Annotated in this window: 52 protein-coding genes and 1 pseudogene (2 of these 53 running past the window's edge); 29 read left to right on the top strand and 24 right to left on the bottom strand. The window is 73.0% G+C overall.

Annotated elements, in window-relative coordinates; translation table 11 throughout:
• The 4 genes in view from FH609_RS17300 to sdhC are tightly spaced (at most 28 nt apart) and all read right to left on the bottom strand, a layout consistent with a single transcriptional unit that may run on beyond the window.
• Positions 1-627, bottom strand: the 5' portion of a protein-coding gene (locus FH609_RS17300) for a succinate dehydrogenase iron-sulfur subunit (protein WP_139668493.1). The gene continues 150 nt to the left of window position 1, outside the view; the window shows 627 of its 777 coding nt (coding positions 1-627); its start codon is at positions 625-627; the stop codon falls past the left edge of the window.
• Positions 627-2,381, bottom strand: a complete 1,755-nt coding sequence (sdhA, locus tag FH609_RS17295) for a succinate dehydrogenase flavoprotein subunit (protein WP_139668491.1) — start codon at positions 2,379-2,381, stop codon at positions 627-629. Before sdhA ends, FH609_RS17300 begins: the two co-directional genes overlap by 1 nt.
• A gap of 28 nt (positions 2,382-2,409) precedes the next feature.
• Positions 2,410-2,871, bottom strand: a complete 462-nt coding sequence (locus FH609_RS17290; protein WP_122182231.1) for a succinate dehydrogenase hydrophobic membrane anchor subunit — start codon at positions 2,869-2,871, stop codon at positions 2,410-2,412.
• Between the two features lie 7 nt (positions 2,872-2,878).
• The gene (gene sdhC, locus FH609_RS17285; protein ID WP_122182230.1) at positions 2,879-3,259 is read right to left on the bottom strand and encodes a succinate dehydrogenase, cytochrome b556 subunit; all 381 of its coding nucleotides are present in this window, start codon (positions 3,257-3,259) and stop codon (positions 2,879-2,881) included.
• Positions 3,260-3,469: 210 nt separating this feature from the next.
• Here sdhC and FH609_RS17280 point away from each other — a divergent pair, with 210 nt between their 5' ends.
• Positions 3,470-5,068, top strand: a complete 1,599-nt coding sequence (locus tag FH609_RS17280) for a beta-N-acetylhexosaminidase (protein WP_139668489.1) — start codon at positions 3,470-3,472, stop codon at positions 5,066-5,068.
• 64 nt (positions 5,069-5,132) lie between these two features.
• Here the strand turns inward: FH609_RS17280 and FH609_RS17275 are convergent, their stop codons facing one another.
• Positions 5,133-6,263, bottom strand: a complete 1,131-nt coding sequence (locus FH609_RS17275) for an FAD-dependent oxidoreductase (protein WP_139668487.1) — start codon at positions 6,261-6,263, stop codon at positions 5,133-5,135.
• Between the two features lie 104 nt (positions 6,264-6,367).
• Here FH609_RS17275 and FH609_RS17270 point away from each other — a divergent pair, with 104 nt between their 5' ends.
• Complete coding sequence (locus FH609_RS17270) at positions 6,368-7,087, top strand: TetR/AcrR family transcriptional regulator (RefSeq protein ID WP_139668484.1); 720 nt, start codon at positions 6,368-6,370, stop codon at positions 7,085-7,087.
• A gap of 7 nt (positions 7,088-7,094) precedes the next feature.
• Here the strand turns inward: FH609_RS17270 and FH609_RS17265 are convergent, their stop codons facing one another.
• From FH609_RS17265 to FH609_RS17255, 3 genes are all read right to left on the bottom strand, one after another.
• Positions 7,095-7,754: a VanZ family protein gene (locus FH609_RS17265; RefSeq protein ID WP_139668482.1), complete on the bottom strand. Its 660-nt coding sequence runs from the start codon at positions 7,752-7,754 to the stop codon at positions 7,095-7,097.
• 72 nt (positions 7,755-7,826) lie between these two features.
• Positions 7,827-8,081, bottom strand: a complete 255-nt coding sequence (locus FH609_RS17260; protein WP_139668480.1) for a hypothetical protein — start codon at positions 8,079-8,081, stop codon at positions 7,827-7,829.
• Positions 8,027-8,986: an SPFH domain-containing protein gene (locus tag FH609_RS17255; protein WP_139668477.1), complete on the bottom strand. Its 960-nt coding sequence runs from the start codon at positions 8,984-8,986 to the stop codon at positions 8,027-8,029. The genes FH609_RS17260 and FH609_RS17255 overlap by 55 nt, the downstream gene beginning before the upstream one ends.
• Before the next feature lie 477 nt (positions 8,987-9,463).
• Between FH609_RS17255 and FH609_RS17250 the strand changes: the two are divergent.
• The 12 genes and pseudogenes from FH609_RS17250 to FH609_RS17195 all read left to right on the top strand — a co-directional run.
• Positions 9,464-10,006, top strand: a pseudogene (locus FH609_RS17250) (RNA polymerase sigma factor); the annotation flags it as partial.
• Between the two features lie 459 nt (positions 10,007-10,465).
• Positions 10,466-11,836 (top strand): DUF6716 putative glycosyltransferase, encoded by a 1,371-nt coding sequence (locus FH609_RS17245; RefSeq protein ID WP_139668475.1) that lies wholly within the window; start codon positions 10,466-10,468, stop codon positions 11,834-11,836.
• Between the two features lie 82 nt (positions 11,837-11,918).
• Positions 11,919-13,157, top strand: a complete 1,239-nt coding sequence (locus FH609_RS17240; protein WP_139668472.1) for an N-acylneuraminate cytidylyltransferase — start codon at positions 11,919-11,921, stop codon at positions 13,155-13,157.
• Positions 13,154-14,086 carry an N-acetylneuraminate synthase family protein gene (locus FH609_RS17235; RefSeq protein WP_139668470.1) on the top strand — a complete coding sequence of 311 codons (933 nt, stop codon included), beginning with the start codon at positions 13,154-13,156 and terminating at the stop codon, positions 14,084-14,086. The genes FH609_RS17240 and FH609_RS17235 overlap by 4 nt, the downstream gene beginning before the upstream one ends.
• A gap of 47 nt (positions 14,087-14,133) precedes the next feature.
• A complete protein-coding gene (locus tag FH609_RS17230) occupies positions 14,134-15,210 on the top strand; it encodes a hypothetical protein (protein ID WP_139668468.1) in 1,077 nt (358 codons plus the stop codon).
• A gap of 372 nt (positions 15,211-15,582) precedes the next feature.
• Positions 15,583-16,782, top strand: a complete 1,200-nt coding sequence (locus FH609_RS17225; protein WP_139668466.1) for an amidohydrolase — start codon at positions 15,583-15,585, stop codon at positions 16,780-16,782.
• Between the two features lie 191 nt (positions 16,783-16,973).
• On the top strand, positions 16,974-18,014 hold the full coding sequence (locus FH609_RS17220) for a BMP family lipoprotein (RefSeq protein ID WP_139668464.1): 1,041 nt from the start codon (positions 16,974-16,976) through the stop codon (positions 18,012-18,014).
• A 245-nt stretch (positions 18,015-18,259) separates the two neighbouring features.
• Positions 18,260-19,873 (top strand): ABC transporter ATP-binding protein, encoded by a 1,614-nt coding sequence (locus FH609_RS17215; protein WP_226961749.1) that lies wholly within the window; start codon positions 18,260-18,262, stop codon positions 19,871-19,873.
• Positions 19,870-21,015 carry an ABC transporter permease gene (locus FH609_RS17210; protein WP_139668460.1) on the top strand — a complete coding sequence of 382 codons (1,146 nt, stop codon included), beginning with the start codon at positions 19,870-19,872 and terminating at the stop codon, positions 21,013-21,015. Before FH609_RS17215 ends, FH609_RS17210 begins: the two co-directional genes overlap by 4 nt.
• Positions 21,012-22,295, top strand: coding sequence for an ABC transporter permease (locus tag FH609_RS31715; protein WP_226961748.1), 1,284 nt, complete (start codon positions 21,012-21,014; stop codon positions 22,293-22,295). The genes FH609_RS17210 and FH609_RS31715 overlap by 4 nt, the downstream gene beginning before the upstream one ends.
• Positions 22,292-22,693 (top strand): cytidine deaminase, encoded by a 402-nt coding sequence (locus FH609_RS17200; RefSeq protein WP_139668459.1) that lies wholly within the window; start codon positions 22,292-22,294, stop codon positions 22,691-22,693. Before FH609_RS31715 ends, FH609_RS17200 begins: the two co-directional genes overlap by 4 nt.
• 34 nt (positions 22,694-22,727) lie before the next feature.
• Positions 22,728-24,014, top strand: a complete 1,287-nt coding sequence (locus tag FH609_RS17195) for a thymidine phosphorylase (protein WP_139668456.1) — start codon at positions 22,728-22,730, stop codon at positions 24,012-24,014.
• A gap of 248 nt (positions 24,015-24,262) precedes the next feature.
• Here FH609_RS17195 and FH609_RS17190 read toward each other — a convergent pair whose 3' ends face one another.
• The gene (locus FH609_RS17190; protein ID WP_139668454.1) at positions 24,263-24,739 is read right to left on the bottom strand and encodes a carboxymuconolactone decarboxylase family protein; all 477 of its coding nucleotides are present in this window, start codon (positions 24,737-24,739) and stop codon (positions 24,263-24,265) included.
• A gap of 475 nt (positions 24,740-25,214) precedes the next feature.
• Here FH609_RS17190 and mgtE point away from each other — a divergent pair, with 475 nt between their 5' ends.
• Entirely contained in the window at positions 25,215-26,540 is a 1,326-nt protein-coding gene (mgtE, locus tag FH609_RS17185) for a magnesium transporter (RefSeq protein ID WP_139668452.1), read from the top strand.
• Positions 26,541-26,578: 38 nt separating this feature from the next.
• On the top strand, positions 26,579-27,745 hold the full coding sequence (locus FH609_RS17180) for an amidohydrolase family protein (protein WP_139668450.1): 1,167 nt from the start codon (positions 26,579-26,581) through the stop codon (positions 27,743-27,745).
• Positions 27,746-27,811: 66 nt separating this feature from the next.
• Here the strand turns inward: FH609_RS17180 and FH609_RS17175 are convergent, their stop codons facing one another.
• Entirely contained in the window at positions 27,812-28,495 is a 684-nt protein-coding gene (locus FH609_RS17175; protein ID WP_139668448.1) for a hypothetical protein, read from the bottom strand.
• A gap of 495 nt (positions 28,496-28,990) precedes the next feature.
• Here FH609_RS17175 and FH609_RS17170 point away from each other — a divergent pair, with 495 nt between their 5' ends.
• From FH609_RS17170 to FH609_RS17160, 3 genes are all read left to right on the top strand, one after another.
• Positions 28,991-29,980 carry a Twin-arginine translocation pathway signal gene (locus tag FH609_RS17170; RefSeq protein ID WP_226961747.1) on the top strand — a complete coding sequence of 330 codons (990 nt, stop codon included), beginning with the start codon at positions 28,991-28,993 and terminating at the stop codon, positions 29,978-29,980.
• Position 29,981: 1 nt separating this feature from the next.
• Positions 29,982-30,296, top strand: a complete 315-nt coding sequence (locus tag FH609_RS17165) for a 4a-hydroxytetrahydrobiopterin dehydratase (protein WP_139668444.1) — start codon at positions 29,982-29,984, stop codon at positions 30,294-30,296.
• 137 nt (positions 30,297-30,433) lie between these two features.
• On the top strand, positions 30,434-30,931 hold the full coding sequence (locus FH609_RS17160; protein WP_139668442.1) for an SAM-dependent methyltransferase: 498 nt from the start codon (positions 30,434-30,436) through the stop codon (positions 30,929-30,931).
• A 435-nt stretch (positions 30,932-31,366) separates the two neighbouring features.
• On the opposite strand, the gene FH609_RS17155 is transcribed toward FH609_RS17160, so the two are convergent.
• From FH609_RS17155 to FH609_RS17145, 3 genes are all read right to left on the bottom strand, one after another.
• Positions 31,367-31,780 (bottom strand): type II toxin-antitoxin system VapC family toxin, encoded by a 414-nt coding sequence (locus FH609_RS17155; protein WP_139668440.1) that lies wholly within the window; start codon positions 31,778-31,780, stop codon positions 31,367-31,369.
• Positions 31,777-32,040, bottom strand: a complete 264-nt coding sequence (locus FH609_RS17150) for a CopG family transcriptional regulator (protein ID WP_139668438.1) — start codon at positions 32,038-32,040, stop codon at positions 31,777-31,779. The genes FH609_RS17155 and FH609_RS17150 overlap by 4 nt, the downstream gene beginning before the upstream one ends.
• Positions 32,041-32,149: 109 nt before the next feature.
• A complete protein-coding gene (locus FH609_RS17145; RefSeq protein ID WP_139668436.1) occupies positions 32,150-33,409 on the bottom strand; it encodes an MFS transporter in 1,260 nt (419 codons plus the stop codon).
• Positions 33,410-33,444: 35 nt separating this feature from the next.
• Here FH609_RS17145 and FH609_RS17140 point away from each other — a divergent pair, with 35 nt between their 5' ends.
• Positions 33,445-34,560: a LysR family transcriptional regulator gene (locus tag FH609_RS17140; RefSeq protein ID WP_405378984.1), complete on the top strand. Its 1,116-nt coding sequence runs from the start codon at positions 33,445-33,447 to the stop codon at positions 34,558-34,560.
• A gap of 538 nt (positions 34,561-35,098) precedes the next feature.
• Here FH609_RS17140 and FH609_RS17135 read toward each other — a convergent pair.
• A complete protein-coding gene (locus tag FH609_RS17135) occupies positions 35,099-36,070 on the bottom strand; it encodes a phosphotransferase family protein (protein WP_405378981.1) in 972 nt (323 codons plus the stop codon).
• A 346-nt stretch (positions 36,071-36,416) separates the two neighbouring features.
• Between FH609_RS17135 and FH609_RS17130 the strand changes: the two genes are divergently transcribed.
• Both FH609_RS17130 and FH609_RS17125 read left to right on the top strand, forming a co-directional pair.
• On the top strand, positions 36,417-37,556 hold the full coding sequence (locus tag FH609_RS17130; RefSeq protein WP_139668579.1) for an adenosine deaminase: 1,140 nt from the start codon (positions 36,417-36,419) through the stop codon (positions 37,554-37,556).
• A 166-nt stretch (positions 37,557-37,722) separates the two neighbouring features.
• Complete coding sequence (locus FH609_RS17125) at positions 37,723-38,112, top strand: hypothetical protein (protein ID WP_139668433.1); 390 nt, start codon at positions 37,723-37,725, stop codon at positions 38,110-38,112.
• 181 nt (positions 38,113-38,293) lie between these two features.
• On the opposite strand, the gene FH609_RS31705 is transcribed toward FH609_RS17125, so the two are convergent.
• The 4 genes from FH609_RS31705 to FH609_RS17105 all read right to left on the bottom strand — a co-directional run bounded on the left by FH609_RS31705 (position 38,294) and on the right by FH609_RS17105 (position 42,364).
• Entirely contained in the window at positions 38,294-39,109 is an 816-nt protein-coding gene (locus tag FH609_RS31705) for a VanZ family protein (RefSeq protein ID WP_226961746.1), read from the bottom strand.
• A 138-nt stretch (positions 39,110-39,247) separates the two neighbouring features.
• Positions 39,248-39,841, bottom strand: a complete 594-nt coding sequence (locus FH609_RS17115; RefSeq protein ID WP_139668430.1) for a hypothetical protein — start codon at positions 39,839-39,841, stop codon at positions 39,248-39,250.
• Positions 39,838-41,652: a sensor histidine kinase gene (locus FH609_RS17110; RefSeq protein WP_139668428.1), complete on the bottom strand. Its 1,815-nt coding sequence runs from the start codon at positions 41,650-41,652 to the stop codon at positions 39,838-39,840. The genes FH609_RS17115 and FH609_RS17110 overlap by 4 nt, the downstream gene beginning before the upstream one ends.
• 37 nt (positions 41,653-41,689) lie before the next feature.
• Positions 41,690-42,364 (bottom strand): response regulator transcription factor, encoded by a 675-nt coding sequence (locus FH609_RS17105; protein ID WP_097230511.1) that lies wholly within the window; start codon positions 42,362-42,364, stop codon positions 41,690-41,692.
• 264 nt (positions 42,365-42,628) lie between these two features.
• Here FH609_RS17105 and FH609_RS17100 point away from each other — a divergent pair, with 264 nt between their 5' ends.
• From FH609_RS17100 to FH609_RS17090, 3 genes are all read left to right on the top strand, one after another.
• Positions 42,629-43,354 carry a SigE family RNA polymerase sigma factor gene (locus FH609_RS17100; protein ID WP_139668426.1) on the top strand — a complete coding sequence of 242 codons (726 nt, stop codon included), beginning with the start codon at positions 42,629-42,631 and terminating at the stop codon, positions 43,352-43,354.
• A gap of 262 nt (positions 43,355-43,616) precedes the next feature.
• A complete protein-coding gene (locus FH609_RS32435) occupies positions 43,617-43,709 on the top strand; it encodes a FitA-like ribbon-helix-helix domain-containing protein (RefSeq protein ID WP_405378978.1) in 93 nt (30 codons plus the stop codon).
• 134 nt (positions 43,710-43,843) lie between these two features.
• Positions 43,844-44,269, top strand: coding sequence for a type II toxin-antitoxin system VapC family toxin (locus FH609_RS17090; protein WP_139668423.1), 426 nt, complete (start codon positions 43,844-43,846; stop codon positions 44,267-44,269).
• A 13-nt stretch (positions 44,270-44,282) separates the two neighbouring features.
• Here the strand turns inward: FH609_RS17090 and FH609_RS17085 are convergent, their stop codons facing one another.
• Genes FH609_RS17085 through deoC form a run of 3 tightly spaced genes read right to left on the bottom strand, consistent with a single transcriptional unit; the run spans position 44,283 to position 47,523 of the window.
• Positions 44,283-45,146: an aldehyde dehydrogenase family protein gene (locus tag FH609_RS17085; RefSeq protein ID WP_139668421.1), complete on the bottom strand. Its 864-nt coding sequence runs from the start codon at positions 45,144-45,146 to the stop codon at positions 44,283-44,285.
• Positions 45,139-46,569: an aldehyde dehydrogenase family protein gene (locus tag FH609_RS17080; RefSeq protein ID WP_122182199.1), complete on the bottom strand. Its 1,431-nt coding sequence runs from the start codon at positions 46,567-46,569 to the stop codon at positions 45,139-45,141. The genes FH609_RS17085 and FH609_RS17080 overlap by 8 nt, the downstream gene beginning before the upstream one ends.
• A 6-nt stretch (positions 46,570-46,575) precedes the next feature.
• On the bottom strand, positions 46,576-47,523 hold the full coding sequence (gene deoC / locus FH609_RS17075) for a deoxyribose-phosphate aldolase (protein ID WP_226961760.1): 948 nt from the start codon (positions 47,521-47,523) through the stop codon (positions 46,576-46,578).
• 193 nt (positions 47,524-47,716) lie between these two features.
• Here deoC and FH609_RS17070 point away from each other — a divergent pair, with 193 nt between their 5' ends.
• Together FH609_RS17070 and FH609_RS17065 are read left to right on the top strand one after the other, a co-directional pair.
• The gene (locus FH609_RS17070; protein WP_139668417.1) at positions 47,717-48,439 is read left to right on the top strand and encodes a PH domain-containing protein; all 723 of its coding nucleotides are present in this window, start codon (positions 47,717-47,719) and stop codon (positions 48,437-48,439) included.
• Positions 48,440-48,630: 191 nt separating this feature from the next.
• Entirely contained in the window at positions 48,631-49,935 is a 1,305-nt protein-coding gene (locus FH609_RS17065) for a glycerophosphodiester phosphodiesterase family protein (RefSeq protein WP_139668415.1), read from the top strand.
• Between the two features lie 1,027 nt (positions 49,936-50,962).
• Here the strand turns inward: FH609_RS17065 and FH609_RS17060 are convergent.
• The 3 genes from FH609_RS17060 to FH609_RS17050 form a co-directional block, all read right to left on the bottom strand.
• A complete protein-coding gene (locus FH609_RS17060; RefSeq protein WP_139668413.1) occupies positions 50,963-52,693 on the bottom strand; it encodes a phospho-sugar mutase in 1,731 nt (576 codons plus the stop codon).
• Positions 52,694-52,742: 49 nt separating this feature from the next.
• Positions 52,743-53,528, bottom strand: a complete 786-nt coding sequence (locus tag FH609_RS17055; protein WP_139668577.1) for a purine-nucleoside phosphorylase — start codon at positions 53,526-53,528, stop codon at positions 52,743-52,745.
• A 140-nt stretch (positions 53,529-53,668) separates the two neighbouring features.
• Positions 53,669-54,115, bottom strand: a complete 447-nt coding sequence (locus FH609_RS17050; protein WP_122182193.1) for a gamma-glutamylcyclotransferase — start codon at positions 54,113-54,115, stop codon at positions 53,669-53,671.
• A gap of 129 nt (positions 54,116-54,244) precedes the next feature.
• Between FH609_RS17050 and FH609_RS17045 the strand changes: the two genes are divergently transcribed.
• Both FH609_RS17045 and FH609_RS17040 read left to right on the top strand, forming a co-directional pair.
• On the top strand, positions 54,245-55,678 hold the full coding sequence (locus FH609_RS17045; protein ID WP_139668411.1) for an NAD(P)H-quinone dehydrogenase: 1,434 nt from the start codon (positions 54,245-54,247) through the stop codon (positions 55,676-55,678).
• 163 nt (positions 55,679-55,841) lie between these two features.
• On the top strand, positions 55,842-56,479 hold the 5' portion of the coding sequence (locus tag FH609_RS17040; RefSeq protein WP_193317920.1) for a DeoR/GlpR family DNA-binding transcription regulator. The gene runs 277 nt beyond the window's last position; 638 of the gene's 915 nt are visible here — the first part of the coding sequence; its start codon is at positions 55,842-55,844; the stop codon falls past the right edge of the window.

The following is a 56,479-nucleotide window of genomic DNA, read 5'->3' as shown; positions in this document are numbered from 1 at the left end:
GCCCTCGTCCCGGGAGTCGAAGATGAACCGGTGCGCGTTGACGATCGCCGCCGGCCCGAAGTACTGCCCGTCGTTCCAGAACACCGGGCAGGAGGAGGTGCACGCGGCGCAGAGGATGCACTTGGTCGTGTCGTCGAACCGCTCGCGGTCCTCGGCCGACTGGAGCCGCTCGCGCGTCGGCTCGTTCCCCGAGGTGATCAGGAACGGCATCACGTCCCGGTACGCCTGGAAGAACGGGTCCATGTCGACGACCAGGTCCTTGAGGACCGTCATGCCCTTGATGGGCTCGACCAGGATCGGCTTGGTGGCGACCCCGTCCTTGATGGGCGTGATGTCCTTGATCAGCGTCTTGCAGGCCAGCCGGTTCTTGCCGTTGATCCGCATCGCGTCCGAGCCGCAGATCCCGTGTGCGCAGGAGCGGCGGAACGTCAGCGTGCCGTCCTCGTGCCACTTGATCTGGTGCAGCGCGTCGAGCACCCGCTCCTTGGGGTCGATCGCGATCTCGAAGTCTCGCCAGTGCGTCTCGGCGGAGACCTCCGGGTTGAACCGGCGAATCCGGAACGTGACGGTGACCAGGTGGTCGGCGCCCGCCTGCGCGGCGGGCTTCTCCAGAGTCGGGGTAGCCATCAGTACTTACGCTCCATCGGCTGGTAGCGGGTGACGACGACCGGCTTGTAGTCCAGCCGGATCGACTCGTTGCCCTCGGCGTCCACCTCGCGGTAGGCCATGGTGTGCCGCATGAAGTTGACGTCGTCGCGGTTGGGGTAGTCCTCGCGGTAGTGGCCGCCCCTGGACTCCTTGCGGGCCAGCGCCGAGACCACCAACACCTCGGCCAGTTCCAGCAGGTTGCCCAGTTCCAGGGCCTCCAGCAGGTCGGTGTTGAAGCGGCGGCCCTTGTCCTGCACCGAGACGTTGCGGTAGCGGCGGCGCAGCGCGGTGATGTCCTCAAGGGCCTCCTTGAGGGTCTGCTCGGTGCGGAACACCATGGCGTTCTTGTCCATGGTCTCCTGCAACTCCTGGCGGATCTCCGTGACCCGCTCGCTGCCGGTGGCGTCGCGCATCCGCTCCACCTCGTCGGCGACGAACCTCGCCGGCTCGTCGGGCAGTTCGACGAAGTCGGCGGTCGCGGCGTACTCGGCGGCGGCGATGCCGGCGCGGCGGCCGAACACGTTGATGTCCAGCAGGGAGTTGGTGCCGAGGCGGTTGGCGCCGTGCACGGAGACGCAGGCCACCTCGCCGGCCGCGTAGAGGCCGGGCACCACGTCGGTGTTGTTGGCCAGCACCTCGCCCAGCACGTTGGTCGGCATCCCGCCCATCGCGTAGTGCGCGGTCGGCTGGATCGGGATCGGGTCGGTGTACGGCTCGATGCCCAGGTAGGTGCGGGCGAACTCGGTGATGTCCGGCAGCTTCGCGTCCAGCTGCTCGGGCGGCAGGTGGGTGAGGTCCAGGTAGACGTGGTCGCCGTCGGGGCCGCAGCCCCGGCCCTCGCGGATCTCGGTGTAGATCGAGCGGGACACCACGTCGCGGGAGGCCAGGTCCTTCATGACGGGCGCGTACTTCTCCATGAAGCGCTCGCCGTCCTTGTTCCGCAGGATGCCGCCCTCGCCGCGCGCGCCCTCGGTGAGCAGGATGCCCATCTTCCAGATGCCGGTCGGGTGGAACTGGAAGAACTCCATGTCCTCCAGCGGCAGTCCACGCCGGAACGCGGCGGCCTGCCCGTCGCCGGTGAGGGTGTGCGCGTTGGAGGTGACCTTGTAGAACTTGCCGTTGCCGCCGGAGGCGAAGACCACGGCCTTGGCCTGGAAGACGTGCAGCTCGCCGGTGGCCAGCTCGTAGGCGACGACGCCGGCGGTGCGGCGCTGCCCGTCCACCTCGTTGAGCAGCAGGTCCAGCACGTAGAACTCGTTGTAGAACTCCACGCCCTCCTTGACGCAGTTCTGGTACAGCGTCTGGAGGATCATGTGGCCGGTGCGGTCGGCCGCGTAGCAGGAGCGGCGCACCGGGGCCTCGCCGTGGTTGCGGCTGTGGCCGCCGAACCGGCGCTGGTCGATCCGGCCCTCGGGGGTGCGGTTGAACGGGAGGCCCATCTTCTCCAGGTCGAGCACGGAGTCGATGGCCTCCTTGGCCAGGATCTCCGCCGCGTCCTGGTCAACGAGGTAGTCGCCGCCCTTGATGGTGTCGAAGGTGTGCCACTCCCAGTTGTCCTCCTCGACGTTGGCCAGGGCGGCGGCCATGCCGCCCTGCGCCGCGCCGGTGTGGGAGCGGGTCGGGTAGAGCTTGGTGAGGACCGCCGTCCGGCTGCGCTTGGTGGCCTCGATGGCCGCGCGCATCCCGGCGCCGCCGGCGCCGACGATCACGGTGTCGTACTTGTGGATCTGCATGGTCGAATGCCTCGTCAGCCCCGGTGCGTCAGCGGATGTTCGGGTCGAAGGTGAAGATCACCAGGGTGCCCAGCAGCACGGTGAAGACCGTGGCCGTGTACAGCAGCATCTTCAGCCAGAAGCGGGTGCCGTCCCGCTGGGCGTAGTCGTTGATGATCGTCCGCAGCCCGTTGGCGCCGTGCAGCATGGCGAGCCAGAGCATGATCAGGTCCCAGGCCATCCAGAACGGGGAGGCCCAACGGCCGGCCACGAACGCGAAGCTGACCTTGCTGACGCCGCCGTCCAGCACCAGCTGGATCAGCAGGTGGCCCAGGACCAGCACCACCAGCACGATGCCGGACAGCCGCATGAAGACCCAGCCGTACAGCTCGAAGTTGGTGCGGGTCGCCTTCGGCGTGCGGGCCGTCCTGGCGCGCGGCGGCTCGATCAGCGGCGCGGGGTTGTCGGGGCTGGTGCCCTCGGAGGCACTCACGGAACTCACTGCGCTCATGGTGATCTCAGCTCCCGAACACTTCGCGGACGGCGTGGCCCAGCACCGGGTAGGCGGCGCCGGCCATCAGCACCAGCCACAGGCCCACCACGGTCCAGAGCATCTGCTTCTGGTAGCGGGTGCCCTGGGACCAGAAGTCGACGGCCACCACCCGCAGGCCGTTCAGCGCGTGGAACAGCACAGCGGCGACCAGGCCGTACTCCATCACGGCCACGACGGGCGTCTTGTACACCGCGATGGTGTCGTCATAGGCCTCGGGGGAGACTCGGACCAGAGCGGTGTCCAGCACATGGACGAACAGGAAGAAGAAGATGAGGACACCGGTGACGCGGTGCGCCACCCATGACCACATGCCTTCCCGGCCGCGGTACAACGTTCCTGCCGGCACGGAAGAACCCTTCGCACACGATTCACGTCGGGCCTGCCCGTGGACGCCGGTCCTCGGGACCTTCGGTCGGCCCGGCCGGGTATGGTCCACCGGCCGCGCACATGGTATCGACGCGTTTCGGCCGGCTTGGCCCGGGGGGCTGTGGGGGCGATAAATCCGGCATCCCTGTCATCCGTTTGCCAGCTGATGACCAGCGGTTACCTTCGGAATATGCGACAAGCGCCCTGGCGAATAGCCGCACTGGCCGGAGCGGTGGCGTTGATCGCCGTGGCCCTGGTCCTCACGGCCACCAGCCCCTCCGGAGACCCCCACGACTCCGCCGGCACCCGGCAACCCCGAGGCGTCGGCGAGTCCCCCGCGACCCCCCTGCCCACCGGGCCCAACGAGGCGCCCCGCACGGTGCCCTCGGTCCGTTCCTTCGAGGAGGCGCCCGGGCCCGGCTGGGCCCCGGCCGACTCCACCCGGGTGGTCACCGACCCGGACGGGCCGCTGACCGACGAGGCCGACCGCCTCGCCGACGAGCTGGACGTCGAGCGCTCCGACGAGGACCCGGGCGCCGGTGACGTCGAGCTGGTCCTGGACCGCGACGCGGACTGCGGCGCCGAGGGATACCGGCTGGAAACCGACGACCAGCGGGTCACCATCACCGCCGAGACGCCGGCCGGCGCGTTCTACGGCACGGTCACGCTGACCCAGGCCGTGCGCGACCAGGGCGGCATCGCCCAGGGCACCGTCGAGGACCGGCCCGACCGGCCGCAGCGGGGCCTGAGCCTGGACATCGCCCGCAAGCACTACGACGCCGAGTGGATCGAGGCGCGGCTGCGCGAGATGGCGGAGCTGAAGCTCAACCAGCTCCAGCTCCACTTCAGCGACGACCAGGGCTTCCGGATCGAGAGCGAGTCCCACCCCGAGGTCGTCTCCGAGGACCACCTCACCAAGGACCAGGTGCGCGACCTCATCCGACTGGCCCAGTCGCTGCACATCGATGTGATCCCGGAGATCGACTCCCCCGGACACCTGGGCGCGGTCCTCGCGGCGCACCCGGACCTCCAGCTGCGCGAGCGGGACGGCAGCGCGACGCCCGGCGCCATCGACATCGCCAACCCGGACGCCGGGGAGATCGTGGACGACCTGCTGCGCGAGTACGCGGAGCTGTTCCCCAGCGACTACTTCCACCTGGGCGGCGACGAGTACGCGGCGCTCTTCAAGAGCGACCCGGACGCGGCCTACCCGGGCCTGGCCGAGGCGGCGCGGGAACGGTTCGGCGACGACGCCACCGTGACCGACCTGGCCACCGGCTGGCTCAACGACCGGGCCGACGCCGCCCGCGACGCCGGCAAGACGCCGCAGGTGTGGAACGACGGGATGCACGCCGGCGGCGAGGTCCAGCCCGACCAGGAGCGCGAGGTGACCTACTGGACCGGCCGGGAGGTCGGCGCGAGGGAGCCGGTGGAGTACCTGGAGGGCGGCTGGCCGCTGATCAACATGAACTCGGAGTACCTCTACTACGTGCTCGGCGAGCCCAACCAGTTCACCTATCCGACGGGTGAGCGGATCTACGAGGAGTGGACGCCGGACGTGGTGCGCGGCAGCGAGCCGGTGCCCGAGGAGTTCCGCAACGCGGAGGACGTGCCGGGCGGGCGGTTCGCCGTCTGGGGCGACCTGGCCGACGCGCAGACCCAGGAGGAGGTGGCCGCCGGCATCGTCGGGCCGCTGCGGGCGGTGGCCCAGAAGCTCTGGGACCCGGCCCAACCCGAGCTGGACTGGGCCGAGTTCACCGAGCTGGCGGACCGGGTGACGGCGGGCTGAGCCCCCCGGCCCCGGCCCCGGCCCCGGCTCAGGCGGCGTCGGTTCAGGCGGCGGCGGCCCCGGCTCAGGCGGCGGCGCCCGTGAACATGGCCAGCAGGCCGTGCGGGGCGTCGTCGTCGCGGCAGACGAGACGGAAGACGTCCGCGCCCTCGGCCGCCGCCTCGGCGCTGCGGGCGAAGAGGTCGCGCTCGTAGGCGGCGAGCGCGGCCTCCACGTCGTCGGGGTGCGCGGCCAGCGCCCGGCCGAGTTCGGCGCCGTCGAGCATGGCCAGGTTGGCGCCGTCGCCGGACGGCACCATCAGGTGCGCGGCGTCGCCGAGCAGGGTCACGCCGGGGACCCGCGCCCAGCGGTGCCCGGCCGGCAGGGTGTGGATCGGCCGGCGGATCGGCGCGCCGTCGCCCTCGGTGATCAGCGCCCGCAGTTCCGGCGCGAAGTCGTCGAACTCGGCGGCGATCCGGGCGGCGGCGGCCTCGGCGTCGGCGAAGTCGATGCCGTCGAACCAGTCCAGCGGCTTGTTGAGCGCGATATAGGCGTGCAGCGTCCCGCCGGCCTCCCGGTGCGCCTGGATGCCTCGGCCCGGCGCGAGCGCGTGCAGCGAGCCGCCGCCGACGGCCTCGGCGGTGGCCGGGTGCCGGGCGTCGCCGTCGTGCAGGAAGGTCTCCACGAACGTGGTGCCGACGTAGGCCGGCTTCGCGTCGGAGAGCAGCGGGCGCACACGCGACCAGGCGCCGTCGGCTCCGACCAGCAGCTCGGTGGTGACGGTGGTGCCGTCGGCGAAGGTCACCTCGTGGCGGCCGCCGCCCAGGGCGCGGACCGACCCGACCTTGTGGCCCCAGCGGACGGTGCCGGGCGGCAGCGCGTTGAGCAGGACCTGCCGCAGCCGGCCGCGCATCACCTCGGGGCGGATGCCGACGCCGTGGTCGGGCTCGTCGAAGAGAACGGTGCCGGCGCGGTCGAGGACGCGGGTCCCCTCGTGGCCGGCGAGCACGATGGCCCGGAACTCCTCGGTGAGGCCGGCCGCTTCGAGGGCCGGCTGGCCCGAGTCGTCGTGGATGTCGAGCATCCCGCCCTGGGCGCGCGCCGTGGGCGAGGGCTCCGCCTCGTAGACGGTGACGGGGATGCCGTGGAGGTGCAGCACGCGGGCCAGCACGAGGCCGCCGAGTCCGGCGCCAACGATGGTGACGGGGGTGTTCATCGGTCTCCTTCCGCTCGGGACGGACCGTCCGGAGGGCGGCCAAGGGTTGGAACGTCGTTCCAGTCCCATGGTGGAACGACGTTCCAGATGTGTCAAAGTGAGGTATGGCACCACGCACCCGCAGAACGGAACGGCGGGCCGAGGCGCTCAGCCGGGAGCGCATCGTCGAGGCCGCCGTCGAGCTGCTCGACTCGGCCGGCGAGCGCGGCCTCACCTTCCGGACGCTGACCGAGCGCCTCGCCACCGGCCCCGGGGCGATCTACTGGCACGTGGCGAACAAGGGCGAACTGCTCGACGCCGCCACCGACGCGGTGCTCGCCGCCGCGCTGACCCCGACCCCGGGGCGCGCCGACGCGGCCGACGCGGCCGACGCGCCGCGCGCGGAGATCCACGCCGTCGCGCTCGGCCTCTTCGACACGATCGACGCCCACCCCTGGCTCGCCGGCCGCATCGCGGCGCAGCTCTCCCTCAGCCCGTGGCGGTCGGTGGCCCCGCGCGTGCTCGAAGCCCTCGGCCGGCAGGTCGCCGCGCTCGGCGTGCCCGAGGCCCACTGGTTCACGGCGACCTCGGCGCTGATGCACTACATCCTCGGCGCGGCCGGGCTGAACGCGGCCAACGCCAGGACGGCCGCGCCCGAGACGGACCGGGGCGCGGTCCTCGACGCCACCTCCCGGGCGTGGAAGGAACTCGACGCCGGCGCCTACCCGTTCACCCGGGCCGTCGCCGACCAGATGCGCACCCACGACGACCGGGCGGAGTTCCTCGCCGGCCTCGACCTCGTCCTGGCCGGCATCGCCGCCCGGTACCCGCCCGCCGAGCGCTGACGTCGGCTCAGGCGCGGCCGGGCGGCGGCTGCTCGGCGTCGCGCCGGGTCCAGCGGTGCCACCAGTGCGCGCGGCGCGGGTGGAGCGCCCGCCCGAGGCGGCGGCCGACGGGCAGGTAACCGAGCAGCGCGCCCGAGGTGTTGAGGATGACGTCGTCGACGTCGAACGCCCGCCCCTCCACGATCGAGCCCTGCGCCGCCTCGACCATCACCATCACCAGCGCGGTCAGCAGCGTCACCCGCGCCAGCCCGCGGAAGCGCGGGAAGAGCATCGGCAGCAGCACGCCGAACGGCACGCCCAGCACCACGTTGCCGCCGATCTGGCGCAGCGACTCGAACCAGTCGGGCTGGTCGAGGTAGGTGGCGATGGAACGGCCCGGCCGCAGGTTGGTGTGGATCAGCTCGGCCGAGCCGGGCGAGGGGACCAGCGTGACCCGGGCCAGCGCGACCGCGAACGCGACCATCAGCACCAGGGCGCAGCCCAGCACCAGCCAGCGCGCCAACACCGGTCCCGCGCCGGGGCGTTGGAGGAGCGGGGCCCGGACGCCCGGGGCGTCCGGGGCCGGCTCGGCGGCCGGTGCCGTGGCGGGCTCGGTCGGCCCGGTGGCGGGCTCGGCTGCCTGCGGCGCTTCGCTTCGTGGTGAACGGAAGCGTGGGAAGGGTGCCATGGTCCGTTCCCCTCTCGGTGGGCGAGAAGTGTGAACGGTCGCTTACCCGGGGGTGGCGGCGGCACGCCCCCTCTACTCCGCCGGCGGGCGGCCCCGGCGGGCCGGGGGGCGGGCGTCGGACGGCAGGCGTCCTGCCTCCCGCAGGGCCCGGCGGAGCAGATAGTCCACCTGCGCGTTGGTGCTGCGCAGCTCGTCCGCCGCCCAGCGCGCCAGCGCCTCGTGCACCGCCGGGTCGAGGCGGAGCAGCACCTGCTTCCGGGCGGGCCGCCCGGTCACTGGTACAGGGTCCCGGTGTTCAGCACGGGCTGCGGCGCGCGGTCGCCGCACAGGACGACCAGCAGGTTGGAGACCATCGCCGCCTTGCGCTCCTCGTCCAGCTCGACCAGATCCAGCTCGCTGATCCGGCCCAGCGCCGCCTCGACCATGCCGCAGGCGCCCTCCACGATGGTCTCGCGCGCGGCGACCACGGCGCCGGCCTGCTGGCGTTGCAGCATGGCCGAGGCGATCTCGGGCGCGTAGGCGAGGTGTGTGAAGCGGGACTCGATGATCCGCACCCCGGCCGAGCTGACGCGGGCGGTCAGTTCGGCGGCGAGCTTCTCGGTGATCTCCTCGGCGTTGCCGCGCAGCGAGAGCACGTCGTCGCCCGGCGCGTCGTACGGGTACTCGATGGCGATGTGCCGCACCGCCGACTCGGTCTGGGTGGCCACGAACTCGACGAAGTCGTCCACCTCGAAGCTGGCCTGGGCGGTGTCCCGGACCTGCCAGACGATCACGGCGGCCAGCTCGATCGGGTTGCCGTTGGCGTCGTTGACCTTGAGCACGGCGGTCTCGTGGTTGCGGACCCGGGTGGAGATCTTGGCGCGGGTGGTCAGCGGGTTGACCCACCGCAGGCCGTCCCTGCGGATGGTGCCCACATAGCGGCCGAAGAACTGCACCACCCTGGCCTCGCCGGGGGCGACCATGTTGAGCCCGCTCATCAGGAAGAGCGAGCCCAGCAGGACCACCGCGCCGAGCACCAGCGCGGTCACCCCGAGGCCCACCCGGCCGTCCCCGGCCATGACCCCGCCCACCGCGATCCCGCCCCCGCCGAGCAGGACGCCGAGGAAGGTCAGCAGCAGGGCCAGCCCGCCGGGGATGCTGTGCGCCGGGGTCTCCCGGATCGACGGCTCGGGCAGGTCGGGCAGTTCGGGAACGGCCGTGGTCGGTCCGGCCGGGGTGTCGCGTCGCGTCATGGTCTCGTCTCCGTTCTAGCAAAGTGCTATCACTTTAGCCGAAGGGTAGCGGCGTCAGGAACCATGGGGACACCGGCAGGGACCACAACCGACCATCCGACGCGAAGAAGCGGCGGGGAAGTCGAGAAGATCGAAGAAGAACGAAGACAAACGAAGGAGAACGCGAGACCGCGCGGGCGAAAGGCGTGAGAGCGCTGTGCGACCTGGTGCGTTCGGGGTTCGGCTGGGCAGCCACGCTAAGACAGCCGGGGCCGCCACCCCCCACAGGAGAGACCCCGGCTGTCCGCCGGACGCGGGCCCGACCGGGCCCGATCCGTACTTCCTTCTGCGCTTCGGGCGTGGTTTCCGTTACCGCGTGGATACGGCCGGATGCGCCATGGACGAGGTCGCCGGGGACGCGTAGCGTTCAGGACCGAAGGACAGACAGTTACCACCGAGGGAACGAGTGTGCGGCGCGACGCCGCAAAGGGGGCGGGAGTGCAGGGGGCAGACTGCGAGCTGACCGAGGCGGTGCGTGCCGCCCAGGGGGGCGACGAGGCCGCGTTCCGCGCGGTCTTCCGCGCCGTGCATCCACGGTTACTCGGCTATGTGCGGACCATCGTGGCCGAGCCCGACGCGGAGGACGTCACCGCCGAGGCGTGGCTCCACATATCGCGCGACCTCGACCGGTTCGAGGGTGACGCGGACCGCTTCCGGGGCTGGGCCGCGCGAATCGCGCGCAACCGCGCGCTGGACCACCTCCGCGCCCGGGGGCGCCGCCCCCGCGAGTGCGGCACCGACGAGACCGCGCTCGTCGACCTCCCGTCCTCCGCCGACACGGCCGAGGAGGCCATCGCCGCGCTCGGCACCAGCAGGACCATCGAGCTGGTCGCCGAGCTGCCGCAGGAGCAGGCCGGCGCCGTGATGCTGCGCACCCTCTTCGGGCTGGACGCCAAGCGGGCCGCGCTGCTGCTCGGCTCGCGCCCCGGCGCCGTGCGCACCGCCAACCACCGGGGGCTGCGCCGCCTGGCCGAGCTGGTGGAACGCGCCTGACCCGAACCGCCGCCGGCCGGTGTGTAACGCAAACGCGGGCTACGGCGCAGTAAGAAGCAGGCCGACTGGTCATCGGCCGACAGGGGCTCAACCCGGAGGTCCCCCCCGTACCTCAGGGAGCCCCAGGCGCGGGCGGGGTGGTTTTCCCCCAGCCCCGCTCGCGCCGCCCTTGTCTCTTCCGCGAGGGGCCGCCAAAGCGGCCCCTTTTCTGTTTTCCGGTTTCTCTTTTCCCGTTACCGCGTCTCCGCCCCCGAACAATTCCCCGAGGCGGCTCGACCCCCGGGTGAACACCGCGCGGAAATACGGCTCCCACAAGGTGAACAACGACGTTCCCACAGGTGAACGGGGCGTCTCCCGAGGTGAGTTCGGGTTTCTGTGTCGCGCTGTTAACGCCGTGTTGTGGCTGAGTTGGTCCGCGACTCGAAACGGCTGCCTAACGTTCAGAACGTGTCCGATTCATCCCCCGCCGCCCTCCGCGTTGCCGTGCTGGCGGACTCCGACACCCGGTGGAAGTGGGGCGCCCTGACGGCGCTCCGCATAGCCCCCGGGGCCGCCGTCCACGGCTTCCTGCTCTGGGGCCGCGCCACGCCCACCCAGCGGCAGCTGGCCGAGGTGGGGGCCGAGGCCGACGAGCTGACCGAGGTCAACGCCGTCGAGTTCCTCGCCGAGCAGGGCCGCAGGGCCGCCGCCGGGGACCCGGCGCTGCCCCCGTTCGACGTGCTGGTCCTCGCCTGCGTCGGCGGCACCACCCAGGCCATGCTGCACGGGCTGGCCCGCGTCTGGGACGGCGTCGAACGCCGCCCCGCCGTCGTCACCGGCTATGTGGGCGTCGTCTACGAGAAGCTCTCCGACGGCCTGCTGCTGCGCCACGGCGCCGACCTGGTCCTCGCCAACAGCCCGTACGACGAGCGCCGGTTCCGCGCGATCTACGACGGGGTCGGCGCCGGCAGCGCGTCCGTCACCCCGTGCGCCCTCCCGTTCCTCGGCGGCACCCGCTACGACCCCGGCCCCGCCGAGCGCGGCGAGCGGCCCACCCGCGTCGTCTTCGCCGTCCAGCCCTCGGTGCCCGAGGGGCGCGCGGAGCGCTCGTACCTCCTGGGCCGCGCCATGGCGCACGCCCGGCGCCACCCGGAGCGCGAGGTGGTGCTCAAGCTGCGCAGCAAGCCCAGCGAGCACACCACCCACATCGAGGAGCTTCCCTACCAGCGCCTCGCCGAGCGCCAGAAGGAGGAGTGGCCGCCCAACTTCCGCCTCGCCTACGGAAACATGGGCGAGGTCCTGGACGGCACCGACCTGCTGGTGACGGTCTCGTCGACGGCCGCCCTGGAGTCGCTGGAGCGCTCCATACCCACCGCCGTCCTCACCGACCTCGGCGTCCGCGAGCCGCTGGGCAACCACTACTTCATCGGCTCCGGCTGCCTCGCCTCCTGGGACGAGATCGACGACGGCGCGCTGCCGACCGCCGACCCCGACTGGCTCGCCGACCAGGGCATCACCCGGGACGCCGCCGGCGTCGAGACCGGCTTCGCCACCGCGCGCGGCCGACTCGCCGCCCTGCTGGAACGACGGGCCGGCGCCGGACTGCCGCCGCTGGCCCCCTACTACACGCCGCGCACCGCGCCCGGCTACCTGCCCCGGCTGCTGGCCCGCCACGGCCTCGACCCCAAGGGCGAGCCGCTGGCCGACCAGCCGACCGCCGCCGCCGAGGCCGGCCTCCGCGCCGCCTCCCGCAAGCTGCTGCGCCGCACCGCGCGCGGCGCCTACCGCGCCGGCGCCCAGCGCGTCGCCCCCCTGATCCGCCGCTGGGGGCAGCTGTGAACGCGCTCCCGCCGAGCACCGCACCCGCGAGGGAACACCCCGCGACCGAACACCCCGCGACCGACCAACGAAGGCGTGAGCCATGAGCACAGTGCTGGCCGTGATCCCCGCGCGCGGGGGCTCCAAAGGAGTCCCCGGCAAGAACCTCGCGCCCGTCGGGGACGCCCCGTTGATCACCCGCGCGGTGCGGGAGTGTCGGGCCGCCCGGCTGCTGACCTCCGTGGTCGTCTCCACCGACGACCCCGGCATCGCCGCCGCCGCGCACGCCGCCGGCGCCGAGGTGATCGAACGCCCCGAGGACATCTCCAGCGACACCGCGACCAGCGAGGCCGCCGTCCTGCACGCCATGGGCGTCTACGAGGAGCGCCACCGGGTCCGGGTCGACGTCGTGCTGCTGGTCCAGTGCACCAGCCCGTTCCTCAGCCGCGAGGAGATCGACGGCGTCGCCGCCGCCGTGCTCGACGGCGCCGACACCGCGCTGACCGTCGCCCCGTTCCACGGCTACGTCTGGCGGGAGGCCGCCGCCACCGGCGGCCACGGCGTCAACCACGACAAGGCGTACCGCCCCCGCCGCCAGGACCGGCCGCAGGACCTGCTGGAGACCGGCGCCGCCTACGCCATGCGGGCCGACGGCTTCCGCGCCGAGCGGCACCGCTTCTTCGGCCGCACCGAACTCGTGCGCGCCGACCCCGCGCGGGTGTTGGAGATCGACGACCCGCACGACCTGGCCCGCGCCCGCGCGCTGGCCCCGCTGCTGGACGGCGGGCGGAACGCCATAGCCACCGGTCGGCCCGCCGACCAGGAGAGCTACGCGCGCTTCCCCCACTTTCCCGACTATCTGCCCACCCGCGCCGACGTGGACGCGGTGGTGCTCGACTTCGACGGCACCCAGACCGACGACCGGGTGCTCGTCGACTCCGAGGGACGGGAACTCGTCTCGGTCCACCGAGGCGACGGGCTCGGCATCGCCGCCCTGCGCCGCGCCGGGATGCCCCTGTTGATCCTGTCCACGGAGGAGAACCCGGTGGTCGCCGCCCGGGCGCGCAAGCTGCGCATCCCGGTGATGCACGGCGTCGACCGGAAGGACCTCGCGCTCAAGCAGTGGTGCGAGGAAGCAGGAATCGCCCCGGAGCGCGTGCTCTACGCGGGCAACGACGTCAACGACCTGCCGTGCTTTCACCTGGTCGGCTGGCCGGTGGCCGTCGCCTCCGCCCACGACGTCGTGCGCTCCGCCGCCCGCGCTGTCACCTCAGCGCCGGGCGGGGCGGGCGCCGTCCGCGAGATCGCCTCGTGGCTCCTCGGAAAGGAACTGACAGCATGACCGCAGGAAACCGGCTCCGTCAGCTCGGCGACCGCATCGTGGGCCCGGGCCGCCCGGTCTACATCACGGGCGAGATCGGCATCAACCACAACGGCGAGCTGGAGAACGCCTTCGCCCTGATCGACGCCGCCGCCGAGGCCGGCTGCGACGCCGTGAAGTTCCAGAAGCGGACCCCGGAGATCTGCACCCCCCGCGACCAGTGGGACATCGAACGCGACACCCCCTGGGGCCGGATGACGTACATCGACTACCGGCACCGCGTCGAGTTCGGCGCCGACGAGTACCGCGCCATCAACGAGTACTGCGTCAAGCGCGGGCTGCACTGGTTCGCGTCGCCCTGGGACACCGAGGCCGTCGCGTTCCTGGAGGACTTCGACGTCCCCGCCTACAAGGTGGCCTCCGCCTCCCTCACCGACGACGAACTGCTGCGCGCGCTGCGCGCCACCGGCCGCACCGTCATCCTCTCCACCGGGATGTCCACGCCGCAGCAGATCCGGCACGCGGTCGAGGTGCTCGGCAGCGAGAACATCCTGCTCTGCCACGCCACCTCCACCTACCCGGCCAAGGCCGAGGAGCTGAACCTGCGGGTCATCCACACCCTCCAGGCCGAGTACCCCAACGTGCCCATCGGCTACTCGGGCCACGAGACCGGCCTCCAGACCACGCTGGCCGCCGTCGCCCTCGGCGCGGTCTTCGTCGAGCGGCACATCACGCTGGACCGCGCCATGTGGGGCTCCGACCAAGCCGCCTCCGTCGAGCCGCAGGGCCTGACCCGGCTGGTGCGCGACATCCGCACCATCGAGGAGTCCCTGGGCGACGGCGTCAAGCGGGTCTACGAGAGCGAGTTGGGCCCCATGAAGAAGCTGCGCCGGGTGCGGGGCGTGGTCGCCGAGCGCGCCGAGAACGCCCCCGAGCCCGCCTCGGTCTGACCGGCCGGCCCGGCCGAAACCCGACCACAGGGGTCACGGAGAGGTCCATGAGCGCATCCCAGACCAGGACAGCCGAGCCGATCGAGGCGGCGGAGACGCTGGCCTTCGCCGAGAGCCCCGTCCAGCTGCTCAACATCCTGGAGTGGGCCAGCGCCTCCGAGCCGGGCCGCTGCGCGGTGGTCGTCCTACCGCCGCGCGACCCCACCACGCGCGGCCAGCTGCGCCGGATGGCGCGGCTGGCCCGCGAGTCGGGCCACCAGGTCCGCTGGCAGGAGGCGCGCGGCGGCGCGGGTGCGCCGCCCAGGACGCTGGCCGCGCTGGCCGGGCCGCTGCGCCGGGCCCGCCGGCTGGTGGTGGGCGACCCGTTCTCCCGCTACCTCCAGCTGCTGCTGTCGCTCAGCCGCCCACGCGACATCGTGGTGGTCGACGACGGCACGGCGACCATGGAGTTCGTCTCCCAACTCGCCAACGGGGAACGGCTGGTGCGCTGGCACCGGCCGTCCTCCAGGGGCGCGGCCGGGCTGCTCTTCGCGCCGGTCGCGCGCCGGGCGGTGCACCGGCTGAGCCCCGCGCCCGGGCGCACGGTCGAGATCTTCACCTCGATGCCGGTCCGGCCCCTGGAGGGGGTCACCGTCACGGAGAACGCGTTCCCCTGGACCCGGCAGCACTTCGGGCAGCCCCGGGTCACCCGGGGCGCCGACCTGGTCGGCACCTCGCTCGTCGAGACGGGCGTGCTGCGGGAGGACCGCTATCTCGCGGCCGTCACGGACCTGGCCGAGCAGCACGGGGTGACCCGCTACTGGGCCCACCGCAGGGAGAGCGCGGAGAAGCTGCGCAGGCTCGGCGAGCACGCCGGCGTCGAGGTGATCCGCCCCGACCTCCCCCTCGAACTGGTGGCCAGGCGGGGGCCGATAGGTGACACGATCCTGAGCTTCCCGTCGACGGTGGTGCACACGCTGCCCAGGGTGCTGGCCGACACCCAGGTCAGGGTGCTGGTCTGTGACCTGGCCGAAGGGTGGTTCACCGACCGGGTCACGGCCCGCGCCAGCGGGTTCCTCTCCGCGGTGACGGCGACGGCCCGAGGCACCCACGGCCTGGTCTCCCTCCCGGCCCCCCAACCCTGACGGAAACGCTCCGCAGTCGACCACGCGCCGTGGCCCTCCCTGATCCGTTGTCGTCCGCCCCCCGCCGCCCATACTTCGCGCAGTTCCCCGCGCCCCTCAAGGGCCCACCGGCCCCAGGGGCGCGGGGAACTGCGCGGGCAACCGACGACGACCCGCAGTCGACAACGCACCCGCACCACCCCCGAACCGCCGTCGTCCCCGAAAGCGCCGCAGGCAACTTCGGGCAAGATCAGGGCAATCGCGCGCAAGCGCCGATAAGAGAGCACTCATACCCAGTCGTCAGACGACTCAATCGGCGCTCAACGCTTCCGTTGCGTGAACTTTGCATGATCCACGGCACATCGAGGTCTGAACGGGGCTAACCTCGGTCCCGTGAGTGATCTGCTGTCCCCGGAGTCCACCCCCACGACGCTCGACGACGCGCTGCGTGCGGAGCTGATCGCCTTCCGGCGCGACCTCCACCGGCACCCCGAGCTGGGGAACCAGGAGGTACGCACCACGGCCGTGATCAAGGAGCGCCTGGAGCGGGCCGGCCTGGCCCCCCGCGTCCTCGACACCGGCACCGGCCTGGTCTGCGACGTCACGCCACCCGGGGCCAGGGGTGAGATGCTCGCGCTGCGCGCCGACCTCGACGCGTTGCCCATCCCGGACACCAAGACGGTCTCCTACCGTTCCACCGTCCCCGGCCGCGCCCACGCCTGCGGGCACGACGTGCACGCCACCGTCGTGCTCGGCGCCGGCCTCGTGCTGGCCAGGCTGGCCGCCGAGGGCCGGCTCACCCGCCCGGTGCGGCTGATCTTCCAGCCGGCGGAGGAGGTCCTGCCGGGCGGCGCGACGGACGCCATCGAGTCCCGCGTGCTCCAGGGCGTCGGCCGCATCCTGGCGCTGCACTGCGACCCGAAGGTCGAGGCCGGCCGGATCGGCCTGCGCACCGGCGCGATCACCTCCGCCTGCGACCGGATCGAGATCAGCCTCGCCGGCCCCGGCGGCCACACCGCCCGCCCGCAGCTGACCACCGACCTGGTCACGGCGGCGGCCAAGGTCGTCACCGAGGTGCCGGCGCTGCTCAGCCGCCGCGTCGACACCCGCGCCGGCCTCGCCGTCACCTGGGGCCGGCTGACCACCGGCCACGCGCCCAACGTCATCCCGCAGACCGCCGAGCTGTCCGGCACGATGCGCTGCCTGGACCTGGACACCTGGCGGCAGGCGCCCGACCTGGTGCACGCGGCCGTCGACGAGGTGGCCACGCTGTGGCGGGCCAAGTCCGAGATCCAGTACATCCGGGGCGTTCCCCCGGTGGTCAACGACCCCGAGTCCACCGCGCTGTTGGCCGACGCGATGACCGCCAGGTTCGGCGCGGCCGCCGTGGAGTCCACCGAGCAGTCGCTGGGCGGCGAGGACTTCTCCTGGTACCTGGAGCAGGTGCCCGGCGCGATGGCCCGCCTCGGGGTCCGGCCCAGGGGCGACACCTCGACGGCCGCCCGGGACATCCACCAGGGCGACTTCGACGTGGACGAGCACGCCATCTCCGTCGGCGTCGACCTGCTGACGGCCGCGGCCCTCCTCGGCTGAGGAGCTGATCATGACGGTGAACGGGTGGTCCTGGAACGTGACATGGGCCACCCGTCAGTGTTGCGTCCACGTTGCCTTAACACCGATCTGATAACGGGCCGGAACGATGGCTGCCACCCTGTTCTACGCGCGTTACGATCGGCCCAACAGCGCCGTAAGAGGCGCTTTCACACCCGAAGGGATCGGTCCTCTTGCGCCGCGTATCAAGGTTCGCAGCAACGGTCGCCCTCGCCGCGACGCTGGCCCTGACCGCCAGTGCCTGTGGGGAGAGTTCGACCGAGTCCAACGAGAACGAGAACGAGGGAGAGAAGGGGCCCGGCATCGCCTTCGACGTCGGTGGCCGCGACGACCACTCCTTCAACGAGTCGGCCGCGACCGGCGCCGACCGCGCCGGCGAGGCGTTGGGCATCACCCCCGAGTTCCAGACCGCGCGCAACGGCGAGACCAACGCCGACCGCGTGCAGCGCCTCACCGGCCTGGCCAACGCCGGCTACAACCCGGTGATCGGCGTCGGCTACCTCTACGGTGACGCGATCGCCGAGGTCGCCGCCGAGTTCCCCGACACCACCTTCGGCGTGGTGGACGCGGCCCCCGAGGGCGAGAACATCTACAGCATGGTCTTCGCCGAGCACGAGGTGTCCTACCTCGCCGGCGTCGCCGCCGCCCTCAAGTCCGAGACCGGCCGGGTCGGCTTCATCGGCGGCGTGGACAACCCGCTGATCCAGAAGTTCGAGGCCGGCTTCGTCCAGGGCGTCGCCGACACCAACCCGGACGTCGAGGTCGAGGTGGACTACCTCTACGCCGACGACGACCGTGGCTTCGCCGACCCGGCGAAGGCCAGCGAGAAGGCCAACGCCATGCTCGGCCGGGACGTCGACGTCATCTACACCGCCGCCGGCTCCTCCGGCTCCGGCTCCATCGAGCAGGTCGCCGGCGTCGAGGGCGCCTGGGCGATCGGCGTGGACTCCGACCAGTACCAACAGCCCGGCCTCGCCGAGTACCAGGACTCCATCCTGACCTCCGGCGTCAAGCGGGTCGACGTGGCCGTCGAGGACCTCATCACCGCCGTGCACAACGGCGAGGCCCCGTCCGGCATCCACGAGTACACGCTGGCCGAGAACGGCGTGGAACTGGCCACCTCCGGCGGGTTCATCGACGACATCCAGGACGAGATCGACGCCGCCACCGAGCGCATCGTCAACGGCGAGATCACCGTCGCCAGCACCCCGTGACACCCGCCGGCGCCCGCGCCCCCGCCCCACGCCGGGGCGGACGGCGCGGGCGTCGGCGAGTTCGGGGTCCGCTTCCTCGACGGGCCGGCGACGGCCCGCTCCCCACGCGGTACCGTCTGCCCCACCCGTCCCGCCCAACCCCCGTGCGGGGCCCGCTCCTTCGCTCCCGAGGAGAGTGCGTCATCCCAGCCTCCAGCAGCCGGCGCCCGGCCGCCGAGGACGCCGGCACCCCCGACGTCCCCGCGGTGGCCCTGCGCGGCATCACCAAACGCTTCCCCGGCGTGGTCGCCAACCACGACATCGACATCACCGTGCGGCGCGGCACCGTGCACGCCCTGGTCGGCGAGAACGGTGCCGGCAAGTCCACCCTGATGAAGATCCTCTACGGGATGCAGCGCCCCGACGAGGGCACCATCGAGATCGACGGGCGGCGGGTCTCGTTCAAGGGCCCGGCCGAGGCCATCGCCTGCGGGATCGGCATGGTGCACCAGCACTTCATGCTCGCCGACAACCTGACCGTGCTGGAGAACGTGGTGCTGGGCGCCGAGAAGGCGCACGGCATCGGCTCCCGCGCCCGCCGCCGGATCGCCGAGCTCTCCGAGACCTACGGGCTGAACGTCCGCCCCGACGTCCTCGTCGAGGACATCGGCGTCGCCGACCGGCAGCGCGTGGAGATCCTCAAGGTCCTCTACCGGGGCGCCCGCACCCTGATCCTCGACGAGCCGACGGCCGTGCTGGTGCCGCAGGAGGTGGACGCGCTCTTCCACAACCTGCGCGGCCTCACCGCCGAGGGCCTGACCGTGCTGTTCATCTCGCACAAGCTGGGCGAGGTGCTGTCGGTCGCCGACGAGATCACGGTGATCCGGCGCGGCACCACCGTCGGCAGCGTGCTGCCGGCGGACACCAACCCGAAGCAGCTCGCCGAGCTGATGGTCGGCAGCGAACTGCCGACGCCCGCCACCCGCGAGTCCACCGTCACCGACGAGCCGATGCTCACCGTCTCCGGGCTGCACCTGTCGGGCACCGACTCCGACGGGCTGCGCCGCGAGGTGCTGGCCGACATCGACTTCACCATCCACCGGGGCGAGGTGCTGGGCATCGCCGGCGTGGAGGGCAACGGGCAGGCCGAGCTGGTCGAGGCCGTGATGGGCGTGCGCGTCCCGGACGGCGGGACGATCACGCTGGACGGCGAGGAGATCTCCGGCGCCTCGACGCGGCGCCGCCGCGAGGCCGGCATCGGCTACGTTCCCGAGGACCGGCACCGGCACGGGCTGCTGCTGGACGCCCCGCTGTGGGAGAACCGGATGCTGGGCCATGTCACCGAGGCGCCCAACTCCCGTGGCCCGTGGCTGACGGCGGCCGCCGCCAGGGCCGACACCCGGCGCATCGTCGAGGAGTACGACGTGCGCACGCCCGGGATCGAGGTCACGGCCGGCTCGCTCTCCGGCGGCAACCAGCAGAAGCTGATCGTCGGCCGGGAGATGAGCCATCGCCCCAAGGTGCTGATCGCGGCCCACCCCACGCGCGGCGTGGACGTCGGCGCGCAGGCCCGGATCTGGGACGAGATCCGCCGCGCCCGGCACGAGGGCCTGGCCGTGCTGCTGATCTCGGCCGACCTGGACGAGCTGATCGGGCTCTCCGACAGCCTGCGGGTGATGTACCGGGGCCGGCTGGTCGCGGACGCGGACCCCGCCACCATCACCCCCGAGGAGCTGGGCACCGCCATGACCGGCACCGCCAGCGGCCATCTGACGGCCGAGCAGGGCGAGACGGGTTCCGACGCGGGGTCGGACCCCGCGTCCGGCGCGGAGTCCGGCGACTCCGAGCGACCCGAAGGACCCGAGGGAGGCGCGCGATGACCGTCGGAAAGCCCGGGTTCGTCGCCGGCCGGCTGAACGAGCGGCAGCGCGAGAAGCTGATCCTCGGCGTGGCCGCCCCACTGCTGGCGCTGCTCACCGCGATGGCCATCACCTCGCTGGTGATGGTCGTGACCGGCGACAACCCGTTCACCGCGTTCTCCGTGATGTTCGACTTCGGCATCAAGAGCGACAGCCAGGTCTGGATCATCAACAAGGCGATCCCGTACTACCTCTCGGCGGTCGCCGTCGCCATCGGCTTCCGGATGAACCTCTTCAACATCGGGGTCGACGGCCAGTACCGGGTCGCCGCGTTCTTCGCCGCCGTGGTCGGCGGGGCGCTCAGCCTGCCCGGCTTCGTGCAGATCCCGGTGATCCTGCTGGTCGCGATGGTCTGCGGCGGCATCTGGGCCGGCATCGCCGGCTACCTCAAGGCGACCAGGGGTGTCAGCGAGGTGATCACCACCATCATGCTGAACTTCATCGCCGGCTCGCTGATCGCCTACTTCCTCCAGGAGGGGCGGCTCGCCGAGCGCGAGGGCAACATCGTGCACACCCCGGACATCCCGGGCTCCAGTTACTTCTTCGAGTTCGCGACCAGCGTGCAGCCCATCCACGGCACGGTGCTGATCGCGGTGCTGATCGGCGCGGCCTACTGGTTCGTGCTGACCCGCACCCGCTTCGGGTTCGACCTGCGGGCGGTGGGCCGTTCCGAGTCGGCCGCCGAGGCCAGCGGCGTGAGCGTGACCCGCACCGTGGTCACCGCGATGCTGCTGTCCGGCGCGGTCGCCGGCCTGGTGGGGATGCCGACGCTGCTCAACGAGTCGGGCAACTACGGCAACGACTTCCCCGAGGGCCTCGGCTTCACCGGCATCGCCATCGCGCTGCTGGGCCGCAACCACGCGATCGGCATGGGCTTCGCCGCGCTGCTGTGGGCGTTCCTCGAACGCACCGGCACCCAGCTGGAGTTCGAGGGCTTCGACCAGGAGATCGTCGGGGTGATGCAGGGCGTCATCGTGCTCTCCGTGGTCGTCGCCTACGAGCTGGTGCGCCGCTGGGGCGTGCGCCGCCAGCAACGCCTGGTCGGCGAGAAGCTCGCCCAGGCGCGGAAGAGCGACAACGACCAGGCGGAGGTGTCCGCGTGACCACCACCCTGAACGCCCTCGCCGAACGGGTCCGTGGCCCGGTGGAGGGCGGCCGGCGCGGCCTGACCTATCCGATGGCGTTGCTGCTGGTCGCCGGCGCGCTGCTGCTGCTCTCGCTGGTCCGCGTGATCACCGACGAGAACAGCCTCACCGGCACCGACCAGTGGGTCTCGGCGATGACCTTCGCCGTGCCGATCGGCCTGGCCGGGCTGGGCGGGCTGTGGGCCGAGCGCTCCGGCGTGATCAACATCGGCCTCGAAGGCATGATGATGCTCGGCCTGTTCGCCGCCGGCTGGATCGGCTGGCAGCACGGGCCGTGGGCGGCGGTGGCCGCCGGCATCGTGGGCGGCGCGCTGGGCGGGCTGGTGCACGCGGTCGCGACCGTGACCTTCGGCGTCGACCACATCGTCTCCGGCGTCGCCATCAACATCCTGGCGCTGGGCGTGGTGCAGTTCCTCGCCAAGCAGTGGTTCGGCGGCGAGGGCAGCGAGGCGGCGGCGGCCGGCGGCAACGACAAGCAGTCGCCGCCGATGGAACGCATCGAGCCGTTCAGCGTGCCCGGCCTCTCCGACTGGCTGGGCGACCTGGCCGACAAGCACTGGTTCCTGGTCTCGGACACCGCCGGCATCGCGCGCGCCCTGGTGCACAACGTGTCCTGGCTGACGGTGCTCGCCGTGCTGCTGTTCGTCGGCACCTACCTGCTGCTGTGGCGCACCTCGTTCGGGCTGCGGCTGCGGTCCTGCGGCGAGAACCCGCAGGCCACCGAGTCGCTCGGGGTCAACGTCTACCTCTACAAGTACCTGGCCCTCGCGGTCTCCGGCGGCCTCGCCGGCCTGGGCGGCGCCTATCTCGCGGTGCTGATCCGGATGTACCAGGACGGGCAGACCGGCGGGCGCGGCTATCTGGGCCTGGCCACCATGATCTTCGGCAACTGGCGGCCCGGCGGGGTCGCGGCCGGCGCCGGCCTGTTCGGCTTCATGGACGCGCTCCAGACCAGGGGCGGCGGCGCGGTGGTCCACGCGACGCTGCTGCTCTTCGCGCTGCTGCTGCTGGGGCTCTCCGTCTGGCAGTACCTGCGGGGCCGTAGGGTGGTGGCGTTCGCGCTGGCCGGCACCGCCGTGCTGCTGTGGGCCTGGTACGCGGCCACCGACACGATGCCGCTGGAACTGGTCACCGCCAGCCCGTATCTGACGACCCTGCTGGTGCTGACGCTCTTCGCGCAACGGCTGCGCGTGCCACGGGCGGTCGGCAAGCCCTACCGACGAGGACAGGACAGTTGACCGCCGAATCCGCCGCCCCCGACTGGGACGCGCTCCGCGCGGCGGCCCGGGACGCCAGGTCCCGGGCCTACGCCCCCTACTCGAAGTACCCGGTCGGGGCCGCCGCGCTGGTGGACGACGGCCGCACGGTCGTCGGCTGCAACGTGGAGAACGCCTCCTACGGCCTGACGCTCTGCGCCGAGTGCGGCCTGGTCTCCGCGCTGCACGCCTCGGGCGGTGGCCGGCTGACGCACTTCACCTGCCGCAACGGCTCCGACGCGACCATTACCCCGTGCGGCCGCTGCCGGCAGCTGCTGATGGAGCACGGCGGCCCCGAGCTGCTGGTCGACCTGCCCGGCGGGCCCCGCCCGCTGGCCGAACTCCTCCCCGACTCCTGGGACTTCGACGACCGCCCCTGACCGCCACTCTCACCTCCACGGACGCGCATCTGACATGGACGTCATCTCGATCATCCGCACCAAACGCGACGGCGGGGCGCTCAGCGACGCCCAGATCGACTGGGTGGTGGCCGCCTACACCGCCGGCGACGTCGCCGACGAGCAGATGTCGGCGCTGGCCATGGCCATCCTGCTCAACGGGATGGAGCGCCGGGAGATCGCCCGCTGGACGGCGGCCATGATCGCCTCGGGGGAGCGGATGGACTTCCGCGCGCTGTCCCGCCCGACGGTGGACAAGCACTCGACGGGCGGCGTCGGCGACAAGATCACCCTGCCGTTGGCGCCGCTGGTCGCCGCCTGCGGCGCGGCCGTTCCCCAGCTGTCGGGCCGGGGCCTCGGGCACACCGGCGGCACCCTCGACAAGCTGGAGTCCATCCCGGGCTGGCGGGCCCGGCTGGACAACGCCCAGCTGCTGCGGGTCCTCGACGAGGTGGGCGCCGTGGTCTGCGCGGCGGGGGAGGGGCTGGCCCCGGCCGACCGCAAGCTCTACGCGCTGCGGGACGTCACCGGGACCGTGGAGTCGCTGCCGCTGATCGCCTCCTCGATCATGTCGAAGAAGATCGCCGAGGGCACCGGCTCGCTGGTCCTCGACGTCAAGGTGGGCTCGGGCGCCTTCATGAAGACCCTCGACGACGCGCGGGCGTTGGCCGAGACCATGGTCGGTCTCGGCACCGACCACGGGGTGCGCACCGTCGCCCTGCTCACCGACATGTCCACGCCGCTGGGCCGCACCGCCGGCAACGCCCTTGAGGTCGCCGAGTCCGTCGAGGTGCTGGCCGGCGGCGGCCCGAGGGACGTCGTCGACCTGACGCTGGCGCTGGCCAGGGAGATGCTGGACGCCGCCGGGCTGCCGGACGCCGACCCGGAGCGGGCGCTGGCCGACGGCTCGGCGATGGACCACTGGCGGCGGATGATCGCCGCCCAGGGCGGCGATCCGGACGCGCCGCTGCCGACCGCGCGGGAACAGCACGTGGTGCCGGCCCCGGCCAGCGGGGTGCTGGCCACCCTCGACGCCTACGCCGTGGGCCTGGCCGCCTGGCGGCTGGGCGCCGGTCGGGCCCGCAAGGAGGAGGGCGTGCAGGCGGCGGCCGGTGTCGAACTCCACGCCAAGCCGGGCGAGTCGGTGGTGGAGGGTGCCCCCCTGATGACCCTCCACACCGACACGCCCGAGCGGTTCGAGGCGGCGCTTCAGGCGCTGACCGGGGAGGCGATCCGGGTGCTGCCGGCGGCCGAGGCCGGGACCGGGACTCCGCCGCCCACCGTGCTGGACCGCATCGCCTGACGGGGCGCGCGTCCCCGGACCACCGGCGGGCGGCCCGGCGCCGCCGTCAGGGCGCGGCGCGCCCGCGCCGGATGGCCGACCGGCTTCGCGCCGGATCGGCTCCGCACCGCGCCGGATCGCCCGACCGGCTCCGCACCGGATCGGCGGCAGTGCGCCGCGCGCCCGTGCCGGATGGCCGGACCGGCTTCGCGCCGGACCGGCTCCGCACCACGCAGGCGCCGCCGGCTTCGCGCCGCGCTCCGGCTCGCTCAGTGCCCGAACTGCCCGGGCTGGTAGTCGCCGGCCGGCGTCCGCGCGATGACGTTGAGCCGGTTGAACGCGTTGATCAGGGCGATCAGCCCGGCCAGCGCGGTCAGCTGCTCCTCGTCGTAGTGCTGCGCCGCCCGCGCCCACACCTCGTCGCTGACGCCGCCCGCCCCGTCCGCGATCCTGGTGCCCTCCTCGGCCAGCTCCAGCGCGGCGCGCTCGGCGGCGGTGAAGACCGTGGCCTCCCGCCAGGTCGCGACCAGGTGGAGCCGCACCGCCGACTCGCCGGCCGCCGCGGCCTCCTTGGTGTGCATGTCGGTGCAGAAGCCGCAGCCGTTGATCTGGCTGGCGCGGATCTTCACCAGCTCCTGGGTGCTGGCCGGCAGGTCCGTGCCCGCGATCGCCTGGTTCGCCCCGACCAGATGCTTGCCGATCCTGGCGGCCAGCTCGTTCCCGAACATGTTGAGACGCGCGTCCATGGGGTGACTCCCTCGTCGTTGCCGAACGGTCTGCGGCGCCGTCGCTTCCGACGCCCTCACCCCTTTAAGACCACGTCAGCCGCCGGAATGTGACACGTTCCGGCGTGACCCCCGTCTCGTCCTGTCGCACAACGCTCCGCGCGCGCCCCCGAGTTGTTCGCGCGCCCCGTCGGCCCGCTGGCGCGCGCTGGCGCATCCCCGCGCGCCGGCGGGACGGCGTTTGCCGGATCGTGGCGTGAGCGCCGTCCGGAATGTCGGATTCCTTGGCATGATCGGCCGTTGTGGCTAGTACGCTTTGCCGTGGCATCGAAGGAACGAGACGGCGGGAGGTGTTGCTGCGATGCGCAGTGAACCTCCCAGTCATCCACCGCGCCACGCTCTTCCGCCCAGGTAGCGACACCACCTGGGGCGCTGGGCGTGTGCGCGCACACCGGATGTCCGTGGCCGCTTCTCGTTCCCAGGGGGTTCCCCCGTCATGACGCACCTTCCCATGCTCTTGGACGAGCAGGACCTGGCCGGCGCCCTGGAGTGGCTGGAGACCCAGCCGCCCTACGCCATCGCGGACGAGATCGCCCGCATGGACGCCGTGCAGTCCGTCATCACCTTCCGCTTGCTGGACAAGGACCGCGCCCTCGAGGTGTTCGAGGAGCTGGACCCGGTCGACCAGCAGGAGATCCTCCAGGGCCTGCGGGACCAGGCGTTCCGCGACCTGGTCGAACACATGGACCCCGACGACCGGGCCCGGATGCTCAAGGAGGCCCCGGCCAAGGTCGCCAAGCGCGTGCTCGCCGGACTCAGCGCCCACGAACGGCAGATGACCGCCGCGCTGCTGGGCTACCCGGAGGGCTCCGTCGGCCGCTTCATGACGCCCGAGACCGTCGCCCTCCAGCAGGAGTTGACGGTCGGGCAGGCGCTGGAGGTGGTGCGCCGCAGGGGCGGCAACGCCGAGACGATCTACACCCTGCCCGTCGTCGACCGGGGCCGGCGGCTGACCGGCATCGTCGAGCTGCGCGAACTGGTCCTCAGCGAGCCGGGCGCGATGGTCTCCGACCTGGTGGTGACCGCGCCGCCGATGGCCAGGGCCACCGAGCCGGCCGAGGACGCCGCCCGGCTGATGCGCGAGACCAACGTCCTCGACCTGCCGGTGGTGGACAGCGAGGACCGCCTCGTCGGCCTGCTGACCAGCGACGACGCGTTCGAGGTCATCGAGGCGGCGGACACCGAGGACGTCGCCCGCCAGGCCGGCTCCGAGCCGCTGGAGCGGCACTACATGTCGGCCAGCGTCTTCCGGCTCTCCCGCACCCGGATGATGTGGCTGATGCTGCTGCTGGTCGCGGCCACGCTGACCGTCTCGGTCACCCGCCTCTACGAGGCCGAGCTGGAGGCCGTCACCCAACTCGCGCTCTTCGTCCCGCTGTTGATCGGCACCGGCGGAAACGCCGGCGCCCAGGCCGCCACGGCGGCCGTCCGCGCGCTGGCCGTCGGCGAGGTCCGCACCTCCGACCTGTTCCGGGTCATCTGGCGCGAGTGCCGCACCGGGCTGCTGCTGGGCGCGATGCTGGCGGTGGTGGGCTTCCTGGTCGGGATGTTCTTCGTCGACCCGGACGTGGCCGCCGTGGTCGGCCTCACCCTGATCGTGATCTGCGCCTGGGCCTCCACGGTCGGCGGGATGATGCCGCTGCTCGCGAAGAAGCTCCGCATCGACCCGGCCGTCGTCTCCGCGCCCATGGTGACCACCCTGGTGGACGCCACGGGCCTGGTGATCTACTTCAGCACGGCCAAGGTGGTGCTGGGCATCTAGGGACCCGGTTATCCAGAGCGCCGGAACGGTGGGGAACGATGACCCGTGTGCTGCTGACCGGGGCGGCCGTACTCGATGTCGCGTCCGGCCGGACCGAACGGGCCGATGTGCTGCTGGAGGGCGAACGCATCGCCGCCGTGGGCACCGGGCTTGACGGCGACGCGGCCGTGGACTGCGCCGGCGGGCTGCTGGTGCCGGGCTTTGTCGACTGCCACGCGCATGTCTGCCTGGGCGCCTCGCTGGGCGCGCACGACGCGCCGGAGGCGCGGCCGCGTTCGCTGCGCGCCCTCTCGGCGGTGCCGGCGCTGCGCGCGCTGCTCGACCAGGGGATCACCACCGTGCGCGACGCCTGGGGCGCGGACGCGGGGCTGCGGATCGCCCTGGAACGCGGCTGGTTCGAGGGGCCGGAGGTGTTGCTCTCGCTCCGGCAGGTGTGCACCACGGGTGGCATCGGCGACCACTGGGCGCCGCGCTACGGGCCCGTCGACAGCTTCGGCGATCCCGCGCTGCCCGATCCCGTCTTCGACGGCCCCGACCAGGCGCGCGCCGCCGTGCGCCGGATGGTGCGCGCCGGGGCGGACTGGATCAAGGTGACCGCGACCGGCTCGCTGTCCCTGGGGCGCGGCGTTCACGACCTTCAACTCACCGACGCCGAACTGTGCGCCGTCGTCGACGAGGCCCAACGGCAGGGCGGGCGGGGCGTGATGGTGCACGCGCATGGCGCGCGCGCCGCCGAACAGGCCGCCCGCGCCGGCGCGCGCAGCGTGGAACACGGCACGTTCCTCGACGAACGCGCCGTCTCGGCGATGGCCGAGGCCGGCACCTGGCTCGTTCCGACGCTCTCCACCTCGCACGGGGAGCCGACGGCGCACGCCGCCGACCACCGGCGCGCCGTCCAACTCGCCCTGGCCGCCGGCGTTCCCGTCGCCATGGGCACGGACGCGCCGGTGCGGCCCTATGCGGAGGCGCTGCGCGAGATCCACTATCTGGCCGAGGCCGGCCTCGGCCAGGCCGGCGCGCTGCGCGCGGCCACGCTGGACGCGGCGCGGCTGCTCCGACTCCAGGACGACCGGGGCGAGATAGCCGTTGGCAAGCGCGCCGACCTGGTGCTGCTCGCCGGCACCGACCTGGCGACGGAGTCCCTGGCCGCCCGCGTCCGCGCGGTCTGGCGCGGGGGCCGCGAGGCCGCGCGGCCTCGCGGCTGACGGGGCGGCCGCGCCGGCCGCGTGGTCGATGGGGGCGTGGTCGATGGGGGGCGTGGTGGGTGCGGTTCAGCGCAGGGCCTGGAACTCGGTGGTGAGGTCGACGGTGGTGCACCGTTTGAGCTCGGTGACGAGTTGGCTGGCGAGGAACCAGGGGAGGGCTGGGTGGGTGTAGGGGAGGTGGAGGTCGTGGTGGGGTTGGAGTCGGGCGGCGGGGGTGAGGGTGTAGAGGGTGCCGAAGACGCCCCAGACCCTTGGGCGTCGGGAGCGGATGGCGGTGGGGCGGGTGAGGTGGGGGCAGTGGTGGGTGGCGAGTTGGGCGCAGGGCAGGCAGAGCGGTGGCTTGGTGACCAGGGCCCCTTCGAACCCGGCGCGGTCGGTGTCGGTGTCGGTGTCGCCGTTGTGGTCGTGGTCGGCGTTGAGGAGGAAGAGCCAGCCGTCGCGGTTGTGGCTGGCGGGCTGGGCGCAGACCTGGCACAGCCGGTGTTCCATCGTGCGGCGTTGGCGGTTGGGGTGGAGGGCCTGGAAGTCGGGCTTGCCGGCGCCGGGGTCCTGGCGGACGCGGCCCCACAGCACGCCGTGGGCGTCGCGGTCGGTGGGCGTCTCGTCGGGGTAGCGGATGCCGGCGAAGTCGGGGCGTAGGACGATGCGGGAGGCGGTGACGTCCTCGCCGGTCCAGTGGGTGGCGTAGGGGACAGGGACCTGACGCGGCCCCCAGGTGGTGACGTCGTCGCGGGGGAGCAGATCGGGCATGGCGAGTCGGCCTTTCGAGAGGGGACGGGACGTGTTCCGTCGGGTGGAGTGGGGCCGGTGATCGGCGGTGGCCTCGCCTCGTCTGTCACAACTCACGGACGCTGCGTAGCTACACGAGAGATGATCGTCAGCGGCGCATCGCGGCACTAGGCCAAGGCGCGGCCATTGGTGGCCACTTCAAGGCCAGGAGAGGTGATGTCGGCGGTGACGGCTCAGACTGGGGACATGTACGGCAACCACGCGTTGCGCTCGGCCAGGTTGCGCCGTGGCTGGCGTTCGGGCGAGGCGGCGTCCCGGGGAGTGTCGGCGGCGGGACGTGAGGCGCTTGACGACCCCCACTTCGAGGTCTCGCCCCGAACCTGGCGACGTTGGGAGTCCGCCCGCCCCGGGTGGCCCCGTGAGGACTACGCGACGGCCCTCCACGCGGCTTTCGGACGCTGGCCGGAGGATCTCGGCTTCGTGCCGCCCGAGGGATGGGCCCGAGCGGAACCCGGTGTGAAGGACGAGGACGGGAGCGATGAGGTGAACCGGCGCGCGTTCGTGTCGGTCGCTGCGGCGGCCCTGACCGTTGGCCCGACTCCGGCGAAGCACGTCGATCCGGCGCTCATCGACTATTTCGAACAGCAACTGGCGGGGCACTACCGGGCGGACATGCTGCTTGGTCCCCACGATCTGATCGGTACCGTCTCCGCGCAGTACGAGCTGATCGACCGCCTGGTGCGCTCGGCGGTGGGCGAGACTCGGCCTGGGCTTCTGCGCGTCGGAGTCGCGTACGCCGCGCTGGTGGGCTGGCTCTACCAGGACGCCGGCGACTTGGCGGGCGCGACGTTCTGGCGAGGCGTCACCCAGGAGGTGGCGATGCGATCGCGCGATCCCCAACTGATCGGTTACAGCCTGGTCAACCAGGCGCAGGTGCGCACGGACCTGGGGGACGGAGCGGGGGTGGTCGACCTGTGCGAGGCGACCCTGGAAGACAGCCGGAAGCTGACGGCCAAGGTGAAGGTGTTGGCCCTGCAACAGAACGCGCACGGTGCCTCGCTCATGGGAGATCGGACGGCGGTCGACGGCCTGATCGATCAGGCGGCGAAGCTGCTGCCGCACGTGGACGATGAACTGTCGTGGGGCAACGCCTGCCGTCGAACGCCTGGTTACCTGGAGATCCAGCGGGCCACCTGCTACGGACGGCTGGGTTTGGGACGAGAGGCCGGGGCACTGTGGGATCAGGTGCTCGCCGACGTGCCCGCGACGGCTCGGCGGGATCGGGGCGTCTACCTCGCGCGCCGTGCCCGCGCGGCGGCGACGGAGCGGGACCCGGACCGTGCGGTGGTCGCGGCACGGGAGGCCACCCGGATCGCGCTGGACACGGGGTCACTGCGAATGCGACGCGAACTGACGGCGTTGGAAGGGGCGATGCGGCCATGGCGGGGATCTGCTGCGGGTAGGGACCTCGCCGACGTGTTGGGGCCGTTGGACGGAAGGGGATGACATGAGTGGAACGCCCGTTCCGTTGACCGAGACGGAGATCGGTGAGCGGCTGGCGCGGGTTCCGGGGTGGCGGCGGGAGGGGGAGGCGATCACCCGCACGTTCGGCATCCGGTACCACGGGGGTGTGGCGTTGATCGTTCATGTGGCGGACATCGAGCGGCTGATCGGCCACCATGCGGACATCGACCTGCGGTGGGATCGCGTACGGTTCGCGATCACCACGCACGACGCGGGCAACCGTCTGACGGCCGCCGACTTCGACCTCGCCGCCCGCATCGACGACATTGCCGCAGCGCACAGAGCGACGGCCGCATAGGGGACGCGGCCTCGTCAACGGCGCTGGCCACTACGGGTGTTCGGGGCGTCGTGGACGTCGCGGATAGGCTGAGGGCGGCGGACAGGCAGGAGCGGGGCTTCGTTCGTTCGCAGGCCTGAGCGTGGTGGAGGAGAACGATGTCCGAGTTCACGGTGGTGCCTGTTGCCCGGGTGGTGGGTGGGCGGGTCGAGCCGACGGATGACTACTGGGGTGGCACGCGGGCGATCGTGCGGATCGACTCCGAGCGGTTCGGTGCGGGGTCTGTCGTCGGGTTGGAGGAGTTCTCGCACCTTGAGGTCGTCTACCGATTCCATCTGACCGAGGTGGACGGGCCGGTCGAGCCTCACTCCGAGGTCCGGCATCCCAGGAACAACCCGGCCTGGCCGGCCACCGGCATCTTCGCCCAGCGGAACATGCTGCGCCTCAACTCGCTGGGCGTCTCCCGTTGCCGCCTGCTGAAGGTCGACGGGCTCGACCTCCATGTCGAGGATCTCGACGCCGTGGACGGCACGCCCGTCCTCGACATCAAGCCCTGGGTCGCGGAGCTGGGTCCGCGCGGCGAGGTGCGTCAACCGGCCTGGCCCACCGAGATGTTGGCCGACTACTACGCCCCCGGGCACGACGGCCGGGACTGATCGCGCGGCGCGCCCCGGCGTGGGCCGGGGCGCCTTGTCGGCGGCCGGCTGCCAGCCGCTGCCCGGGGCCATGATGTCCTCGCCGTACACGGCGTCGTTTAGGTCGCCCACCATCGGCTCGATGCCCAGTGTGGCCGTGTCTCCGCCCTGGCCGGGTTCCGGGTCAGCCCCGCGCCCCGGTGCCCCCGCCGCGGCGAGCCGTACCGCGATCGTGCCCCCGATGAAGCCGGTGGCGCCGGTGGCGCCGGTGACGAGAATCCGCATGAAGCCTCCTGGGCGTGGGCCCGAGCCGACGGTGGGGAACGGGCGGGCGGCGCAAGGTGGTTGCGGGCGCCGGTTAAGTACGAGCAGCGGTAGCCCGCGCGGCATGGCGAGTGAAGCGGTCACTGAGACCCGATGGTTGTCCGGGCCGTTGATCTCTCGGGCGAAACCTCATCAGACCTTGATGACCGTGACCTGATCGCCACAGAGGGCCAGCAGGTCGTCCGGGTCGGAGGTGAGCACGGTCGCTCGTCCGGAAGTGGCGAGAACGGTCGCGGCGAACATGGCGTCGATGGCGTGCTTGTGTCCGTGAAGTCCCGCCCGGCTCAGGAGAGTTGTGGCGCGGCGAGCGATGGGCTCCGTCACGGGCTCGACGATCAGGCGGGACAGCGTCCACGCCAGGGCAGCGTGGTTGACGCGTGGGTGGGCCACTTCGACGAGAGTGGCTGCCGAGGTGATCACGCGAAGGTCGTGGCGGCGCGCGAGGGCCAGCCAGGCGTTCACTGTTCGGTCGCGCTGGACGGCCTTGGCCAAGCCCTCGCAGTCCAGCGCCAGTGTGCCACCCATCGTGGGGCGGGGCCGGGTCATGCGGCGTTCGTCCGGCCCTGCCTCTGCTCACGTCGCGCCTGTTCCAGCTGATCTTCCAGGGCGTCGATCTCCTCCTCGGTGATCGGCCCGTGCTCGGCCTCACCCGCGGCGATCAGCTCGTCGAGCTTGTCGCGCTCGATCTGCCGGGCCACGGCGGCGGTGACGTAGGACGAGAGGCCGGACGGTCCGCCGCGGGCGCGGGCGGCCTCCGCGATGTCACGTGGCATCGTGATGGAGTACTTGCCGGTGGGCTCGCTCATACTCGTTATGCTACCGCTCATCCCACCCAGCTTTCCCCTGTCGAACCGTGAGCACCGGGGGCGGCCCCGACCGCCGTCCCCGGTGCCCGGGTCCGGGTGGGGCCGGGGCTCAGGCCGCCAGGCCCGGCTCCAGCGTGGCCGCCGGCGCGGTGCGGGCACGGGCCGTCGCGTAGAGGGTGATCAACCCGGTGGTCACCAGCGCCACCAGCGCGAACGCCACGAGGCCCGACCACTCGGCCCGGTGGTAGACCGCCGCGCCCGCCGTTCCGCCGACGCTGGCGCCCAGGTAGTACGCGACCTGGTAGAGCGCGGACGCCTGGGCCCTGCCGTGGGTGGCGACCCGGCTCACCGAGCCGGAGGCGACCGCGTGGCCGAAGAAGAACCCGCCGGTGATCAGCACCAACCCGGCCAGCACGGCCGGCAGCGAAGCGGTCAGCGTCAGCAGCAGGCCGACGACCGTGGTGCCGATCGCCACATAGAGCGCGCCGCGCCGGCCCAGCCGGCCCAGCACCGGGCCGGAGACGGCGGAGGAGACCGTGCCCACCAGGTAGATCACGAAGACCGAGCCGGCGAGCCCGGCCGACAGGCCGAACGGCTCGGCGACCAGCCGGAACCCGATCACCGTGTACACCGCGCTGAACGCCGCCATCAGCAGCAGCCCGATCGCGTACAGCCGCAGCAGCAGCGGCCGGCGCAGGTGCCCGACGACCGAGTCCAGCACAGCCCGGGGCCGCAGCGAGGCCGGGGTGAAGAACCGCGCCTTCGGCAGCAGCAGCCGGAAGGTCAACGCGGCGACCACCGCCAACGCGGCCACCGCCGCCAGCGCCGCGCGCCAGCCAGCGCCCTCGGCCACCCAGCCGGTGAGCACCCGCCCCGACATGCCGCCCACGCTGTTGCCCGCGATGAACAGGCCGATCGCGCCGACCGTCGCCCGCGCATCCAACTCCTCGGAGAGATACGCCACCGCCGACGCCGGGATGCCCGCGATCGCCGCGCCCTGGAGCGCGCGCAGCGCGATCAGGCTGTTCAGGTCGGGCGCCAGCGGCAGCAGCAGCGCCAGCCCGGCGGCCGTCGCGACGGAGACGGTCATCAGCCGCACGCGGCCGAACCGTTCCGACAGCGTGGACAGCGGCACCACGGCCAGGGCCAGCCCGACGGTGGTGGCCGAGACGGTCCAGCTGGCCCGGTCGGGCGAGACCGCGTAGGCGGCCGCGATGTCCGGCAGCAGGGCCTGGGTGGAGAACAGCATCGCGAAGGTCGCCATGCCGATGGCGAAGAGCGCCAGGTTGATCCGGGTGCGTTGTGGGTGAACGAACGGCGGAGCTGAGGCTCCCGAGGTGGCGGGAGCCCTGGTATCGACGGTGGGCATGGCTCGAACGTACGGCGGCGCTCTTATGACGTCCAATGCGAGAAGGTGCCAGAATCGATGCACTGTCGTATGACCGCAGGAGGGAGGGGTTCGTGTCATCGTTCCGCAACGGGAAAGACACTTCCGTAACGGGGTCTGGGTCTGGGTCTGGGGCGGGGTCGGGTTCCGGGTCGGGTTCCGGGTCGGGTTCCGGGCCCGGTGGCGAGGGGGGCGCGGCGCCGGCCGCCGAGGTCGCGGAGCTGGCGGCGGACGCGCCGGCGGCGCTGCTGGCGCCCCGGCTGGCGCAGTTCGCCGGGGTCGCCCGGCATGAACACATCACCCAGGCGGCGCGGGAGTTGGGCGTTCCCCAGCCGACGCTCAGCCGGGCCATCGCCCGCCTGGAGGCCGACCTCGGCGTGGACCTGCTGGCCCGGCACGGCCGCACCGTCTCCCTCACGCCGGTGGGCCGCGCGTTCGCCCGTTCCGTGGAACGCGCGCTCGCCGACGTCGCCCGCGCCGCCGAGACCGCGCGCGCCGACGCGGACCCGGGCGCCGGCAAGGTCGCCTTCGGCTTCCTGCACACCATGGGCCCGGAGACCATGCCCGCGCTGATCCGCGCGTTCCGGGAGACCCACCCGAGGGTCAGGTTCGCGCTGGTGCAGAGCTACGGCGAGGACATGATCGAACGGATGCGGGCCGGCGAACTGGACCTCTGCCTCACCTCGCCCGTCCCCGACGCCCCCGACCTGGTCACCAGACGGCTCGACGAACAGCGGCTCTCCCTCGTCGTCCCCACCGACCACCGGCTCGCCGGCCGCCGCCGCGTCCGGCTCGCGGAGACCGCCGAGGAGTCTTTCGTCACCCTGGAACCGGGGTACGGGCTGCGCCGGCTCACGGACGCGCTCTGCGCGCAGGCCGGGTTCCGGCCACGCATCGCGTTCGAGGGCGAGGAGCCGGAGACGCTGCGCGGGCTGGTCGCGGCCGGGCTCGGGGTGGCGCTGCTGCCGCCACCGACCGTGCCCAGGCCGGGAGTTCACGACCTGACCGTCACGGCGCCGCGCGCGGTGCGGGAGATCGGCGTGGCCTGGATGGCCGGCCGCCCGGAGACGGCGCCGGTGACGGCCTTCCGCCGCTTTCTGCTCAGCCGCAGGGGGGCGCTCACCTCGGGGTGAGCGCCCCACGGGGCGGGGGCCGCCGGGCCCTGGGGGCCCGGGCGGCCTGGGCGGCCGGCCGGGCGTGGGCGGACCGGTTGGCTCTGATGGGGCGCTTTTAGCGAGCCGGTGCTGGTCGACGAGACGCGTGGTCGGTTGCGGGTGGGGTGAGGGTTGCTCGCGCAGTTCCCCGCGCCCCTGGGGTGGGTGGGCGTTTAGGGGGCGCGGGGAACTGCGCGATGTATGGGGGACGGGGCGCAGGCGGCAACGGTGAGGGGGTGGGCAGGCGCGTGGTCGGGTGCGGGTCCCGCGCCCCTGGGGTGGGTGGGCGTTTAGGGGGCGCGGGGAACTGCGCGATGTATGGGGGACGGGGCGCAGGCGGCAACGGTGAGGGGGTGGGCAGGCGCGTGGTCGGGTGCGGGTCCCGCGCCCCTGGGGTGGGTGGGCGTTTGGGGGCGCGGGGAACTGCGCGACGTTTGGGGGGTGGGCCGCTCCGGAGCCGGCGCCCTGCGGGCCGGGCCCGCTCCATGTCCCGGGCCGCGCCCGGGACATGGTTCGCTCACACCTCCGCGTTCATCACCGCCGTGACATAGGCATCCAGTCGTTCCGCCACCGCGCCCGGCGTCAGCTCGGTCCGCCCCGCCTCGCGCCAAGGACCCGAGACCAACGACACCTCCTCCGACAGCGCCAGCGCGTCCCGCACCCGCCAGTACCGCCGTTCGCGTTCGGACGCCGCCAACACCCCGCCGGCCTCCTCGTACGCGTCGGCGAACCGGAAACCCCACTCCGGGCCGTGCAGCACCGCGAGGTTGGTCGCGCAGTGCGCTACGTCGAAGTCCGCCGGGCCCCAGGACGGCGTCGCCCAGTCGACGACCCCGGTGATCCGGGCGGCGGACGGCGAGCCCGCCGGCGGAACGTCGAACAGCACGTTGCCCGGCTGGAAGTCCCGGTGCAGGAACCGCCCCTCGTAGGCGGGCGCCGGCTCGCGGATCAGGTCGATCGCCGCAGTCCACGCCGCCGCGTCGCCGCCCGGCGGAACGACGACCGTGTCGGCGGTCGTCAACGCCCGGTACTCCCGGGGCCGTTGGGCCGGCCGCACCGCGTGGATCGCCACGAGCTGCCGCGCCAGCAGCGGGACGCGGGCCGCCACCCCCGCGTCGTCGAGGACCGTCCGGCCGGGCAGCCGCGTCATGAGCAACGAGGGGAACTCGCAGTGCGCGGCGGTCGGATCGACCGCGACCAGCGCGGGGGCCGGCACGTCGGTCCCCGCGAGCAGGGTCAGGGCACCGGCCTCCCGGTGCAACCAGTCGTCGGCGTCGTCCGCGTCGACGACGGTCCGCAGCACCAGGTGACGGGTGTCGCCGTTCGGCGCGCGAACGGTCAGCCGCCGCATCTCGGCGGTGATCCCGCCGCGCAGCGCCTCGGTCCCGGTGATCCGTTCGCCGGCCGCCAGGTGCCGGTTGCCCCAGGCCAACGTCAACGGCCGGACGCTCGCCGCCGGGCTGTCAGGGAACTCCTCGTGTGCGGACACCCGGCCAGCACACCAGCCGAACGGGGCCGCCCGCAAAGAGTTTCACCGGATGCCCCCCCGGCGACGCCCCCCAACCCCAACCCCAACTCACAGCCGGTACCCCGCTGTCCACCTCCGGCCGCCCTTTCCCTCCGGCCCGCCGCAGGCGCCACCCGGCAACGGCGCCCCGCCGTCCACCACCCCGCCGCTCCCGAGGCCCGCCGCCAGGCCGATCTACGCGCGTAGGAAGTACAGTTGACCCGTGACCTCCCAGACCCCCCAAACCCCCGAAGCCCCGCGCGGGCCGGCGCCCGCGCGGGGCCCCGCGTCCGCTGACCGTTCCGCCCCGCCGTCCGTCCGGGCCTCCCTGCGGGCCTCCGTCCGGGCCTCGGCGCCGACCGAGGAGCAGATCCGGCTGGCGCCCAAGGCGCTGCTCCACGACCATCTGGACGGCGGGCTGCGGCCCGCCACCGTCGTCGAACTCGCCCGCGAGCAGGGGTACTCGGAGCTGCCGACCGAGGACCCGGACGCGCTGCGCGCGTGGTTCCTGGCGGCGGCCGACTCCGGTTCGTTGGAGCGGTACCTGGAAACCTTCGCGCACACCACCGCCGTGATGCAGAGCGCCGAGGCGCTGCGCCGGGTCGCGGCCGAGTGTGTCGAGGACCTGGCCGAGGACGGCGTGGTCTACGCGGAGGTCCGCTACGCGCCGGAGCAACACCTCGCCGGCGGGCTGACGTTGACCGAGGTCGTCGAGGCGGTCAACGCCGGCTTCCGGGAGGGGGAGCGGCGGGCCGTGGCCAGCGGGCGGCGGATTCGGGTGGGGGCGCTGCTGACCGCGATGCGGCACGCGGCCCGTTCGTTGGAGATCGCCGAACTGGCCAACGAACACCGGGAGTCGGGCGTGGTCGGCTTCGACATCGCGGGCGCCGAGGCCGGCTTCCCGCCCACCCGGCACCTGGACGCGTTCGAGTTCCTCAAGCGGGAGAACAACCACTTCACGATCCACGCCGGCGAGGCGTTCGGCCTGCCGTCCATCTGGCAGGCGCTCCAGTGGTGCGGTGCGGACCGGCTGGGGCACGGGGTGCGGATCATCGACGACATCGAGGTCGCCGAGGACGGATCGGTGCGGCTGGGCCGGCTGGCGGCCTATGTGCGGGACAAGCGCATCCCGCTGGAGCTGTGCCCGACCTCCAACCTCCAGACCGGCGCCGCCCGTTCGTACGCCGAGCATCCGATCGGACTGCTGCGCCGGCTGCACTTCCGGGCCACGGTCAACACCGACAACCGGTTGATGAGTGACACCAGCCTGAGTCGCGAATTCACCCATCTGGTACAGGCATTCGGCTACACGCTGGACGACCTTCAGTGGTTCACGGTCAATGCGATGAAGTCCGCATTCATTCCTTTCGACGAACGTCTCGCCCTCATCAATGACGTGATCAAGCCCGGATACGCGGCGCTGCGCTCCGCATGGCTGTTCCATAACGAGCGCGAACTACCGTCCTGAGCTGCGGTTTCGCGGAACGGGTGGGGCGGGCGCCGGTCGGGTGCGCGCTCGGCCGGTGGGGTGAGTTTCGAGCGGCGGCACACTTTTCGATTCATTGCCACGGCGGGTTTTCCCTGGCTACCTTCGGGCTCGCCGCTCACCAAACACACCCAAGGAAGTCCAACTGATGAAGCACGCAACCGCCAAGACGCTCGGTGTGGCCGCCCTCGGTGCCGCGTTCGCCGCGACCGCTGCCGGCTCCGCCTCCGCCATGAGCCTCAACGAGGGCCTGGCGTCGGCCACGGGCGAGGTGGCGAACTCCGTTCCGGTCCAGGACACCGTGGACCAGGTGGCGGGCCAGGAGGTCGGCGGCGTCAGCGAGCAGCTGCTGGAGGCGACTCCGACCAACGGCGCGCTGAACGCCGCCACCGAGACCCTCACCCACACCACCGGCGTCGCGGACGCCACCAACCTGCTCGGTGGCCTGGCCCCCGGCGCGCTCGGCACGGTCGACAGCCTCGGCGGCGTCTCCGGCGCGGCCGGCACCGTGACCGGCGCGCTCGGCGCCCTCGGCTGACGTCAGGCCATCGGCTGACCCTCCAGAGACCGCCCCGCGCTCGGTCCTAGTCTCCTCCTTGCGCCTGGGGCCTCCCGACCGCCGCCGATCGGTGGTCGGGCAAGGGCCGCACTGCCCCCGCCACCCCCGGGGAGTGCGGCCCTTCGCGTTGCCGCGGCCGGGGCGTTCCCTCGGGGCGGCGTCAACCCGTCGCCTCCAGCGGGGTGTTGACCGCCGGCTCGTGGGCCGCTGCGGGGCGCCGCTCGCCCGGGAGGTGCTGCGGCTGGTGTTGCGGCGGGTGCGGCGGCTGGTGCTGCGGCGGGTGCTGGGGGCGGGGAACGGGCGGTCCTGCGGGGCGCGTTCCTGGCGTCGTCCGGTGCCCGGCGTGGGTCCTGGGGCGGCAGGCCGCGCGGGGAACGGGCGGCGTCGTCGGGGCCCGGCCGGCCGCCGGCGGCTCGGACGGCGGCTCGAACGGCGGCGCGGCGAGCGGCGCGAACCGGCGCAGCGGCCCGTAGCAGAGCTGATGGGTCAGGGCCACGCCCACGGTGTTGAGGAGCACCGAGTCGATGTCGCTGACCCGGCTGGGCGTCAACGTCTGGCCGCACTCGAGCGCGAGAGAGACCATCGTGCCGACGAACACCGTGCGGGCCAGCGACATCAGCCGCCCGCCGCCGAGTTGGGCGCCGACCAGCGGCAGCAGCACGCCGAGCGGGGCAAGGCGCAGCAGCCCGGCGGCCAGGGTGCGGCCGGCCTCCTCGGGCCCGCGCGCGAGGTCGGAGCGGATGGTGGAGAGCGGTTCGAGGTTGGCGGGGGAGACCCACAACATGCTCAACGGGCGCAGCGCCAGCCAGGTGACCAGGCCCAGGTAGCCGAGCAGGAGGACCGAGGCGGCCAGCCGGGCCCGTGCGGGGACGCGTGGGCGGCGCCCGCTCGTCTCCCCTCCCCGGGCGGGGCGCTCGGCGGGGCGGTTGCCGGCGGGTGGCGTCGGCTCGGCTGAGCCCGCAGGAAGTGGCCGCACGCAGAGAGGGACGCCCGCCCGCGCGAGCCCGGTTCCCCGGCACCACTGTGAGCTGGGCCCCACCGCAGCACCGGGGCCGCGAGCCCCCAGGGCCCCGGCCGAACGCCCGCCGAGGGTCCGGTCGAACGCCCGCCGGGCCTAGCCGAAGCTGCGGGCGCCCTCCGGGCTGCGCATCGCCGCCCGGCACGAGTAGGTGTGCGGCTTGTCGGACTCGGCCCCTGACCCGGCCGGCCCGCCGAGGGTGACCTTGTCGCCGCCGCTGCCGAGCGAGGCGCTGTTGGCGAAGGTGCAGATGATCTGCGTGAGGGCCAGCTCGTCGATCTCGCTGGGCCGCCGATTGAGCCGGACCACCCGGTCGCCGTCGCCCTCGACCGGCGGCTCGATCCGCAGGTTCGAGGGCACGGCGCTGGTGAACCCGGCGGTGCGCTCGGCCTCTTCGGGCTCGGCCTGGAGCTGGTCGAGCAGCGTGACGGCGACGCCCGTGCGGTCCTGCGCCTCGTCGAGCGGCTCGGACAGGACCCGCGCCACGGACTCCACCCGCTGCCCGCAGACCAGATAGACCTCGGTGTGGTAGTCGCCCCTGGGCGGCGCGTCGCAGGAGGCCCGGGTGGGCGCGGGGCCCGCGTCCACCGGAACGTCCGTCTCCCTGATGCCGCAGCCGGCCGTGGCCGCGACCGCGAGCAGCCCGGCGAGGAGCGGCAGTGCCGCGCCCCGGTGTCCGCCGCCCCTCACCGCCGGTCCTCCTCCGTCGTGCCGTCCGTCGTGCCGTCGTGTGCCTCGTCGCCGCTGTTCCCGCCGCTCCCGCCGCTCCCGCCGTCCGCGTGGGGCCCGTCGTCCCGTGGCCCGTTCCCGCCCCGGTCCTCCTCGCTGCCGCGCGGCCTCGGCGTGGTCAACGGCCCCCGTCCGCCGGCCCGTTGGCCACCGTCCGGGGACCGGCCGCCGTCCGGGGCCTGGTCGGTGTCGGGGTCGTCGTCGGCACGGTCCTCGGGGAGGCCCGGGTCGTGCGGCAGCCGCAGGGTGAAGACCGCGCCGCCCGCCGGGTCGTTGTGCACGGTGATGTCGCCGCCGTGCAGATGGGCGTTCTCCAGCGCGATGGAGAGCCCGAGGCCGCTGCCGTCCGAGCGCGGCCGGGACGCGGACGCCTTGTAGAAGCGGTCGAAGACGTGCGGCAACACGTCCTCCGGTATGCCGGGCCCCTGGTCCGCCACCTCCACGCTGACCAGCCGGCCGCCGTCGCCCGCCCCGTTCTCGTTCCCGTCACCGTCGTCGGAGACGTGTTCGCGGACCGTGACCCGGACCGGGGAGCCGCCGTGCTTGAGGGCGTTGCCGATCAGGTTCGCCAGGATCACGTCCAGCCGGCGCGGGTCGAGCCGTGCCGTGATGGAGCGGTCCGCGTCCAGGTGCACCGCGTCCAGCCAGGCGCGGGCGTCGATGCAGGCGGTGACCTGGTCGGCTATGTTCACGTCGTCCAGCACCATCTTGGCGGTCCCCGCGTCGAACCTGGTGACCTCCATCAGGTTCTCCACCAGGTCGTTGAGCCGCCGGGTCTCGCTGACCACCAGCTGCACGGCCGGCGCGATGCGCGGGTCGAGGGTCTCGACCTCGTCCTCCAGCAGCTCCGTCATCGCCGTGATCGCGGTCATCGGGGTCCGCAGCTCGTGCGACATGTCGGCGACGAAGCGGCGGCTGGCGGTCTCCCGTTCGCTGAGGTCCTCGACCTGGGCCTCCAGGGATGCCGCCGCGTTGTTGAACGTCCGGGTCAGCTCGGCCAGTTCGTCGGCGCCGCGCACCGCGAGGCGGGTGTCGAGCTTGCCCTCGCCCAGCCGCCGCGCCGCGTTGCTCAGCCGCTGCACCGGGCGCAGCACCATGGTCGCCGCGCCCTGCGCCAGCAGCACGGAGCCGATCACCGCCAGCGCGGTGGCCACGCCCAGCGAGACGGCGAGGGAGTTGAGGTCGTCCCGCTCGGGCGCCAGCGAGGCGAGCAGATAGCCGGTGGGGCCGCCGCCGATCACCTGGGCGCCGCCGATGAGATACGGGTCGCCGTCGATCTTGATCCGCTGCCAGTACAGGTGGTGGGCGTCCTCCTCGGGCTCGCCCTCCCTGCGGTCCGAGACGGCGTCCCGCAGCGAGGCGGGGATCATCTCGTGGACGAAGTGGTCGGGGTCGGACTCGGCGCGGCAGTCCTCCTCGGTGATCCGGTCGTCCTCCAGGATCACCTCGTAGTTGAAGGTGCGGTTGGCCACCTTGGTGGCCATGATCTGGAGGGCCTCGCAGGTGGGGCGGTCCGGCAGCGCGCCGGCGCGGTCGCCGAGCGCCTGGCTGAAGTCGCTGAGCGCCGAGTCCTGGGCGCGGGTGAGCACCGCGTCGCGGTTGAGCCAGTACGCGATGCCGGAGACGGAGACGGCGGCCGCGAGGGCGACCAGCGCGAACACCGTGACCAGGCGCAGCCGCAGGCTGGTCAGGTTCAGCAGGGTCCGCGCCCAGCCGCGCACCCGTCCCCCGGGGCGGGCGGTGTCGCCGGCCCCGCGCCGCAGTCCGTTCATCAGCCGCGCTCCCGGCGCGGGCCCACCCGCGCGACCATCAGGGGGCGTCCAGCCGGTAGCCCACGCCGCGCACCGTGCGGATCAGCTTCGGCGAGGACGGCACGTCCTCGACCTTGGCGCGCAGCCGCTGCACACACGCGTCGACCAGCCGGGAGTCGCCGAGGTAGTCGTGTTCCCAGACCAGCCGCAGCAACTGCTGCCGGGAGAGCGCCTGCCCGGGCCGGCGGCTCAGCTCCAGCAGCAGGCGCAGCTCGGTCGGGGTGAGTTGCAGGTCGACGCCGTCCTTGGTGACGGTCATGGCGGAGCGGTCGATCACCAACGAGCCGAACGTCACCGCGTCGTTGGACTCCCGCTCGCCCCGGCGCATCACCGCGCGGATGCGGGCGTCGAGGACCCGGCCCTGCACCGGCTTGACCACGTAGTCGTCGGCGCCGGACTCCAGGCCGACCACCACGTCGATGTCGTCGCTGCGCGCGGTGAGCAGGATGATGGGCAGCTGATCGGTGCGCCGGATGCGACGGCACACCTCAAAGCCGTCGATGCCGGGCAGCATGACGTCGAGCACGATCAGATCCGGACGCTGCTCGCGCAGGGACTGGAGGCCGTCCTCGCCCGTGGGCGCGGTCACCACCCGGTGACCCTGGCGGGTCAGACTCATCTCCAGGGCCGTGCGTACCGCCTCGTCGTCCTCGATCAGCAACAGGAAAGCCACACGGCTCATTGTGGCCCATGAACCGTACGGAGTTCGACCGTCGGTATCTGAGGTCTGGCCCACAGGTTCCGGGTGCCGGTCGGGTGGGTCGTTGAACGCTCAACTCCCTTGTGGCGGGGGCGACTCGTGGGTAACCGTGCGGGGCCGTCGGCGCTGTGACACCGCTGTGACAGTTGGGGGACCCGGTCATGAAACTGGCCCGGCAAGGTATTTCGCATCGGACCTCGGACCGGCACAGGACGACCTTCACGATGGGGGAAGCGGATGAGCGTCACGTACCACACCACCGGCTCGGCGGTGAATGACACGCACGCCACCGCATCGATGGTTCCCGTCCGGCACGGGGAGAAGTCCGGTGTCGCGCATCGGCATGGGGGTCGTCGCGGCACCGGGCACCAGCGCCCGTCGCATCTCAGCGCGGTGGGCGTCACGGGGGGTTGTGCGGGGGGCGCGCGGCGCGAGGGGGCCACGGAGGCGGAATTCACCGCCTATGTGCGCGAGCGCCGCGCCTCCCTGTACGCCACGGCCTACCACCTCACGGGGGACCGGCACGAGGCGGAGGACCTGCTCCAGAGCGCGTTGCTCTCCACGTACCGCGCCTGGGACCGGATCAGCGACAAGGCCGCCGTCGGCGGGTACCTGCGTCGCACCATGACCAATCTGCACATCAGCGCCTGGCGGCGGCGGAAGCTCAACGAGTACCCGACCGAGGAGCTGCCGGAGGCGCCCGGCGAGCAGGAGCCCATGCGCGGCACGGAGTTGCGCACGGTGCTCTGGCAGGCGCTGGCCCGGCTGCCCGAGCAGCAGCGCACCATGCTGGTGCTCCGCTACTACGAGGGGCAGACGGACCCGGAGATCGCGGAGACGCTGAACATCAGCGTCGGCACCGTGAAGAGCAGCATCTGGCGCACCCTGCGCCGGCTGCGCGAGGACCGGGTCCTGAGCCTGGGGCAGGGCCAGGAGGAGTCCTTCGGCGAACTGGTCGCGTAGCGGCCGGCCGCCGGAGGCGGGGGGAAACGGGGGAACAACGGGGGATCACGGGGGTGACCGGGGGATAACGGGGGAAACAGGGGGAAACCGAGGGGCGTGGGGAGCGCCCGGAGGGGAGCACGGGGGAACGCGGGGGCGCGAGTCCGGTCGGCCGGGGGGTCTGGCCAGACCCGCGCCCCCGCTCTCGCGTTGCGCGGCGCGCGGGGGAGGGGGCGCCGCCCACCGTGACTGCACAATGACTGCATTGACCTACCGTGCTGTCATGACCGCTTTCACCATCAGGGACGTACCCGACGACGTCGCCTCCCGGCTCAAGATCCGCGCCGCGGAAGCCGGTCAGTCGCTCCAGTCCTAACTGCTCGGGCTCGTCACCCGGGAGGCCACGCAACCCACGCTCGCCGAGATCGCGCAGCGCGCCGAGCGGTACGCGACCAGTGACATCGACGGCGACCAGCTGCTCGCACTCATCGACGAGCGACGAACCGCGCGTTGATCGTCATCGACTCCTCGGCCGTCGTCATGTTCCTGGTCGACGGCGGGGCCATCGGCCGGGAGATCCGCGCCCGCGTCGCCCAGGAAGACACCCTGCACGCTCCCCACCTGCTGGACACCGAAGTCGCGTCCGCGCTCCTGGGTATGGCGCGCGGCACAGGGAACGGGACCCCGAAGCTCGACAGGGGTCTGCTGGACGAGCACATCAGGACGTACAGCGCCCTCCGCATCGATCGGCACGAGGCCATGCCCCTGCTGCCGCGCGTCCGGGTCCTGCACGCCAACGTGTCCGCCTCCGACACCACCTATGTCGCCCTCGCCGAGACCCTCGGCATCCCCTTCGTCACCGTGGACGCCAGAATCAAGCGGGGCATCCGGAAGCCGCGCTGCCTGATCGAGGTCATCGGCGCGGAACACGCCTGAGGCCCCGCCCCGTTCACACCCCCGTCGGGTGCCAGACCGTCTTGGTCTCCAGGAAGCCCAACAGCCGGTCCGTGCCCGGCGGCGCCGTGAAGTCCTCGGACGGGTCGGGGCGGCGCACCCGCTTCAGGTTCTCCGCCGCCAGCACCTCCAGCTCGGTCGCCAACTCGGCGTCCGCGCCGGCCAGGTCGATCGCGTTGACGTCCTGGTGGGCGGCCAGCGGCCGGCCCAGCTCGGCCGTCGCGCCGCTGAGCACGTTGACCACCCCGCCCGGCACATCCGACGTGGCCAGCGCCTCGGCCAGCGACAGCGCCGGCAGCGGCGCGCGTTCGGAGGCGACGACCACCGCCACGTTCCCCGTGGTCAGCACCGGCGCCAGCACCGAGACCAAGCCCAGAAGCGAGGAGTCCCGGGGCGCCAACACCGCGACCACGCCCGTCGGTTCGGGCGTCGAGAGGTTGAAGTAGGGCCCGGCCACCGGGTTGGCGCCGCCGGCGACCTGCGCCACCTTGTCCGCCCAGCCGGCGTACCAGACCAGCCGATCCACGGTCGCGTCCACCACGGCCGCCGCCTTCGACCGCGACAGCCCGTCGGCCGCCGCGACCTCCGCGCGGAACTGGTCCCCGCGCCCCTGCACCATCTCCGCGATCCGGTAGAGCACCTGCCCCCGGTTGTAGGCGGTCGCGCCCGACCAGCGCGGGAACGCCTTCCTGGCCGCGACCACCGCGTCCCGCGCGTCCTTGCGCGAGGCCAGCGGTGCGTTGGCCAGCCAGCGGCCCTTCGCGTCGGTCACCTCGTACACCCGCCCGCTCTCGGACCGGGGGAACGCGCCCCCCACGAACAGCTTGTAGGTCTTGAGGACCGGCAGCGGCTCAGACATCGAGGTAGGCCTCCAGACCGTGACGGCCACCCTCGCGGCCGTAGCCCGACTCCTGGTACCCGCCGAACGGCGAGGTCGGGTCGAACTTGTTGAACGTGTTGGACCAGATCACGCCCGCGCGCAGCCGGTTCGCCATCCACAGGCTGCGCGAGCCCTTCTCCGTCCAGATGCCGGCGGAGAGCCCGTACGGCGTGTTGTTCGCCTTCTCCACCGCCTCCTGCGGGGTGCGGAACGTCAGCACCGACAGCACCGGGCCGAAGATCTCCTCCCGCGCGATCCGGTGCGCCTGTGTCACCCCGGTGAACAGCGTCGGCGCGAACCAGTAGCCGGTGGACGGCAGTTCACAGGACGGCGCCCAGCGCTCCGCGCCCTCCGCCTCGCCCGCGTCCGCCAACTCCCTGATGCGGGCGAGCTGTTCGGCCGAGTTGATGGCGCCGATGTCGGTGTTCTTGTCCAACGGGTCCCCCACCCGCAGCGTGCTCATCCGCGCCTTCAGCGCCGCCAGCAGCTCGTCGGCCACCGACTCCTGCACCAGCAACCGGGAGCCCGCACAGCACACATGCCCCTGGTTGAAGAAGATGCCCTGGACGATGCCCTCCACGGCCTGGTCCAGCGCCGCGTCGTCGAAGACGATGTGCGCCGCCTTGCCGCCCAGCTCCAGCGTGACCCGCTTGTGCGAGCCGGCCACCGTGCGCGCGATCGCCTTGCCCACCTCCGTCGAGCCGGTGAACGCCACCTTGTCGATGCCCGGGTGCGCCACCAGCGCCGCGCCCGTCGCGCCGTCCCCCGTCAGGATGTTGAGCACCCCGGGCGGCAGCCCCGCCTGCTGGCAGATCCGCGCGAACAGCAGCGCCGTCAGCGGCGTGGTCTCCGCCGGCTTGAGCACCATCGTGTTGCCCGTCGCCAGCGCCGGCGCGACCTTCCACGCCAGCATCAACAGCGGGAAGTTCCACGGGATCACCCCGCCGGCCACGCCCAACGGCCGGGGCGCCGGGCCGAATCCGGCGTGCTCCAGCTTGTCGGCCCAGCCCGCGTAGTAGAAGAAGTGCGCCGCGACCAGCGGCAGGTCCACGTCCCGCGACTCCCGGATCGGCTTGCCGTTGTCCAACGACTCCAGCACCGCCAGCTCGCGGGAGCGCTCCTGCACCAACCTGGCGATGCGGAACAGGTACTTGGCGCGCTCCGAGCCCGGCAGCGCCGACCAGCTCGCGAACGCCTTCCGCGCGGAGCGGACGGCCGCGTCCACGTCCTCGGCGCCCGCGTTGGCAACCTCCGAAAGCACCTCCTCGCTGGCCGGCGCGACCGTCTTGAAGACCGCCTCGTCGGCCGCCGGCCTGAACTCCCCGTCCACGAACAGCCCGTGCGAGGCCGGGATGTCCACGATCGCCCGGGACTCGGGCGCCGGCGCGTAGTCGAACGTCATCGTCGCTCAGTCCACCGTCACATAGTCGGGGCCCGAGTACCGTCCGGTACCGAGCTTCTGACGCTGCATCAGCAGGTCGTTCAGCAGGCTGGAGGCGCCGAACCTGAACCACTCCGGGCTCAGCCAGTCAGGCCCCGCCGTCTCGTTCACCAACACCAGGAACTTCAGCGCGTCCTTGGCGGTGCGGATGCCACCGGCCGGCTTCACCCCGATCTGCCGCCCGGTCGCGGCACGGAAGTCCCGCACCGCCTGGAGCATCAACAGGGTGTTGGCTGGCGTGGCGTTGACCCCGACCTTGCCGGTCGAGGTCTTGATGAAGTCGGCGCCGGCCAGCATCGCCAGCCAGGAGGCGCGGCGGATGTTGTCGTAGGTGGCCAACTCCCCGTTCTCCAGGATGACCTTGAGGTGCGCGTCGCCGCACGCCGCTCGGACCGCCACGATCTCCTCGTAGACCGAGAGGTAGCGGCCGGCCAGGAACGCGCCCCGGTCGATGACCATGTCCACCTCGTCGGCGCCGGCCGCGACCGCCTCGGCGACGTCGGCCAGCTTCACGGAACGGGCGGCGCGGCCGGCCGGGAACGCCGTGGCCACCGACGCCACCGCGATGCCGCTGCCCGCCAGGGCCTCCTTCGCGACGGCGACCAGGTCGGAGTAGACGCAGATCGCGGCGACCCGGGGCGTGGAACGGTCGGTCGGGTCCGGGTTGCGGCCCTTGGCGCACAGCGCCCGCACCTTGCCCGGGGTGTCGGCGCCCTCCAGCGTGGTCAGGTCGATCATGGAGATCGCCAGGTCCAACGCGTACACCTTGGCCGTCGTCTTGATCGAACGCGTCCCCAGCGCGCCGGCGCGGGCCTCAAGACCCACCGCGTCGACCCCGGGGAGCCCGTGCAGGAAGCGGCGCAGCGCCGCGTCGGACGCGGTCACGTCCGCCAGCGTCTCGGCCTTCGAAGACATGGTCACCAGACGAGCATATCTACGCGCGTAGTGGCATGTCATCCCCGGCGACGGATTCGAGCCGGCGGCCGGGGGCCCGTGGCACCTCTCCGAACGGCGCGGCGCCCGGGTCCCGGCGCCCGTCCCGAGCGGCCAGGGAACTATGGCATAACGGTCGGTTGAAGCCTGGCGGGTCTCCGGCAGAATCGGGGGCATGACGAGTGAGCCCGAGAAGTACGCCGACCGCATCTACCGTTCCGGTTCGGCGCTGGTCGCCGGGGTGGTGCTGCTCGGCCTGGTGGGCTGGCTCGCCGGCGACGCGCTGCTGCGCGGCGACGGCCGCACGCCGGTGACCGCCGCCTCCACCCTCCTCTTCGTGGCCCCGCTGGTGATCGCGTTCACCCTGCGGCCCGCTGTCTTCGCCTCCGACGAACGGCTCCGGGTGCGCAACCCGTTCCGCACCATCACCGCCCCCTGGAGCGCCGTCGAGACCATCCACGCCGGCTACTCAACGGAGTTGGTGGCCGGCGGGGTCAAGTACCAGCTGTGGGCGATCCCGGTCTCGCTGCGCGCCAGGTCCAAGGCCAACCGCCGCCGGGAGAACGCGGAGGCCGGGCGCGCGCCCCGCACGTTCCTCGGCCTGGGCGGCCCGATCGGCGGCGCGGCCGACGTGGACGCCGCGCGCCCGGCGCCCGGCGACATGGCCGTCGCGGAACTCCGCGAACTCGCCGAGCGGCACGGCCGGGACGAGGCCGCGCGGGGCGCGTCGTCCTCGCGGGGCGAGAACGGGGACGCCGGGGAGAACGGGGACGCCGGGGAGAACGGTGCGGACGAGGGGAACGGGCGCGGCGAGGTCGTGGTGCGCTGGAGCTACGAGATCCTCGCGCCGCTGGCCCTGGGCGGCGTGGCGCTGCTGGTGCTCTGGCTGACGTCCTGACCCGCTGACCTGTTGACCTGCCGAGGCGGTGAACCTGGCCGGTTCCGGCGGCGGTTGGCCGGAACCACCCGGTGGACCGCTTCCCTTTGGCGGGGGTTCTCCCGCCGTACCCCGATCGTCCGTAGGGTCCTTCGCGCCCGGGGTCGTCCCCAGGCTCCCTGGACACCGAGCCGATCGAGGTGTGTTGACCGATGCGCGTACGTTCCCTCGCCGTTCCGTTGACGGCGGCCACGGCCGTCGTCCTGACCAGCCTGGTCGCCGTGGACTCCGCCCCGACGCCCACCGCCGACGCGGCCGAGGCCGCCGCCGAGGTCGCCGCCGAGGTCGCCGGGCGGGGCGGCGGCCACCACCGTGAGGTGCCCGTCGTCGCGCACCGGGGCGCGCCCCGGCACGCGCCGGAGGAGACCGCGGCCGCCTACCGCGAGGCGCTCGCCCAGGGCGCCGAAGTGCTGGAGGGCGACGTCCAGTTGACCGCCGACGGCGAACTCGTCCTGGTCCACGACGACACCCTGGAGCGGACCACCAACGTCGAGGAGGTCTTCCCCGAGCGGGCCGGCGCGGACGTCGGGGCGTTCACCCTGGCCGAGATCAGGCGGCTGGACGCCGGGTCCTGGCATCGCGAGGAGTACGCGGGGGAGCGGGTGCCCACCGTCGAGGAGATCCTCCGCCTGAACCGGGGCCGCGCCGCGTTCACCTTCGAGCTGAAGGCGCCGGAGAAGAGCCCGGGGGTGGCCACCAAGCTCGCCGAACTCCTCGACGAGTACGGCTACGACGACGACTCAACGACCCGCTCCGGCGCGTTCCGCGTCATGGTCCACTCGCGGGACCAGGACGCGCTGCGGGAGTTCGGGTCGGTGCTGCCGGACGTTCCCCTGGCGTACCTCACGGGCGGCGCGATGCTCGGCGACGAGGAACTGGCCGAGCTGGCCGAGTGGACCGTCGGCGTCTTCGCCGACCCGCGCGTGACCAGCGCGGCGGACGTCGAACGCGCCCACGACGCCGGCCTGTTGGTCTACAACGACCCGGTCGACAGCCCCGAGCAGCTGGCGATGACCCTGGACCAGGGGTACGACTACCTGGTCACCAACCTCACCGACACGGCCCGCCGCGTCCGCGACGGGCGCGACCCGGAGCCGCGCGCGGCCGGCGTGGTCGTGGACCACGTCTACCCCAACCCCTCGGGCGACGACATGCGGCCCGAGGAGTCGGAGTACGTCGCCCTGCGCAACACGACGAACCGCCCGATCGACGTCTCCGGCCACTACCTGCGCGACGGCGCGGGCAACGTGCGGGTGATCATCGGCGACGGCTATGTCGTGCAGCCCGGCAGCCTGCTGCGCGTCCACATCGGCTCCGGGGCCAACACCGCGACCGACTTCCACGCGGGCCTGGAGACGGCGATCCTCAACAACACGGTGGGCGACACGATCCAGTACTACAACGAGCGGCATGTGATCGAGGACGTCTACTCGTACATCGCGCCGCCGGTGGCGTAGTCCGCCGGGTCGCCTGCGGCGGGGGCGCCTGCGGCGGGCTTGGGGGAGCGGCGTCGGCCGCTGGACGGCTGGACGGCTGGGCGCGCCGGCGCTCCGCGCTGGCTGGGCCGGGCGCCGTGGCCGGGCGTCGGGCCCGGGGGTGTGGTTGGCCGGCCGGCGGGCGGCTGAGCGCCGTGCCCGGCGTGTGGTGCGGTCGCCTGCGGCGGGCTATGGGGAGCGGCGCCCGGGCGGACCCGGACGCCCACCGGGTCGGCGACTGGCGGCTGTTCACCCGGCGGCCCCTGGGTGCTTGGCCTGCCGGCCGGCCGGCTGTCAATCGGTGGCGGCGGTCGGGCGTCGGGCCCGGGGGTGTGGTTGGCCGGCCGACCGGTCGGGGCGGCCGGCTGACCGGCCGGCGGGCGGCTGAGCGCCGTGCCCGGGTGTGCGGCGTGGTCGCCTGCGGCGGGCTTTGGGGAGGCGCCGCCGGCCGCTGGCCGGCGGGGCACCGTGGCCGGGCGCATCGCCCGTGTGGGCTCGGCCCGTCGGCCGGGGGATGGTTGGGCGCATCGGTCGGATGTGCGGCTCGGCCTGCCGGTCTGGCGGAGGCGCCCGTCGCCGGTGCCGCGGGCCAACGGCCGGCGGACCGCCGCCTCGGCGCCAGCCGCCTCGCCGCACCGCCGGCTCGTGGTGCGGTCGCAGGTTTCTGACGGGCGCACCCGGCCCGGAGGGCATCGTCAGGTGCCGGGCCGAGAAGTTTCGCCGGGCACCGGCACGGACGGCTACGACAGCGCGGGGCGAGGGGCCTCAGGCACTGGCCCCGCCGGCCTCGACAGACACCGGCGCGGCGGACTTCTTCGGGCACCGGCCCCGGCATACACCCGCTTCGGGCGGCTCCGGCAGAGGCCGGCGGGCCCGGGCCCGGGGCGTTGGTGTCTGTCCCACTGGCCCGGCGGGGCGCGCCGTCGTACGGCGCCCGCCGGCGGTCGGCGTGGCGGGTGTCGTCCTCACGCCGGGGCACCGCGTGCCCCGGCGGCGGCGAGCCGCCGGGCTACTCCGTCGGCAGGCCCGCCCGGTCGGCCAGGTCTCGGCGCAGGGTTGCCAGGGTCCGCGCCGCCACGGCGCGGGCCGCCGGCAGGGCGGCCGGGTCGGCGGCGGGGACGACGACCTCCAGATAGCACTTGATCTTCGGCTCGGTGCCCGAGGGCCGGACCACCACCCGCGCCGCCGCCACCGGGCCCCCGCCGGCCAGGCGGTAGCGGAGGCCGTCGGTCGGCGGCAGTTCGGGCGTGCCGTCGCGCAGGTCGTCGGCCGCCGCGACCGGCAGCCCGGCCAGCTCGCTCGGCGGGTCCGCGCGCAGCCGGCGCATCGCGTCGGCGATCAGCGACAGGTCGGCGACCCGGACCGACAGCTGGTCCGTGGCGTGCAGCCCGTGCCGCACCGCCAACTCGTCCAGCAGGTCGGTCAACGAGCGGCCCTCCGCGCGCAGTCCCGCCGCCAGTTCGGCGACGAGCAGCGCGGCGGTCACGCCGTCCTTGTCGCGGACGCCGGCCGGGTCGACGCAGTAGCCCAGCGCCTCCTCGTAGGCGTAGCCGAGGTCAGGCACCCGGGCCAGCCACTTGAAGCCGGTCAGCGTCTCGGTGTAGGCCAGCCCCGCCTCGGCGGCGATCCGGCCGACCAGGGACGAGGAGACGATCGAGGTGGCGAACGTTCCCTTCCGGCCGCCGCGCACCAGATGGGCCGCGAGCAGCGCGCCCACCTCGTCGCCGCGCAGCATCCGCCAGCCGCCCTCGGCCGCCGGGTCGGGGACACCCACGGCGCAGCGGTCCGCGTCCGGGTCGTTGGCCAGCAGCAGTTCGGCGCCCGGGGTCGCGGCGGCCGTCGCCATGGCGAGGTCCATCGCGCCGGGCTCCTCCGGGTTGGGGAAGGAGACGGTCGGGAAGTCCGGGTCGGGCGCCGCCTGTTCGGGCACCTCGACGGGCGCGGGGAAGCCGTTCCTGGTGAACGCCTCGGTCAGCACCGACTGGCCCACGCCGTGCAGCGGGGTATAGACGCTGAGCACGGTGCGCGGCGAGCCCGGCGTCAACGCGGCGCCGCTGTGCGCCAGATAGGACGCGACGATCTCCTCGCCCAGCACCTCCCAGCCGCCGGCCGGCCTGGGCACGTCGGCAAGCGCGCCGACCGCCGCGATCTCGGCGGCGATCTCCGCGTCGGCCGGCGGCACGATCTGGCTGCCGTCGCCGAGGTAGACCTTGTAGCCGTTGTCCCGGGGCGGGTTGTGGCTGGCCGTGACGGCGATGCCGGCGACCGCGCCCAACTCCCTGATGGCGAACGCCAGCACCGGCGTGGGCAGCGGCCGGGGCAGCAGCGCGGCGCGCAGCCCGGCGCCGACGAGGACGGCGGCGCTGTCGAGCGCGAACCGCTCGCTGTTGTGCCGGGCGTCGTAGCCGACGACGACCAGCCCCGGCGAACGCTGCCGCAGATAGCCGGCGAGGCCGGCGGCGGCGCGGATCACCACGGCGCGGTTCATCCGCATCGGGCCCGCGCCCATCTCGCCGCGCAGCCCGGCGGTGCCGAACTGGAGCGTGCCGGCGAAGCGTTCGGCCAGCCCGGCCCGGCCGGCGCCGCCCCTGCCGTCGGAACGGTCGGCGCGGTCCAGCAACGTGGCCAGCTCGGCGCGGGTCGCCGGGTCGGGGTCCTCGGCGAGCCAGGCGCGCGCCCGGGCGAGCAGGTCCTCGTCGGCGTGCGGCTTCGCCGGTTCCGGGGTGGTGTTCGCGTTCATCGACAACTCCTGGGCCGACCGGTCGTGCGCGGTTCTCGTTGCGGGACGATCAGAGTTTGACCAGCACCTGGTTGAGGAGGGACCCCATGCGGTCGGCGGCGTCGCGGCCGGCCCGCAGGACCTCCTCGTGGTCGAGCGGGGCGCCGGTGATCCCGGCGGCGAGGTTGGTCACCAGCGAGACGGCCAGCACCTCGGCCCCCGCCTCGCGGGCCGCGATGGCCTCCAGCACCGTGGACATGCCCACCAGGTCCCCGCCGATCGTCCGTACCATCCGGATCTCGGCCGGGGTCTCGTAGTGCGGCCCGGGGAACTGCACATAGACGCCCTCCTCCAGGCTGGGGTCGATCTCCTGACAGAGCGCCCGCAGGCGTGGCGAGTAAAGATCGGTCAGATCAACGAAGTTCGAGCCCACGATCGGCGACGTACCGGTCATGTTGATGTGGTCGCTGATCAGGATTGGCTGTCCCACGTGCATTCCCTGGCGCAGCCCGCCGCAGCTGTTGGTCAGCACCACCGTGCGGCAGCCGGCCGCCACGGCGGTGCGCACCCCGTGCGCCACGGCGCCCACGCCCAGGCCCTCGTAGAGGTGGGTGCGCCCGAGGAACACCAGCGCGCGTTTGTCGCCCACCTGGTAGGAGTGGACCCGGCCGGCGTGGCCCTCGGCGGTCGGCGGCGGGAAGCCGGGCAGCTCGGTCACGTCCAGCGCGGCGGTCGGCGTTCCCAGCCGCTCGCTCGCCGGGCCCCAACCCGAGCCCATGACCAGTGCCACGTCATGGCTGTCCACACCGGTCAACTCGCGTAGCCGGGCGGCGGCCGCCTCGCCCGAGCGGGCCATGTCAGATGCGTTCACGGAGTGAGCCTAACCGTTTCCTTCCTACGCGCGTAGACGGCGTACGCGTCAGGATCGGGTACCAGCCACCCAACGCCGGGGAAACCGGTCGGGTCTCGGCGCCGGTGTGTGCGGGACAGGCGGGTTCAGCAGGGGCGCTTGCGCAGTTCCATCACATAGTCGTGGGGCGCCCCGGCCGACTCGGCGGCGTCGGCGATCTCGCCGAGGTAGCGCGCGGAGGGCAGCCCGCCCTCGTAGCCGTTGAGCACATAGGCCCAGGCGTTGACCGCGCCGTCCAGGGTGTCCACGCGGACCCTCGTCCTGCGGTAGATGTCCAGGCCCACGCCTTCCCATCGGTCGAGGCGCTCCTCGTCCATGGGGGCGATGTCGTAGAGCGCGACGAACACGTCGGGCGCCGGCGGGACGCCCGCCTCGACCAGGGTGGCCAGCGCGCCCTCCCAACCCATCTCCTCGCCGCCGAACGTGAGCCGCCAGCCGGTGATCCAGCCGGTGCCGCGCAGCGGCGAGTGCGGAGCGCGCCGGGCCATCAACCGGGGGTCGAGGTTCACGGCGTAAGCGGCGTAGAGCGACATGGTCCTAGAGCGTACGGGAGCCGGGCGCCCGGAAGGGCGGGCGCGGGCGACCGGTGCGGAGGAGGGGGCCGCGCGGGTGGGCGCGGGGGCCGGGCGCGCGGCGGGCGCCCCGTGCGGGACACTGGACGGGTGACTCGAATCGTGATCATTGGTGGCGGACCAGGCGGATACGAGGCGGCGCTGGTGGCGGCGCAGCTCGGCGCCGAGGTGACCGTCGTGGACCGGGACGGCCTGGGCGGCGCCTCCGTGCTCACGGACTGCGTGCCGTCCAAGACGCTGATCGCGACGGCCGAGGTGATGACCGGCTTCGACTCCTCGCACGAGGAGCTGGGCATCGAGATCGACCACGACGGGGACGGCATCGGCGACGAGGTGCGGGGCATCGGCGTGGACCTGGGGGTGGTCAACCGCCGGGTGAAGCGGCTGGCGCTCGCCCAGTCCCACGACATCACCGTCTCGGTCAAGCGCGCCGGGGTGACCGTGCTGCGCGGCCGGGGGCGGCTGCTGCCCGGGCAGGCCCCGGACGGCACCCGGCGGGTCGCGGTCGAGGAGACCGGGGGCGGCCGGCGGGAGCTGGTGGCCGACGCGGTGCTGGTGGCCACCGGCGGGCACCCGCGCGAGATCCCGGACGCCAGGCCGGACGGGGAGCGCATCCTCAACTGGACGCAGGTGTACGACCTGGCCGAGCTGCCGGAGGAACTGGTGGTGGTCGGCTCCGGCGTCACCGGCGCCGAGTTCGCCGGCGCGTACCAGGCGTTGGGCTCCCGGGTGACGCTGGTCTCCTCGCGGGACCGAGTGCTGCCGGGCGAGGACCCGGACGCCGCCGCCGTGCTGGAGGACGTCTTCCGGCGGCGCGGCATGAACGTGCTCTCCCGCTCCCGGGCGGCCGCGGCCAAGCGGGTCGGGGACCGGGTGGAGATCACCCTCTCGGACGGGCGGACCGTCTCGGGAACGCACTGCCTGATGGCGGTGGGCGCGGTCCCGAACACCTCCGACATGGGCCTGGCGGAGGCCGGCGTCAAGCTGTCGGAGTCCGGCCATGTCTGCGTGGACAAGGTCTCCCGCACCTCGGCGCCCGGCGTCTACGCGGCGGGCGACTGCACCGGCGTGTTCGCGCTGGCCTCGGTGGCGGCGATGCAGGGGCGGATCGCGATGTACCACTTCCTGGGCGACGCGGTGGCGCCGCTGGACCTGAAGACGGTCTCGGGCAACATCTTCACCGACCCGGAGATCGCCACCGTCGGCTACAGCCAGCAGGACGTGGACGCGGGCCGGATCGACGCGCGGGTGGTGAAGCTGCCGCTGCTGCGGAACCCGAGGGCGAAGATGCAGGGCGTGCGGGACGGCTTCGTGAAGCTCTTCGCGCGGCCGGGAACGGGCATCGTGGTGGGGGGTGTTGTCGTTTCGCCGCGCGCCAGTGAGCTTATTCATCCGATAGCGATCGCGGTGGACAACAGTTTGACGGTGGAACAGATCGCAAAGACGTTCACCGTTTACCCCTCGCTCTCCGGCACGATCGCGGAGGCGGCGCGTCAGCTCCATACACGAAAAGGCGTGGAATAACAGGAGGCGCAGGCGGGGCGCTGGATGCACGGGGGTGCGCCCCCGGCGCATAGCACGCCGGGGGCGTGCGTATAGACAACTTCGATAAATCCTCGCAACCTGCTGAAAGCAGATGGTCGTTGGGGTTACTGTCGGTTCCGTGTTCGCTGCAGAACGTCGTCAGATGATTCTCGAAATGGTGCGCGCCAACGGAGCCGTGTCGCTCCGCGAGCTGGCCCGCGTCGTCCAGACCTCAGAAGTGACCGTCCGGCGCGATGTTCGCGCCCTGGAGGCAGAAGGGCTGCTTGACCGCAGACACGGGGGTGCGGTCCTGCCGGGTGGGTTCACCCGGGAGTCCGGATTCCCCCAGCGGGCCATGGCCGCCACGGCGGAGAAGACCGCCATCGCCGAGCACGCCGCCTCGCTGGTGCGGGAGGGCGAGGCCATCGTGGTGGGTGCCGGCACCACCACGCAGGAGCTGGCCCGCCGGCTGGCCCGGGTTCCCGGGCTGACGGTGGTCACCAACTCCCTGTTGGTGGCCCAGGCGTTGGCGCACGCCAACCGCGTGGAGGTGGTGATGACGGGCGGCACCCTGCGCGGGTCCAACTACGCGTTGGTCGGCAGCGGCGCCGAACAGTCGCTGCTCGGGCTGCGGGTCAGCCGCGCGTTCCTCTCCGGCTCGGGGCTCACCGCCGACCGTGGCCTGTCCACCTCCAACATGCTGGCCGCCAGCGTGGATCGGGCGCTGCTGCGGGCGGCGGCCGAGGTGGTGGTCCTGGCCGACCACACCAAGCTGGGCGCCGACACGGCGTTCCAGACCGT

The organism is Streptomyces sp. 3MP-14 (assembly GCF_006334905.2).
In the GTDB taxonomy this organism is placed as follows: Bacteria; Actinomycetota; Actinomycetes; order Streptomycetales; family Streptomycetaceae; genus Streptomyces; species Streptomyces triticirhizae.
The sequence above is the reverse complement of the archived record's forward strand: the minus strand, read 5'-3'. Positions and strand labels throughout refer to the sequence as shown.

Bases quoted from the DNA above. Each gene is read 5' to 3' on its own strand.
- FH609_RS17060 (WP_139668413.1), bottom strand. From the start codon at position 52,693: ATGAACGCGAACACCACCCCGGAACCGGCGAAGCCGCACGCCGACGAG.
- FH609_RS17125 (WP_139668433.1), top strand. From the start codon at position 37,723: ATGAAGCACGCAACCGCCAAGACGCTCGGTGTGGCCGCCCTCGGTGCC.
- FH609_RS17080 (WP_122182199.1), bottom strand. From the start codon at position 46,569: ATGACGTTCGACTACGCGCCGGCGCCCGAGTCCCGGGCGATCGTGGAC.
- FH609_RS17235 (WP_139668470.1), top strand. From the start codon at position 13,154: ATGACCGCAGGAAACCGGCTCCGTCAGCTCGGCGACCGCATCGTGGGC.
- FH609_RS17230 (WP_139668468.1), top strand. From the start codon at position 14,134: ATGAGCGCATCCCAGACCAGGACAGCCGAGCCGATCGAGGCGGCGGAG.
- FH609_RS32435 (WP_405378978.1), top strand. From the start codon at position 43,617: ATGACCGCTTTCACCATCAGGGACGTACCCGACGACGTCGCCTCCCGG.
- FH609_RS17155 (WP_139668440.1), bottom strand. From the start codon at position 31,780: ATGACCCGGCCCCGCCCCACGATGGGTGGCACACTGGCGCTGGACTGC.
- FH609_RS17290 (WP_122182231.1), bottom strand. From the start codon at position 2,871: ATGAGCGCAGTGAGTTCCGTGAGTGCCTCCGAGGGCACCAGCCCCGAC.
- FH609_RS17240 (WP_139668472.1), top strand. From the start codon at position 11,919: ATGAGCACAGTGCTGGCCGTGATCCCCGCGCGCGGGGGCTCCAAAGGA.
- FH609_RS17270 (WP_139668484.1), top strand. From the start codon at position 6,368: ATGGCACCACGCACCCGCAGAACGGAACGGCGGGCCGAGGCGCTCAGC.
- FH609_RS17280 (WP_139668489.1), top strand. From the start codon at position 3,470: ATGCGACAAGCGCCCTGGCGAATAGCCGCACTGGCCGGAGCGGTGGCG.
- FH609_RS17255 (WP_139668477.1), bottom strand. From the start codon at position 8,986: ATGACGCGACGCGACACCCCGGCCGGACCGACCACGGCCGTTCCCGAA.
- FH609_RS17100 (WP_139668426.1), top strand. From the start codon at position 42,629: ATGAGCGTCACGTACCACACCACCGGCTCGGCGGTGAATGACACGCAC.
- FH609_RS17165 (WP_139668444.1), top strand. From the start codon at position 29,982: ATGAGTGGAACGCCCGTTCCGTTGACCGAGACGGAGATCGGTGAGCGG.
- FH609_RS17180 (WP_139668450.1), top strand. From the start codon at position 26,579: ATGACCCGTGTGCTGCTGACCGGGGCGGCCGTACTCGATGTCGCGTCC.
- FH609_RS17140 (WP_405378984.1), top strand. From the start codon at position 33,445: ATGCGAGAAGGTGCCAGAATCGATGCACTGTCGTATGACCGCAGGAGG.
- FH609_RS17275 (WP_139668487.1), bottom strand. From the start codon at position 6,263: ATGAACACCCCCGTCACCATCGTTGGCGCCGGACTCGGCGGCCTCGTG.
- FH609_RS17110 (WP_139668428.1), bottom strand. From the start codon at position 41,652: ATGAACGGACTGCGGCGCGGGGCCGGCGACACCGCCCGCCCCGGGGGA.
- FH609_RS17210 (WP_139668460.1), top strand. From the start codon at position 19,870: ATGACCGTCGGAAAGCCCGGGTTCGTCGCCGGCCGGCTGAACGAGCGG.
- FH609_RS17195 (WP_139668456.1), top strand. From the start codon at position 22,728: ATGGACGTCATCTCGATCATCCGCACCAAACGCGACGGCGGGGCGCTC.
- FH609_RS17145 (WP_139668436.1), bottom strand. From the start codon at position 33,409: ATGCCCACCGTCGATACCAGGGCTCCCGCCACCTCGGGAGCCTCAGCT.
- FH609_RS17150 (WP_139668438.1), bottom strand. From the start codon at position 32,040: ATGAGCGAGCCCACCGGCAAGTACTCCATCACGATGCCACGTGACATC.
- sdhA (WP_139668491.1), bottom strand. From the start codon at position 2,381: ATGCAGATCCACAAGTACGACACCGTGATCGTCGGCGCCGGCGGCGCC.
- mgtE (WP_139668452.1), top strand. From the start codon at position 25,215: ATGACGCACCTTCCCATGCTCTTGGACGAGCAGGACCTGGCCGGCGCC.
- FH609_RS17055 (WP_139668577.1), bottom strand. From the start codon at position 53,528: ATGGCCCGCTCGGGCGAGGCGGCCGCCGCCCGGCTACGCGAGTTGACC.
- deoC (WP_226961760.1), bottom strand. From the start codon at position 47,523: ATGTCTTCGAAGGCCGAGACGCTGGCGGACGTGACCGCGTCCGACGCG.
- FH609_RS17050 (WP_122182193.1), bottom strand. From the start codon at position 54,115: ATGTCGCTCTACGCCGCTTACGCCGTGAACCTCGACCCCCGGTTGATG.
- FH609_RS17085 (WP_139668421.1), bottom strand. From the start codon at position 45,146: ATGTCTGAGCCGCTGCCGGTCCTCAAGACCTACAAGCTGTTCGTGGGG.
- FH609_RS17190 (WP_139668454.1), bottom strand. From the start codon at position 24,739: ATGGACGCGCGTCTCAACATGTTCGGGAACGAGCTGGCCGCCAGGATC.
- FH609_RS17070 (WP_139668417.1), top strand. From the start codon at position 47,717: ATGACGAGTGAGCCCGAGAAGTACGCCGACCGCATCTACCGTTCCGGT.
- FH609_RS17265 (WP_139668482.1), bottom strand. From the start codon at position 7,754: ATGGCACCCTTCCCACGCTTCCGTTCACCACGAAGCGAAGCGCCGCAG.
- FH609_RS17160 (WP_139668442.1), top strand. From the start codon at position 30,434: ATGTCCGAGTTCACGGTGGTGCCTGTTGCCCGGGTGGTGGGTGGGCGG.
- FH609_RS17065 (WP_139668415.1), top strand. From the start codon at position 48,631: ATGCGCGTACGTTCCCTCGCCGTTCCGTTGACGGCGGCCACGGCCGTC.
- FH609_RS17175 (WP_139668448.1), bottom strand. From the start codon at position 28,495: ATGCCCGATCTGCTCCCCCGCGACGACGTCACCACCTGGGGGCCGCGT.